A 56,485-nucleotide genomic window follows, 5' to 3' on the forward strand; every position below is an offset into this window, starting at 1 on the left:
GCCGGGTCGAAGCTGAACAGGTGTACCGCATCTTCGACATGCGAGCGGGCCGAGATGATGGCGCGTTCGAAGGCCGCCGTGGTGATGGCACCATCGGGGAAGAAGGCCAGGCTTTGATTGACGGTGCCGATGCCGAAGGATTCGACGTGACGGATATGCTCGCCCAGGCCACGGATCACCTCGGTGGAACCGCCGCCGATGTCGATGACCATGCGTTCTTCACCGGCATCGGCCAGCACGCCGGCCACGCCCATGTAGATCAGGCGGCCCTCTTCCTCACCGGAAATGATCTCCACCGGATAACCGATGGCCCGCTCCAGTTCCGGCAGCAGGTCGGCGGCGTTCTTGGCCACGCGCAAGGTATTGGTGGCTACCACCCGCACTGCGGTCAGCGGATAGTCACGCAGGATGGCGCGAAAGCGGGTGAGCGAATCGATGGCGCTCTGACAGGCCTGCTGGGTCAGGTTGCCGCTCTTGTCGATGCCCGCCGCCAGGCGGATGGGGTCGCGCGCGCTCTTGATGACGCGTATGCCGTCGTCCTCGTACTTGCCGATATGCAAGCGAAAACTGTTGGAACCGAGATCTACCGCAGCAAACATGCATGTCCTTTCGCAATCGCACTAGAAGCCAATTGCTAAATAATTTAAACCTCACCTTGTCTCCATCCCGACAAGATAATCGGCGCGCATTACACTTTGATGACAGCCGGCACCCTGTAGAATGGCGGCTCGGCGCTGCCATGCTGCGTCGCACATATTATTTTATACAATTTATCCCATTTCCCTTCCATGCCCGGCATTCTTTACCTGGTTCCCAACACACTGGGCCCCACCGAGCCTCCCGCCGACGCCAGCGTGACGCATCCGCTGGAAAGCATCATCCCGCGCCAGGTGCAGGCGATCGCAGCGCGCCTGGATTATTTCGTCGCCGAGAACGCCAAGACCACGCGCGCCTTCCTGAAACTCCTGGGCAGCAGCCAAGCCCTGGCCAAGCCCATCCAGGAAATCCAGATCGCCGAGCTCAACGTCAACACACCGCCGGCCGCCCTGCCCTCGCTGCTGGCTCCCCTGCTGGAAGGCCGTGATGGTGGCCTGATCTCGGAAGCAGGCGTGCCGGCGGTGGCCGACCCCGGCGCCAACCTGGTCCGGCTGGCGCACCAGCATGGCATCCAGGTGCGCCCGCTGGTGGGCCCCTCTTCCTTGCTGCTGGCGGTCATGGCCAGTGGTCTCAATGGCCAGAGCTTCGCCTTCAACGGCTACCTGCCTACCGATGCCGAGGCGCGCGCCAAGCGCATCCGCCAGCTGGAAGATCGCGCCCGCAAGGAAAAGCAGACCCAGCTGCTGATCGAAACGCCCTATCGCAACACCGCCATGCTGGAGGCGCTGGTGCAATCCTGCCAGCCCGGCACGCTGATCTGCGTGGCCACCGACCTGTCGCTGGCCAGCGAGTCGGTACGCACGCAGACAGCCGCGCAGTGGAAGGCCGCCCTGGCTGCCGGCAAGGCACCGGACTTCCACAAGAAACCGACCGTCTTCCTGCTGCTGGCCGAATAGCGTCGCCCCAACGCGAGAGACGCGGCGCCCCAATGACAAAGGCCGGTTGTGATACACAACCGGCCTTTTTGCATGCTCCGTCCCGAGGCGTCAGCGCAGGGTGGAAAGCGGCGTCGACATCAGCGTCTTGGCAAAGCCCGCACCGAAGGCCACGCCGAATTTCTTGAGCACCCGTTCGGAGAGGTTTTCGGTCTGGGTGTAATCCACCACATCCTCGGCCTTGAGCACGTCGCGGGCCACGCTATCGACCGTGCCATAGCCATCGGCCAGACCCAGCTCGATCGCCTTGGAACCGGTCCATACCAGCCCGGAGAAGGTATCCGGCGTTTCCTTCAGGCGCGCGCCACGACCCTGGCGCACCACCTCGATGAACTGCTGGTGGATCTCCTGCAGCATCGATTGGGCGTATTCACGCTGCTTCGGGCTTTGCGGGCTGAAAGGGTCGAGGAAGCTCTTGTTCTCGCCCGCGGTCAGCAGGCGGCGTTCCACGCCCAGCTTGTCCATCAGACCGGTGAAGCCGAAGCCGTCCATGAGCACGCCCACCGAACCGATCAGGCTGGCCTTGTTGACGTAGATCTTGTCGGCCGCCGCGGCGATGTAATAGCCGCCGGAGGCGCACACTTCCTCCACCACCACGTAGATCGGCTTCTTGGGATAGGCCTTGCGCAGGCGGGTGATCTCGTCGTTGATCATGCCGGCCTGCACCGGGCTGCCACCGGGGCTGTTGATCTTGAGGATCACGCCGACCGAGTCGGAGGCGGCAAAGGCCTTGTCCAGCGCCGGGATCACCACCCCTGCCGAGCCCTGCCCTTCGGAATCGATGGCGCCCTTGATCTCGACCAGGGCGGTATGGGTGCCCAGCGGCTCGCTCTCAGTCTTGTTATAGGTGAAGGCCAGCCAAGCGCCCAGCACAATCACCACCAGGATGGCGATGCGGAAGAAGATGCCCCAGCGGCGCCGGGCGCGCTGTTCCTTGACGGCAAACAGGGCCAGTTTTTCCAGGACGTCGCGCTCCCAGCCGCTCTTCTTGTCCTCGCGCACGCTGGCGGGGATGGAGGGCGATGGTGGCGATGGCGGCGTTTGTGGCGGGACTGGCGGCTTGTCTTGCTGGTTTTCAGATTCGTTGTTGCTCATAGGCTCACTCTAAGCAGCGCAGCAGCCTGCGCCGGTTTCCCCGAAGCTCATGCCTCGACGGGCTTGACGATGTCGTCCGGACGCCAGTAGACCTGGCCGTCGCGTTCCACCGCCATGATCTTACGCAAGTGCGCGCCGGTACAAGGACCGCCCTCGCATTTTCCGGTATCGGGCGCATAAACGGCGCCATGTGTTGCACACATGAGATACAGACCGCTGGATTCGAAGAACTCGCCCTCGGCCCAGTCCAGTTCGATGGGGACATGGGCGCAGCGGTTCAGGTAGCCATAGACCACTCCGCCATAGCGCACCACGAAACCGGTGGTCTCGTCGCCATGCACCTGCACCGGGAAGCGCTTGCCCAGGCCGCCTTCGGCCAGATCGCCGGAGGCGCAGATGAGGATGTCGCCGGAAGCGTTCACGTAGCCGTCCTCAGGCCTGCTCATTGAGCCACTGGTGCAGCTCGCGGATGGAGCGCGCCGAATACAGCGGCGAGAGCGTCTGCAACTGCTGTGGCGGATGCGCGCCGAACTCCACCGCCACGCCCGCGGCACCGGCGTTGATGGCCATCTGCAGGTCGTGGGTGGTGTCGCCGATCATCAGCGTGCGGTGCATGTCCTGGCCCAGCTCGCGGGTCAGCTCCTGCAACATGGCCGGATGCGGCTTGGAGAAGGTCTCGTCGGCGCAGCGGGTGGCGTCGAACATGGACAGCAGGCCGGTGGTGTTCATGGCCCGGTTCAGCCCGACCCGGCTCTTGCCGGTGGCCACTGCCAGGAAATAGCCCTGCTGCGACAGGTCGGTCAGCATTTCGGGCACGCCCTCGAAGAGCGTGAGGTCCTTGTCCTGGCCCAGGTAATGGTGGCGGTAACGCTCCACGATGCGCGGATAGTACTTGGGGTCGACATCGGGAATGGCGGCCTGCATCGCGTCCTGCAGGCCCAGGCCGATCACGTAGGAAGCTGCGCTCTTGTCGGGAATCGGCAGGCCCAGGTCGCGCGCTGCGGCCTGGATGCAGCGCACGATGGTGGACGTGCTGTCCATCAGGGTGCCATCCCAGTCGAAGACGATCAGGTCGAATTGCTTTCTTGCCATGTCTGATGCTCTTTCTGCGGGCATGTCCGCCGCCGGCTTGCCAGCGCGACAAGGCAGCAGCGAAACATGCGATTTTGTTAATGCCGGGCAGAAAGTATCATATCCCGGCCGACTACGTGCACTGTCCTTCAGTCCTCCGCGCCAGCCAGCATGTTGTAGGGCAGGAGATCGCCCTCGGCCCCACCTTCCAGGCTGCGCAGGAATTTTGCGCATTCATCGGGCAGGCCGGCTTTCAGGGTGACGGTCTGGCCGGTTTCCGGATGCAGGAAGCTGATGCGCCAGGCATGCAGGAACATGCGCTTGAAAGCAATACGCTTGCCATCGGCCTTCTGCAGCGCCTTGTTCAAGGGGAAGTCGCCGTACTTGTCGTCGCCGACAATGGGAAAACCGCTGGAAGACAGGTGCACCCGGATCTGATGGGTGCGACCGGTCTTCAGTTCAGCTTCCAGCAGGGCAAATTCACCGAAGCGACGCAAGAGCGAGAACACCGTATGGGACGGCTGGCCATCGGCCTGCACCCGCACCCGGCGCTCACCGTCAGGCGTGCTGTACTTGAACAGCGGCAACTTCACGTGCTGGCGGGCATTCTTCCAGTCGCCCTGGACCAGGGTCAGGTAGCGCTTGTCGGTCTGGCCCTCGCGCATCTGTTCATGCAGGTTCGTCAGCGCCGAACGCTTCTTGGCGATCAGCAGCACGCCCGAGGTGTCGCGGTCCAGCCGGTGCACCAGCTCCAGGAACTTGGCCTGAGGCCGTGCCGCCCGCAACTGCTCGATGACACCGTAGCTCACGCCGGACCCGCCATGCACGGCCACACCGGCCGGCTTGTCGATGACCAGCATGTGGCTGTCTTCCAGCAGGATGCGGAATTCCGCTCCCGGGACTACAGTTTCTTGCTTCTCTGCAACTCGTATTGGCGGCACACGCACGACATCGCCCTCGACCAGACGATAGGTCTGGTCGATACGGCCCTTGTTGACGCGCACCTCGCCCGAACGCAGGACACGATAGATATGGCTCTTGGGAACGCCTTTGCAAACCCGCAGCAGGAAATTGTCAATCCGCTGGCCCGCCTCTTCGTCGGAAATGGTCAGCAACTGCACCTGAGGGACGCTCTGCGAGGCTGTTGCGTTCCGGGAGGCCGGCGCCGCGTCGGCGCTTTCAGAAGCCCCCCTAGAAAATCTCGCTAAGTCCTTCATTTTGAATATATAATCGATTGACGCCGATCAAAAAACGGCGTTAGTAGAATAAAAAAGGAACATTCTACACAAGAGGAGTCTTCGTCAGCCTCGCTCATTTGCAAAATTGACGAAGGGGGCCCCGAAAACCACGACGCGCGGCATCGCAGACGCAATAAAAGCGCTGCAACGGTTGACAATACAGCCGATCATGTCGCTTGCCTGGTCCACGTAAAGGCCTCGAAACGAGTACGCACCTTCCCTTTGCGAGTCCAGTTTGCACCGCAGTTGCAATCGGACAGCGCACTTGGAAGTGGAACAGATTTGTTTGGATCATCAGGATAAAAGTCTGGCAAGACTCGCATCCGGTGACCCGACCCAGGACAGCAGTGCACAGCCCCCCGGCGACCAGCAGCGCAAGCATGGCAGGCTCATCAGCCCGCCCCCTTGCAGCGCATCGCTCGGGCCATGCCGCAATTCGGGCCGGGCCATCGCGAAGCTTGCCGGTTGATGCAGTAGAACCCGATCGCCGTCGCCAACCTCACTATGTTACGTTTGGCTCCACAGACCAGCTTACCGTCCGCAGTTGCCTGCGCGACCGCCTATGGCGGAGCGCGCGGCGCGGATACGGTGCTGCCCGGCGTCCCGGTCCACTGCATCCGCGCCCCCTTGTGCTGGAGCGCCCGCTAAGGCGCACTCACACAATCAAGGCAATTCCCTCCCCAATCACTTCGTTCTCGCGTACATCCCCTGTACTTTTGGCCCGCTACCACATACGGACGGGCCATTTGAAGGATCTTCGGATCCCGGAGTGAAAACATGAAACGTATGTTGTTCAACGCAACGCAGCAGGAAGAACTGCGCGTAGCGATCGTTGACGGTCAGAAGCTGATCGACATCGACATCGAAACCACCGGACGCGAGCAGCGCAAGTCCAACATCTACAAGGGCGTGATCACCCGCATCGAGCCCTCGCTGGAAGCCTGCTTCGTCAACTACGGCGAGGAACGCCACGGCTTCCTGCCCTTCAAGGAAGTGGCCCGGTCCTACTTCAAGGAAGGCATCGACGTCCGCAACGCCAGCATCAAGGAAGCGCTGCGCGAAGGCCAGGAAATCATCGTCCAGGTCGAAAAGGAAGAGCGCGGCAACAAGGGCGCGGCCCTGACCTCCTTCATCTCGCTGGCCGGTCGCTACCTGGTCCTGATGCCCAACAACCCGCGTGGTGGTGGCGTCTCCCGCCGCGTCGAAGGCGAAGACCGCCAGGAACTGCGCGAGACCATGGACAAGCTGGACCTGCCCAACGGCATGTCCGTCATCGCCCGCACCGCCGGCATCGGCCGCAACGTCGATGAACTGCAGTGGGACCTGAACTACCTGATGCAACTGTGGCGCGCCATCGAAGGCGCCGGCCAGTCCGCCTCGGGCGCCTTCCTGATCTACCAGGAATCGTCACTGGTCATCCGCGCCATCCGCGACTACTTCCAGCCCGACATCGGCGAAATCCTGATCGACACCGACGACATCCACGACCAGGCCCAGCAGTTCATGGCCCACGTGATGCCGGACATGGTCCACCGCGTCAAGCGCTACCGCGACGACGTGCCGCTGTTCTCCCGCTTCCAGATCGAACACCAGATCGAGACCGCCTACTCGCGTACGGTCCCGCTGCCGTCCGGCGGCGCCATCGTGATCGACCACACCGAAGCCCTGGTGTCGGTGGACGTGAACTCGGCGCGTGCCACCCGTGGCAGCGACATCGAGACCACCGCCTTCAACACCAACCTCGAAGCGGCTGATGAAGTGGCCCGCCAGTTGCGCCTGCGCGACCTGGGTGGCCTGATCGTAATCGACTTCATCGACATGGAGAACTCCAAGAACCAGCGCGAAGTCGAAGGTCGCCTGAAAGACGCCCTGCACCACGACCGTGCCCGCGTCCAGATGGGCAAGATCTCCCGCTTTGGCCTCATGGAACTGTCGCGCCAGCGCCTGCGTCCGTCGCTGTCCGAAGGCAGCCACGTGACCTGCCCGCGCTGCAACGGCACCGGCCACATCCGCGATACCGAATCCTCCGCCCTGCAGGTGCTGCGCATCATCCAGGAAGAGGCGATGAAGGAAAACTCGGCCGCGATCCATGTGCAGGCGCCGGTGGACGTCGCCGCCTTCCTGTTGAACGAGAAGCGCGGTGAAATCCTGAAGATCGAGACGCGTCATCGCGTCACGGTCATCATGATCCCCAACAAGCACCTGGAAACCCCGCACTACAAGATGGAGCGGATCAAGCACGACGATCCGCGCCTGGACGACGCCCAAGCCAGCTACAACATGGCCGAGCAGGCCGATACCGACATCGGCTACAGCAAGCGCCAGAAGGAAGAAGTGCGTCCGCGCCAGGAAGCCGTGGTCAAGGGCATCACCCCCGACCAGCCGGCCCCCATCGTCGAACGCAAGGCCCCGGAACCGGTGGCTGCCCCCGTACCGCCGCCGACCCTGGCACCGGAATCGGGCCTGCTGGGCAAAATCTTCGCCTTCTTCCGCAAGAAGCCCGTGGCCCCGGTGGAAGCACCGGCCCCGGTCGAAGCCAAGGCCCCTGCCAAGCGTGAAGGCGACCGCAATGGCCGTGGCGGCGACCGCAACGGTCGTGGCCGCAATCGCAATGATCGCAGCGACCGTGGTGATCGTGCCGAACGTGGCGAGCGCAACGCCAATGGCGAACAGCGCAATGCCCGTGGTGCCGCTGCCGTCGAGGTAAAGGCGGGAGAGCTGGCCGATGCCAAGCAGGCGCGTCCGCCGCGTGGCCCGCGCGAGCCCAAGGAAGCGCGTGAACCACGCGAAGGCCGTGAGCCGCGTGAAGGTCGCGAGGGCCGTGAAGTCCAGGTCCGCGAAGGCCAGGAACCCAAGGAAGCCCGTCGCAACGAACCCCGCGAAGCCCGTGAGCCACGCGAACCGCGTGAAGGTCGCGAAGGTCGCGAAGGTCGTGAACCCCGCGAACCGCGTCAACCGCGTGAACCTCGCGCCCCGCGTGGCGACCGCAAGGAAGCCCGCACCGAGGAAGGTCTGCCGCTGGAAGCCGCTCTGGCAGCCGGCGCTGCAACCGCCGGCGTGGCCGTGGCCGCTGGTGCCGTGGCCCTGTCCAATGACGAGCAGGCTGCGCAACTGGATCTGGCGCAAGTTGAAGGTGGCGAAGGCGTCGAAGCCTCGGAAAACGCCGAAGGCGGCACCGAACCGCGCCGTCGTCGTCGTCGTGGCGGTCGCAACCGTCATCGTCGCGAACGTGACGAGAACGGCAACCTGATCGAAAACGCCGATGCCGATGCGGCCGAAGCTGGCGAAGCCGGTGAACGCAGTGAAAACGGCGAAGCCGTGGCTGCCACAGCCCCCGCAGCACCGGTGGAAGTCGCCCAGGCCGCCGTGGCCCAGGCTTCCTTCGCTGCCTCGCCGGTTCCGGCGCAAGCTGCTGAAGCAGCCGACGTGTCCGCGCCTGCCGCCCTCCATACCGAAGCCGTCGCCGTGGAAAGCGGCGTGAACTCGGTGGAAGCCGTGGCTGCCGCCGCTGCCGAAGCGACCGAAGCCGTGTTCTCGCAACAGCAGGCCATCGAACCGCCGGCGCCGTCCATCGACGCCAGCTTCGCCCCGGCACCGAGCTTTGAACCTGCCCCGGCGCCAGTGCTAGCCCCTGTCGCCACCCCGGCGGCATCGGAAGCACCGGTCCAGGTCGAGGTCGTGCAGCAAGCCGCGCCGGCAGCCAGCCTGCCGCAGCAGATCAGCCTGCTGGATGCGGTCGAAGTCAATCCGGCCCCGGCCCCTGCTGCGGTCGCACCTGTCGCCCCTGTGGAAGTGGCTGCCCCTGTTGCTGCTGCACCTGCAGCACATGCCGGCAATGGCGCCCAGCCGGAGTCGCTGCAGCAGATGCTGTCGCAAGCCGGCCTGACGCTGGCCACGACCGATCCGGTCAAGCTGCGTGCAGCACAGGAAGCGGCCGCCGCCTTCGTGCCGGCACCGCGTGTACCGCGCGAGCGCAAGCCGCTGCCGCCGCAGTCCAGCGAACCGCTGGTCCAGGTGGAAACGCGTCGCTGATCGCCAGGGTGCAAGCGCACCAGTGATCACCAGGAAAAAGGGAGCTTCGGCTCCCTTTTTTCTTGTCCGCGCTCTTGCCTGCTCGGCCTGCCTGCACGCCGGCCTGCTGTTTTCGCCAATTTTCCTGGCCAGTCTGTCGCCGCAGCCCGGCAACTATCGCTCTCGCGCCTCTTGTCATCCGCCGCTTGTCCCCTATCTGGTGACAGTTGGCCCGCCCCGGCAGCGATACAGTGCCGGCCGCGCAGCACGACGGTCCAGCTGCGGATATCCCAAGTCCAGATCCGGCGCGGCATTGCGCGCAATACCTGCACTTGCGGCATACTGAATATGCATGAACCGACCGCAACGTCGCAGCGCTAGCCGTGCTATCTTTACACACCCATTTTTGCCAGCCCGTATGAACAAGCGCGTCATTCCCATCCTCGATCACCGGCAAGCCCCGTCGGCCAGTACGGCAGGCGTGATTGCGCCCGTGGCGGTGGTGCCGACCGGCTGGCTGACCGATTCCCTGGGCCGCCCCCTGCACGACCTGCGCATCTCGGTCACCGACCGCTGCAATTTCCGCTGTGTCTATTGCATGCCCAAGGATGTCTTCGACAAGCAATACCAGTTCCTGCCGCACTCCGACCTGCTGACCTTCGAAGAGCTGACCCGCGTGGCCGCCCAGTTCGTGGCGCATGGCGTGCGCAAGATCCGCCTCACCGGCGGCGAACCGCTGCTGCGCAAGAACATCGAGACCCTGATCGCCATGCTGGCCGCCTTGCGCACGCCCGATGGCGAGCCGGTGGATCTCACCCTGACCACCAATGGCACCCTGCTCAAGCAGAAGGCGCAGGCGCTCAAGGCTGCCGGCCTGCGGCGCGTGACGGTCTCGCTGGATTCGCTGGATGACGAGAGCTTCCGCCGCATGAACGATGTCGACTTCCCGGTGGCACGCGTGCTGGAAGGCATTGATGCCGCCCACGCCGCCGGCCTGGGTCCGGTCAAGATCAACATGGTGGTCAAGAAAGGCGTCAACGACGACCAGATCCTGCCGATGGCGCGCCACTTCAAGGGGACGCCGGCCATCCTGCGCTTCATCGAATACATGGACGTGGGCAGTTCGAACGGCTGGCGCATGGACGAGGTACTGCCCTCCAGCGAAGTGGTGCGGCGCATCTCGGCCGAGATGCCGCTCCAGGTGGCCGACCCCAACTACACCGGCGAGACCGCCGAGCGCTGGCGCTATGTCGATGGCGGCGGCGAGATCGGTGTCATCTCCAGCGTGACCCAGGCCTTCTGCCAGGATTGCTCGCGCGCCCGGCTCTCTACCGAGGGCAAGGTCTACACCTGCCTGTTCGCCAGCGAAGGCCACGATCTGCGCAGCCTCCTGCGCAATGGAGCCAGCGACGCCGAGATGGCCGGCGCCATCGCCGCATTGTGGGGCCAACGGGGCGACCGCTATTCCGAATTGCGCAGCGCCATGCAAGCCGCCCCGGCACGCAAGGTCGAGATGTCCTATATCGGCGGCTAGCTATTCAGTTCCGCCTCCCGCCGCCCTGCCCCCAGTCCTCACCCGCCATGGCCTCCTCCACCGCCAACACCCTGAGCGCCAGCCACATCACCGGCCTGGTACTGGCCGGCGGGCGCGGCACGCGCATGGGCGGGGTGGACAAGGGCCTGCAACTGCTGCATGGCAAGCCACTGGTCCAGCACGTGCTGGAGCGGCTGGCGCCGCAGGTCGGCACCCTGGCCGTCAATGCCAACCGCTCGCAACTGCACTACGCCAGCTTCGGCTATCCGGTCTGGAGCGATCTGCAAGCTGGCTTCCCCGGCCCGCTGGCGGGCCTGCAGAGTGGTCTGGCCCACTGCACCACCCCCTGGCTGGCCTGCGCCCCCTGCGATGCACCGCTGATCCCCTATGACCTGGTGGCGCACCTGGCCGATGCCATTGCCGAGGCTGGCGCCGAGGCCGCCATCGCCGTCACCACCGGCGCGCAGGGCCGGCAACGCCATCCGGTCTGCGCCCTGCTCTCCAGGAGCACCCGCGACGCCCTGGACGCCTTCCTGGCCACGGGTGAACGCAAGATGGACCGCTGGTTCGCCACCCTCCATTGCGTGGAAGTGGAATTCCCCGAAGAACACGCCTTCAGCAACATCAACACCGCGCCGGAGTTGCAACGGCTCGAAGAAGAACAATGACCCATCCTTCCCTGAACGACATTGTCAGCTGCATCAGCGGCTATGACCCTCACGCCATGACCGTGGCCCGTGCCCAGGCCGTGATCCAGGACTTCATCACCCCCATCGAGACGGTGGAAAAGCTGGCCATCCGCAGCGCGCTCTCGCGGGTGCTGGCACAGGACATCATCTCCCGCATCGATGTGCCAGCCCATGACAACTCGGCCATGGATGGCTACGCCCTGCGCGGCGAAGACATCGCCGACGGCCAGGCGCAACGCCTGCAGATCGTTGGCGCGGTCCATGCCGGCCAGCGCTTCGAGGGCAGCGTGCAACGCGGCCAGTGCGTGCGCATCATGACCGGCGCCCCCATGCCGGCCGGATGCGACACCGTCATCCCGCAGGAACTGACCACCGACGCCGACGACCAGGGCGTGACCCTGCCGGCCGGGCGCGTACGGCCCGGTGACAACCGCCGCCTGCGCGGTGAAGACCTGATGCAAGGCAGCGTGGCGCTGCCGCGCGGGCGCATCCTGCGGCCCTCCGACATCGGCCTGCTGGCCTCGCTGGGCATCGCCGAGGTTCCGGTGCAGCGCCGCCTGCGCGTGGCCTTCTTCTCCACCGGCGACGAACTGCGCTCGGTGGGTGAGCCGCTGGACGCAGGCTGCGTCTATGACTCCAACCGCTACACCCTGCACGGCATGCTGACCCGCCTGGGTTGCGAGGTGCTGGACATGGGCGTGGTGCCGGACGATCCGGTGGCGCTGGAGGCAGCCTTTCGCAGTGCCTGTGAAGAGGCCGACGCCGTCATCACCTCCGGTGGCGTGTCGGTGGGTGCTGCCGACTACACTAGACAGATCATGGCCAGCCTGGGTGAAATGACGTTCTGGAAGATCGCCATGCGTCCCGGCCGGCCACTGGCCTTTGGCCGTATCAGCTCGCGTGGGCGCGATGCCTACCTGTTCGGCCTGCCCGGCAATCCGGTGGCGGTGACCGTCAGTTTTTCCTTCTTCGTGCGCGATGCCCTGCTGCGGCTGGCTGGTGCCGAGTCCCGGCCCTTGCCACGCCTGCGGGTGACGACCGCCACGCCCATCCGCAAGAAGGCCGGTCGCACCGAATACCAGCGCGGCATCCTGGCACCCGACGCCGATGGCCGCTGGAGCGTGCGCCTGACCGGCATGCAGGGCTCGGGCATCCTGCGCTCGATGTCGGACGCCAACTGCATCCTCGAACTGGAGCATGAGCGCGGCGACGTGGCTGCCGGCGAAGAGGTCTCGGTGGTGCTGTTCGACGGGCTGGTCTGAAGCCGCCCCGGCATGAAAAAAGCGCGGCCAAGGCCGTAATACTGTTCAGTTAAGAAAAAATCGCCGCGCCAGATGACTTTGGCGCGGCGATTTTGCTTGGTTCTCTTCAAGCCATCTGAAACCGTTCGGACTGAGTAGGCCCTTTAGGGCCGTATCGAAGGCGCTGCTCAGCTTGTGGCGCGCCTTCGATACGCGGCTACGCCGCTACTCAGGACGAACGGTCAGCGGTGGTGCAAACAAAGTCTGAGCGAGCTTTCGAGCTGGTAACAAGCTTAACTGAACGGCATTACGGCCAAGGCCACGCTTTTTTCGTTTTCTGGCCGAAGCATCAGCCGCTCAGACCGCCTCGTCCGTATCGCCCAGGTCCAGCTCTGCCGTCCCCAGCAGCTTCTGCGCACTTTCCGCCGGCAGCGCCTCCACCGACTTGAGCTTGCGGTTCATCTGGCGCGTACGGGTCTCGGCCTGATCGATGTTGCGGGCAGCGCGTTCCAGCGCCGCCTTGGTCGAGGCCAGCACTTCGCCGAACTTGCCGAACTCGGTCTTGACCGCGCCCAGCACCTGCCACACTTCGGAGGACCGCTTCTCCAGCGCCAGCGTGCGGAAGCCCATCTGCAGGCTGTTCAACAGTGCCGACAGCGTCGACGGCCCGGCGATGGTCACCCGGCAGGTACGCTGCAGATCGTCGGACAGGCCCGGTCGGCGCATCACCTCGGCATACAGGCCTTCGGTGGGCAGGAACAGGATCGCGAAATCGGTCGTCAGCGGGGGCGAGAGGTATTTCTCGGCGATGGTCTTGGCTTCGTTGCGCACGGCGCGCTCCAGCTCCTTGCCGGCGCTGGCCACGCCATCGGCGTCGGCGCGCTCGGCCGCATCGACCAGGCGTTCGTACTGTTCCTTGGGGAATTTGGCGTCGATGGGCATCCACACCGGCTCGCCCTCTTCCTTCGCTCCCGGCAGGCGGATGGCGAATTCCACGCGTTCGCCGGTGCCGCGCACGGTCTCGACGTTCTTGGCGTACTGCTCGGGCGTGAGCATCTGTTCCAGCAGGATTTCCAGCTGCACTTCACCCCAGGTGCCACGGGTCTTGACGTTGGTCAGCACGCGCTTGAGATCGCCCACACCGGTGGCCAGCTGCTGCATCTCGCCCAGGCCCTGATGCACCTTGTCCAGGCGGTCCGAGACCAGCTTGAAGGATTCACCCAGGCGCTGCTCCAGCGTGGCGTGCAGCTTCTCGTCCACGGTCTTGCGCATCTCTTCCAGCTTGAGCGCGTTGTCGTTCTGCAGATCCTTGATGCGGGCTTCCAGCGTGGCCCGCACTTCGCCCATGCGTTGGGCATTGGATTCGGTCAGTGCCGACAGTTGCTGGTTCAGGGTATCGCCGAAGCGCTTGAGCGAAACGGCCTGCTCTTCGCGGTTGACCTGTGCCTGCAGCGTGATGGACTGGCGCATGCTGTCCAGTTGCTGGGCGTTGGTTTCGTTCAGTTTCACCAGTTGCCGTGCGAAGCCGTCGATCTGCTGGTTCTGCAGGCCGGCCACGCTGGACATCTGCGTGGCCAGCGTCTGCTGCAACTGGGCGAAGTTGCTGCCCAGCTCCTGGCGCGTGCTCTGGGCGCTGGCCTGGACCTGGCTGCGCAACTCGCGCTCGATGCGCTCGCCGGTGTCCTGCTGGTGGCGTTGCAGCTCCTGCTGCAATTGCAGCAGCATGTCCTCGATGGCAGCCCCCGGGTCGTCGCGCGAGCCACCACGCAGCAGCAGCAGCAGCACCAGTACCTGCAAGACGATGCCGACCACAACCAGGCCGGCCAGGATCATTTCGAATGTATTCATGGGGGGGGCTTACTCGGGCTTGTTGCGCATCCAGTCGGCGGTCTGATAGAGCGCCGTCAGCAGGCGTTTCATCAGCTCGTCGGGCAGGCCCACGTCCTGCATGGCCCAGGTCATGCAGCGCAGCCACTGGTCGCGCTCGGAGATGCCGATGGGGAAAGGCAGGTGACGTGCGCGCAGGCGCGGATGGCCGAACTTTTCCATGTACAGGCTGGGACCGCCGGTCCAGCCGGAGAGGAACATGTAGGTCTTCTCGCGCGAGCCCTCCAGCGAAGGCGGATGCAGCGCGCGAATGCCGGCGAACTCCGGCTCCAGGTCCATCAGGTCGTAGAAACGGTCGACCATCTCGCGCAGTTTTTCAGCGCCGCCGATGAGTTCGAACGTGGTGGGTTGGTTGGGATCTTCGATTTGCATAAGACCGCCATGATACCGCAGCCGCCCCGCCATCGTCGGGCCGGCCGGCTGCGATCTGCAGGGCGTTTGACCTGCCTCGGCTCAGGCTTCGCGCAAGGTCTGCAGGGGCGGACGACGCAGCACGTGACGCAGTCCTGCCCAGCCGCCCAACGCCGAGCAGGCAGCGCCCAAGCCCATGCCGGCCACCCACACCAGCGGGCTGAAGCTCCAGTCGAAATTGAAGACGTAATGCGCCAGTGCCCAGCCGATGCCAGCCGCACCGCTGGCCGCCAGCAATCCCGCCAGCGAACCCACCAGCAGCACTTCGATGCGCTGCGCCCGCGATAGCTCCTGGCGCGTGGCGCCAAGGGCACGCAACAGGCCGGCCTCGCGCACCCGCTCGTCCTGCGAACCGGCCAGGGCCGCATACAGCACCAGCACGCCCGAGCAGAGCGTGAAGAGGAACAGGAACTCCACCGCCGAAATCACCTGCCCCACCACCTCCTGGATCTGGCGCAGCACGCTGCCGATATCGACCACGGTGAGATTGGGGAAGTCGCGCGTCAGGCGATTGCCCAGGGCTTCCTGCTGCGGATCCAGATGCACCGCCGTGATCCAGCTCTGCGGGGTATCGCGCATCAGGGTCGGGTTCAGGATCACGAAGAAATTGACCCGCAAGGACCCCCACTCCAGCTTGCGCAGGCTGGTCACCGGCGCCTCCACCAACTGGCCGGCGATGTCGAATTGCAGGCGATCACCCAACTGGATGCCCAGGGTCTGCGCCAGGCCGCGCTCCACCGAGGCTTCCGGCTGGCGATCGTCGTACCAGCGGCCGGCGACGATGCCGTTGCCGGGCGGGATCTCGGCCATGGTGGAGAGGTTGAATTCACGATCGACCAGGCGCTTGGCGCGATCTTCCTGGTAATCCGCCGGGTTGACCGGGCGTCCGTTGATCTGCACCAGGCGGCCGCGGATCATCGGATACAGGGCGGCGTCCTTCACCCCGCCCTGCTGCAGCACCTGCTGCACCGCCTGGCGCTGGTCGGGCTGGATGTTGATGATGAAACGATTGGGCGCATCCGCCGGGGTGGCCTGGCGCCAGGCACCTACCAGGTCGCCACGGATGACGGTCAGCAGCAGCAGCGCCATCAGGCCCAGCCCGAGCGCCACCACCTGCATCACGGCGGCTGCCGGTCGACGCTGCAGGCCATCGATGGCAAAGCGCCAGCTCTGGCGATCCACCAGGCCGCGCATGGAGCGTAGCGCCCGCAGGCAAAGCCAGGCCACCAGCGCGAACAGGCCGAAGCCGCCGAGGAAGCCGGCAATGGTCAGCAAGCCCAGCTTGAGGTCGCCGGCCTGCCACAGCAGCAAGCCCGAAAACACCAGCGTCCCCGACACATAGGTGAGCACCGTCATCGCCTGCGGTGCGCCCTGGTCGCGCCGGATCACCCGGTTATGCGGCACATTGCGCAACTGCAGGATGGGTGGCAGCGCAAAGCCGAGCAGCAACAGCAGGCCGGTGGCCACGCCCTGCACCGCCGGTGCCCAGCCCGGCGCCGGCAAGGCGGTCGGCATGAAGCTGCCCAGCCACTGCAGCAGCGCAAAATGCGCGGCAAAGCCGACCAGCATGCCAATCACGCTGGCGGCCAGGCCGATGACGATGAATTCGGTCAGGTACAGCCGCGTCACCTGCGCCTGGGTCATGCCGAAACAACGCAGCATGGCGCAGGCATCCAGGTGGCGCAGCATGAAGCGGCGCGCCGCCATGGCCACCGCCAGCGCCGCCAGCATGGCCGAGAGCAGGCCCACCAGCGAGAGGAACTGTTCGGCCCGGTCCAGCGTGGCGCGCATCTCGGGACGACCGTTTTCCAATGACTCCAGGCGCACGCCGCGCAGCTTGTCGGCGTCGATCTGGCGCTCGATCTGCTTCTGGTAGCGCTGGACCTCCACGGCCGGGCCGGCGATCAGCAGCCGGTAGGTCACCCGTGAGCCGAGCTGCACCAGATGGGTGGCGGCCAGATCGGCTTGGCCCAGCATCACGCGGGGGGCGAAGTTGACGAAGGCGCTGCCACGGTCCGGTTCCACCGAGATGATGGCGGCGATCTTCAGCGGCAAGTCGCCCAGCTTGATGGTATCGCCCAGCTTCACGTCCAGTTGCGACAGGATCTGCGGGTCCACCCACACCGTCCCCGGCTGTGGAATGCCTTCGGCCGGCTGGTCGCTGCCATCGGCGGCGCGCAGCCTGAGCTGGCCGCGCAGCGGATAGCCTGGCGTGACAGCCTTGATGGAAGAGAGCACCGAACGTGCCGCATCGCCCTCGCCCGCCAGCGCCATGCTGGGAAAGACCTGGGTCTGGGCCTGCAACAGCCCCTGCTGGCCGGCCTGCTGCACCCATTGCGGCGGCAGCGGCTGGTCGGCGGCCACCAGCAGGTCGGCCCCCAGCAGCTGGTGAGCGTCGCGGGCCATGCCGGCCCGCATGCGGTCAACGAAGAAACCCACCGACGACAGGGCCGCCACCGCCACGATCAGGGCGATCAGCAGGAAGCGGAGTTCACCGGTACGCCAGTCGCGCAGGGTCATGCGCAATGCTTGTTGGAACATTCAGTCGCCAGGAATAAAAAAAGAAAGAAGAAAGGAAGCAGAAAATGCGCAGGCCATACCTGCACCATCGCGGGAATAGCGATTCCACGCCGCCTGCAGGCTCAACGCAACCAGAGCGCCACCAGCCCCACGGCCAGCAGCACGCAACCGGCGGTCAACATGCGCAGGCGCGAGCGCATGCGGTCCATGGTGGCGACCAGTTGCGCATTCTGCTCGGCCAGGGTGTTGATCAACTGGCTGGCTTCCAGCTGTTCGCCCTCCAGCTGCCGGATGCGCTGGGCGAACAGTTCGGCATCGCTGGCCGCCGGCATGGCCTCCTGCGCCTCCACCGCCGACTTGGCCTTGCGGGTGCGCGACCAGAGATCACGTGCGCCCTTGACGATGCCCGGGGTGGCCTGGACCACGTCGCCCCAGGGAATCAACTTGATGGCAGACAACCAGCTCAATCCCATGTGTTTCTCCTTTGTCGGCAGGGTCGGATACGGCTTGTTGCAATTTCGTTGCACGCCTGGGAGAACCGTGACCCCGCACTGTCTTCTAAGACAGGCAAAATGCAATTCTATCCCGAGCATCCGGTAACCATGACGGAGTTTCCTGACGATGAAAGCCCCCCTGCCCCTGCTGGGCGCCCTGCTGTTCCTGTGCGCCGGCGCCAGCTACGCCGCCGATTGCAGCAAGGCCGCCACCCAGGCCGAAATGAATGCCTGCGCCTCGCAGACCCTGACCCAGAACGACAGCGACCTCAATGCCACCTATCTGGCCTACCGCGAGAAGCTGAACAAGGCCCAGCAGAACCAGCTGCGCGAAGTGCAACTGGCCTGGCTGAAATACCGCGACCTGTCCTGCCGGTTCGAGAGCTCCGCCAGCGCCGGTGGCTCGGCGGCCCCGCTGGCCCTGCAGACCTGCCTGGCCGACAAGACCCGGCAGCGCGCCGATGAGCTCAAGGCCCTGGCCGGCTGCCAGGAGGGTGACCTGAACTGCGTACGCTAGGCAGTCGCAAACTTTCATGCTGTAATGCTCCCGTCTGAATTTTCAGACAGACGAATCCACACTGCCCAGGGAGTATTCAATGAAAAAATTGCTCATCGCCATCACCTCTTTCGCACTGGCCGCCCCGCTACTGGTGGCAAGTCCCGCCATGGCGGAAAACGCCCAGCAGAACAAGATGAAGCAATGTAATGCGGACGCCACCGCTGCCGGCAAGAAAGGAGACGACCGCAAGGCCTTCATGTCGTCCTGCCTGAAGAAGGAACAGCCCAAGCCGGCGACCCAGCAGGACAAGATGAAGCAGTGCAATGCCGACGCCGCTGGCAAGAAGGGTGACGAGCGCAAGGCCTTCATGTCGTCGTGTTTGAAAAAGGACAAATGAAGCTGAAGTGAAGGAAAAGGCAGGCGCAGGCCATTCCATCGGCCTCAGCGGCCTGCCCGGATGAAAAAAACCCGCAAGTTTGTGACTTGCGGGTTTTTTGTTGGGCGCGTGGGCCTGCGCCCGTGATTCAGTGCTGGGTGCGCTTGAAGAAGAACAGTCCCGCGCCCACCAGCATCAGCACGCCACCGAAGAAACGGTTCTGCGCCTTGATCGCCTTCTGGCTGCGGAAGAAGCGCTGCAGGCGGCTGGCCGCGAACGCGTAGCCATGCATCACTACCAGGTCCACCACCACCATGGTCACCGCCAGCACCAGCAGTTGCAGCCACAGCGGACGCTGGTGGTCGATGAACTGCGGCAGCACGGCCACCATGAAGACGATGCCCTTGGGATTGGTGGCATTGGTCAGGAAACCGGTCATGCAACGTTGCCACCAGAGCTGGCCACGATTGGCGCGGGCGGCGGCATTGGCCGCGTCCAGCGCTTCGCCCTGCTGCTCGGTCGGCACCGGCGCGCGCCATTGCGAAAAACCGAGATAGATCAGATACAGCGCACCGGCCACCTTGATGACGTTGAAGGCGGTTTCGGAGGCCACCAGCAGCGAACCGACGCCTGCCCCGGCGATCACCAGGATCACCACCAGCGCGATCTCCAGCCCGAGGATGGTGGCACTGGTGCGGCGCACGCCGTAATTGAGACCGTGGCTCATGGACAGGACCGCGCCCGAACCGGGCGAGATGGCGATGACGCATGCAGCGGCGAAGAAGGTGAACCAGGTCTGGTAGTCCATGAGGCGCTCGGTGAGGCAAAAAGTGAAGATGCTCATTATAAGCAAAGCCGCAACGATTGCTTACAAATCCACGATGAATTGAAACACTTTGACGTCGTCCTGCACGTCGGCGGCTCGTTATAGGAAGCAAGGCGCAAGGAAATGATGAAGCGATTACGCAAAATCAAGCGCCGAGCGTAACAACCACTTTCTAAAGGAAATTGCCATGAAAACCCAATCCGTCATCGTCGCTTCCCTGCTGACCGCGCTGGCCCTGCCGGTGTTTGCCCAGACCGGCGCCACCGCACCTGCCACTGCCGCGCCAGCCGCGACCACGGCCGCACCGGCCAAGGCGGAAGCAGGCAAGACCGAGGCGACGAGCAAGGCCAAGGCCAAGACCAAGTCCGAACATCACGCCAAGCACAAGAAGGCCGAAAAGAAGGCCGCCGGCAGCGAAGCCAAGCCCGCAGCCGAGGCTGCACCGGCCGCCGCACCAGCTGCTGCCAAGACCAAGTAATCCTGCAGTACACCGTACGACCGAACACTGACACACCCCATCCGAACCGATTTTCGTCTCCTTGAAAGGACACCATCATGAACACCAAGACCATCATCGTTGCCTCCCTGTTGTCGGCCCTGACCCTGCCCGTGTTTGCCCAGACCGGCGCCGCAGCAGCACCGGCCGCCGCCCCGGCCAAGACCGAAGCCGCCAAGACCGAGGCTGCGCCCAAGGCCAAGCATCACGTCAAGCACAAGAAATCGGAGAAGAAGGCCGAAGCCAAGACTGACAAGAAGGAAGCCACCGGCGAGCAAGCAAAGCCGGCCACCGACGGCGCCAAGAAGTAAGCCGTCCGCAAGGAGCAGGACCGGGCGCGGTTGATCTTCAGCCACGCCCGCCATGTCAGGGATGACAGGGATGCCGCACCCTCGCCAAAGGCCAGGGTGCGGTATTTTTTATATTGTTTAGATCATTGGAGCCAAGGATTCAGTCAGGCTGCCAACGCAAGGTGATACGTTCGCCCTGTGTGACGAAACGACTGCAGTCCATGCCGATGCCGGCGGCCAGGAGCAAGGTGTCGCCGGCCCACACCAGCGGCAGGTAGGGTCGCTCCCAGGCGGGGACATCGGCGCTCTGATATTGCTGCTTGAGGCTGCGCGCCGGCCGGTTGTGTGCCAGCCTGACACGCTCGCCACCGCTGCGACCGCAGACCAACAGGGATTGCGACTGCAGCCAGGCCGGATCGAAGCCGCCCCGGCCATCGGCGTCAACCTCGGTACCTGAAACAGGCTCGAAATGCAGCGTGCCGTAGAAGGCCGGCACATGCACCTGGGCCTGGCCTTGCCAGCGCAATTGCAGGGATTCGCCCTCTTCCGGCGGCCTGCGGCGCGGGGCCAGGAAGACGCGGTCGCGATAGCGGTGCACCTCGCCATCGGGATGCGAGACACACAGTTGCGCCTCGACGTCGGCCTGCAGCAGTTGACTGCGCATCTCCTGCATCCAGGCCGCCGAGGGCATGCGCATGCCGCGCAGCGCAAACCAGTGGCGCATCAGATTGAGGAAGCGCTGCTCGCTCAACTGGCGCAGCGCCGGCATGCGCAAGTGATCGTCCTGCCGACATTGCTCCAGGTCGGCCTGAGCCACTTCGCGCAGCAATTCCTGCGCGCCCTGGGCATGGCCCGCAGCCCGCGCCAGTCGCTGCTGATAGCCGGGAAAGACCTGCCCCAGCGCCGGCATGACCTGATGACGCAAGGCATTGCGGGCGTAGCGCGGATCACGGTTGGATTCATCCTCGATCCAGCTCAGCGACAGCGCCTGCGCGACGCTCTCCAGTTGCGCGCGCGTCACCCCCAGCAACGGCCGAGCCATCTGGGTATCCGCATCGCCCAGCAAGGCTGGCGCAGCATTGCAGCGATCCATGCCGGACAGACCGGCCAGGCCGCTGCCGCGCAGCAGTTGCAGCAGCACGGTTTCGGCCTGGTCGTCGAGGTGATGCGCGGTCAGCAGCAGGCGCGCGCCCTGCTGGCGACACAGGCGCCCCAGGGCGGCATAGCGCGCCAAGCGCGCCGCTTCTTCCACGCCGCTGTCGGCAACCTGCTGCAGTTGTACCCGTTCGGCCTGGAAGGCCAGACCGCGCGCGTCGCAAAAGCCCTGTGCGTGCGCCAGCCAGGCGTCCGCATGAGGGCTGAGCCCATGATGGACGTGCAAGGCCACCAGCCTGCCACCCGCCTGCTGCGCCCAATGCGCGGCCACCTGCAGCAGCACGGTGGAATCCAGCCCTGCGCTGTAGGCCACGGCCAGGGTGTCGCGACGGGCGTCGAAGCCGGCCAGCGCCAGCGTGGCCTGCAGGGCCTGCATCAGGCTGACCAGGGTCTTGTCGTGGGAGGCGGAAAGATGATCGGACATGGGAAACGCGGCGGCTGAAAAGACAAACGCCAGCGAAGCAATCGCTGGCGCCTGAACGTGGGAAGCGGAAACGGTGGGGAAATTATTCCGCCGAATTCAATTCCTTGAACTTGCCGTAGGCCATCAGCTTTTCGTGACGGGCGGCCAGCAGGTCCTTGGTCTTCATGCCCTGGAACTGGCGCAGCGAATCCGACAGGGCGCGCTTGAGCAGGCCGGCCATCTGCTTGGGGTCGCGATGGGCGCCGCCCAGCGGTTCGTTGACGATCTTGTCGATCAGGCCGATGGCCTTGAGGCGATGGGCGGTCAGGCCCAGTGCCTCGGCGGCGTCGGCAGCGCGGTCGGCGGTCTTCCACAGGATGGAAGCGCAGCCTTCCGGCGAGATCACCGAATAGGTCGCATATTGCAGCATCAGCACCTGGTCGCCCACGGCGATGGCCAGCGCGCCGCCGGAACCACCTTCACCGATGATGGTGGCGATCAGCGGCACCTTCAGCTCGGCCATCACGTACAGGTTGTGGCCGATGGCTTCGGACTGGCCGCGCTCTTCGGCATCGATGCCGGGGAAGGCACCGGGGGTATCGACGAAGGTGAAGATGGGCAGGCCGAACTTCTCGGCGACCTTCATCAGGCGCATGGCCTTGCGATAGCCTTCGGGCTTGGGCATGCCGAAGTTGCGCATGGCGCGTTCCTTGGTGTCGCGCCCCTTCTGGTGGCCGATCACCATGCAGGCCTGGCCATTGAAACGGGCCAGACCGCCGACGATGGACTGGTCGTCAGCGAAGGTGCGGTCGCCGTGCAGTTCGTGGAAGTCGGTGAAGATTTCGCGCACGTAGTCCATGGTGTAGGGACGTTGCGGATGGCGCGCGATCTGCGACACCTGCCAGGGGGTCAGCTTGGCGTAGATGTCCTTGGTCAGTTGCTGGCTTTTCTTGACCAGGCGTTCGATCTCTTCGGAGATGTCGACGGCCGAGTCGTCCTGCACAAAACGCAACTCTTCGATCTTGGCATCCAGCTCGGCGATGGCCTGCTCGAAGCCCAGAAAAGTCGTTGTCGATTTACTCATTGTGTTCCTTTTCAACAAGTCCGATCATCGGCGGGAGGCCGCCCCGGTACGGGTTGCGGCGCGATGGTCCCGGATGGATCGGTTTGCCTTAAATCTTGAGAGGAGCGGAGTATACACCAGAGGCCTCCGCGCCCTCTTCCCCTTGGATCAATAATCGGATGGCAGCGGATCCAGGCTGCGCCACAGATACCAGGTGGCCACGGTGCGCCACGGTTCCCAGTTCGCGGCGACTTCGCGCGCATCGCTGCGCGAGACAGGCTCGCCCGAGAAATAACTGACGCTGATGCCCTTGAGCAATCCCAGGTCATCCAGCGGCAGCACGTTCGGGCGCAGCAGATTAAATATCAAAAACATCTCGGCTGTCCAGCGGCCAATCCCGCGGATCTGGATCATCTCGGCAATGACGGCTTCGTCTTCCATCTCCGCCCATTTGTCGGGATGTACCGTCTTGGCCTTGAAGTGGGCCGCCAGATCGAGAATATATTCGGCCTTGCGCTTGGACAGGCCGCAGGCAGCGAGCGCCTCGGGGCCGGTACGGATCACCTGGCCCGGCGTGCAGCGCGGGCAGGCTTCCAGGAAGCGCTGCCAGACCGCATTGGCGGCCTTGGTCGAAATCTGCTGGCCGATCACCGAACGTGCCAGCGTGGTGAAGGCGTCGCCCCGCACTGTCAATTGCAGGTCCCCGAACTGCGGGATGAGCTTGCGCATGATGCGGTCGCGCTTCATCAGCTCGGCCTTGGCCTCTTCCCAGTAGGCCGGGACGATCAGGCTGGGATCGAGCTCGCTGGCTTTTCGGTTGGTATTCAAATCAAGCTCTCCGCCATTCGGTCAGGCCGCCCGGTTTGTCTTCCAGAATGATGCCGGCGTCGGTCAGCTCGGCACGGATGCGGTCGGCTTCGGCAAAGTTCTTGCCGGCCTTGGCCGCCTTGCGGGCGTCGATCAGGGCTGCGATGGCCGCTTCGTCCAGGCCACCGGCTGCGCTGACACCGCCCTTGAGGTATTCGCCCGGCGCGCGCTGCAGCAGGCCCAGGATGCTGGCCAGTGCCTTCAACTGGCGCGCCTGTGCCGGCGAGCGGCTGCGATTGACCTCGTTGGCCAGCTCGAACAGCACCGAGATCGCCACCGGGGTGTTGAAGTCGTCGTTGAGGGCATCGGCGAAGCGCTGGGCATGGGCTTCGTCGGCGACCAGGCCGCCGGCCTCGGGCGGCACATCCTTCAATGCGGTATACAGACGGGTCAAGGCCTGGCGGGCGTCGTCCAGATGCGCATCCGAATAATTGAGCGGGCTGCGATAGTGCGCGCGCAGGATGAAGAAGCGCAGCACTTCCGGGTCGTATTGCTTCAGGACGTCACGGATGGTGAAGAAATTGCCGAGCGACTTCGACATCTTTTCGTTGTCGATGCGCACGAAGCCGTTGTGCATCCAGTAATTGACGAAGGTGTGCTGGTGCGCGCCTTCGGACTGGGCGATTTCATTTTCGTGGTGGGGGAACTGCAGGTCCTGGCCGCCACCGTGGATGTCGAAATGGTCGCCCAGCAGGTCGCTGGACATGGCCGAGCACTCGATGTGCCAGCCCGGACGGCCACAGCCCCAGGGCGAATCCCACTTGGCCTCGTCGGGCTCGGTCGGCTTGGCCGCCTTCCAGAGCACGAAGTCCAGCGGGTCGCGCTTGCCGGTGTTGACATCGACGCGCTCGCCGGCGCGCAGATCGTCCAGCGACTTGCCGGAGAGCTTGCCGTAGCCGGGGAAGTCGCGCACCGAGTAATTGACGTCACCATCGCTGGCCTTGTAGGCCAGGCCGTTCTTTTCCAGCTTGCCGATCAGGTCCAGCATCTGCGGCACGTACTGGGTGGCGCGCGGCTCGTGATCGGGGCGCTGCACGCCCAGGGCGCTGGCATCCTCGTTCATGGCGTCGATGAAGCGATGGGTCAGCTGGCTGATGGTTTCGCCGTTCTCCAGGGCGCGCTTGATGATCTTGTCATCGATGTCGGTGATATTGCGCACATAGGTCACGTCGTAACCGGAGGCGCGCAGCCAGCGCTGCACCATGTCGAACACCACCAGCACCCGTGCATGGCCGATATGGCAATAGTCATAGACGGTCATGCCGCACACGTACAAGCGCACCTTGCCGGGTTCGATCGGGGAAAAGGTCTGCTTATCACGCGCTAGCGTGTTGTAAATCTTGAGCTCGCTCATGGGATGGGAATTCTTGGGTTGGCGTGACCGCTGGGGGCGCCGGGTTCATGCGATTGCGTGGGGCCGCGCCGGAAAGCCTCCTGGCGCTGGCATGCCCCTGCCTGGGATCATTGTTCTAACAGCAGTTGCAACATGAACGGGTCACGGTAGCCAAACCTCTTTTTGTCTTACTTGTTTGTTATAAAATGCCAGCTTTCTTCGAATTTCTTCGAGTATAGCATCGATAAAACCATGGCCCCAGAATCACAAGAACAGACATCCATTCATGGTTTGCGCGGTTTGATCAGCAAGACTGCCCACAAGACAGCAGTGTTGTCCAGCCTGGTGGCCGCCCTGTTCGGGGTGCCTGCCGGCCTCGCGCATGCCAGTGAAATGTCTGACATCAACAAGCTGATGCGGGCAGGACAGTATGCCGAAGCACTGACCAAGACCGATGCCGTACTGGCGAAACACCCGCGCGATGCGCAACTGCGTTTCACGAAGGGGCTGATCTTAGCAGAACAAAGCCGTTCTGCCGAGGCCATCGCGGTGTTCAGCAAGCTCACCGAGGATTTCCCCGACCTGCCCGAGCCTTACAACAACCTGGCTGTCCTGTACGCGGCTGACGGCCAGTACGACAAGGCCCGTGCGGCGCTGGACATGGCCATGCGCACCAACCCGACCTATGCCACGGCGCTGGAAAACCTGGGCGACGTCTATGCCAAGCTGGCCAGCCAGGCCTATGACAAGGCGCTGCAGATCGACCCGGGCGCCAACGTGCCGCAACCCAAGCTGACCCTGCTGCGCTCCCTGAACGGCAATACCACCGGCGGCACCGTGCCGCGCCTGGCCTCGGCGGCCAGCGCCCAGCGCGATGCCAAGGCCAAGGCCGACGCCAGCGCCGCCGAACAGCAGCAGCGCGCCAAGGCCCTGGCGGTAGAAAAAGCGGCCCAGCAGGCGGCCGCCGACAAGGCCGAAGCGGAAAAGACCGCCATTGCCAAGGCCACCGCCGACAAGGAAAAGGCGCAGGCCGACAAGGCCGCAGCGGACAAGGCTGCTGCCGACAAGGCCGCTTCGGATAAGGCAGCGGCGGAAAAGGCTGCCGCTGACAAGGCCGCGGCAGACAAGGCGCGCACCGACAAGGCGCGTACCGAGCAACTGGCCGCCGAGCAGGCCCGTGCGCAAAAGGCCGCTGCCGACAAGGCTGCCGCCGAGCAGAAGCAGGCCGAACTGCTGGCCCAGAAGGAAAAGGACAAGGCCGACAAGCTGGCCAAGGAACAGGCCGCCCGCGCCGAGAAGGAAAAAGCCGCCCAGGCAGCCGCCGAGAAGGCGCGTGCCGACAAGCTGGCCGCCGCCGAGAAGGCCAAGGCCGACAAGGCCCGCGCCGACAAGGACAAGGCCAAGGCGGAAGCCAGCGCCGAACAGGAAAAGTCCGCGGTACTGGCGGCCCTCAACGGCTGGGCCAAATCCTGGAGCGACAAGGATGTGCGCGGCTACCTGGGCCACTACGCCAGCGACTTCGACACCCCCAAGGGCGCATCCCGCAAGGAATGGGCCGAAGAACGCCGCGCCCGCATCGAGGACAAGGGTCGCATCAGCGTCAAGGTCAGCAATGCCACGGTCAGCATCAGCGGCAACACCGCCACCGTGCGCTATCGCCAGATATATAATTCGGATCGGCTGACGGTGGACAGCCGCAAGACCCTGATATTCGTCAAACAGGGCAATCGATGGCTGATCAAACAGGAACGATCGGGAGGGTAATTGGTGGCTAGCGCTTTGCAAGGGCGTTCCATGCGCATGCTGGGACGCCTGCTGATGTTGTGTCTGGCAGCTCTGCCTTCGATGGGCAGCGTGGCCTCTTCTTCTTCCATTCCGCCGCAGAGCAGTCCGGCCGGCGCGGCCGAGGCCAAGCCTGACCCGGAGGCCTTGCTGATCGATATCTACAAGGACCTTGGCGCCAATCGCCTGCGCGAAGCCCAGGTCAAGGCCGACGCCCTGGTGGCGGCCTACCCCACTTTCCGCCTGGGCCATCTGGTACGGGGCGACCTGCTGCTGATGCATGCGCGACCGGTACGCAACTTCGGCGCCATGGCTGACGGCCCGGCCGACAAGCTCAAGGAACTGCGCGACGAGGCCATGGTGCGCATCCGCTCGCTGCAGGAAAAGCCGGATCCACACCTCATTCCCAAGGCCGTGCTGCAGGTCGGCGACGACCAGAAGAACGTGCTGGTGGTCGACACCACCCGCTCGCGCCTGTACGTCTATGAGAACCAGGGTGGCGAGCTGAAGTACCTGACCGACTACTACGTCTCGCAGGGTCGTTTCGGCGCCAACAAGAGCAAATCCGGCGACCAGCGCACCCCCATCGGCGTGTACTACGTCAACAACCGTATCCCCGGCCCCAAGCTGCCCGATTTCTATGGCACTGGTGCCCTGCCCCTGTCCTACCCCAACGAATGGGATAAGCGCAATGGCCGCAGTGGCTATGGCATCTGGCTGCACGGCACGCCCTCGGACAATTTCAGCCGCCCGCCGCTGTCCTCCGACGGCTGCGTGGTGCTGGCCAATCCCGACCTGCAGAGCCTGTATTCCACGGCCGAGGTCGGCCGGACGGTGGTGGTGATCAGCCAGCACGTGCAGTTCGTGGACAAGAGCGAATGGGCCAGGCAGCGTGACGCCGCCAGCGCCATGCTGGAAGACTGGGGCCAATCGCTGGAAAACGCCGATGCCGACAAGGTCCTGTCGTACTATTCCCCCGAATTCCGCTCGGCCCAGGGCGAAAACCTGAGCACCTGGTTCGGCCGCCAGCAGAAGAGCCTGAACGGCGCGCGCTATACCAGTGTCAAACTGCGCGATGTCAGCCTGTTCCGCTATCCCGGCACACCGGAAGACATGATCGTCAGCACCTTCACCCAGGAGAGTGCCGTCGGCAAGAGCAAGAACGCGATCCGCAAGCGCCAGTACTGGGTGCGTGAAGGATCGCAATGGAAAATCATTTACGAAGGCAACGCATGATCATTTCTCGTCGTCACCTGCTGCGCATGGCAGCAGCCCTGTCCCTGTCGGCTACGCTGGCCTCCCCCGTGCTGGCCGCTGACGCGCCCCGCGTGCTGCTGAAAACCAGCATGGGCGACATCACCGTCGAGCTGAACCCGGAAAAAGCCCCGGTCTCGGTCGACAACTTCCTGAAGTACGTCAAGAAGGGCCAGTACAACGGCACGGTGTTTCACCGCGTCATCAACGGCTTCATGATCCAGGGCGGCGGCATGGACCAGAACCTGCGCGAAAAGCCCACCGATGCCCCCATCAAGAACGAGGCCAATAACGGTTTGAAGAACGAGGTTTATACTATCGCCATGGCGCGCACCTCGGCACCGCACTCGGCCACCGCGCAATTCTTCATCAACGTCGCCAACAACCGCTTCCTGGACTATCCGGGCCAGGATGGTTGGGGTTATGCGGTGTTCGGCAAGGTGATCGCCGGCACCGACGTGGTCGACAAGATCAAGCAGGTGCGCACCGGCGGCGGTGATGTCCCGACCACTCCGGTGGTGATCGAATCGGCCAGCATCGTCAAGTAGGTCTGAACCGCACCGGCATGCCAGGCGGGCCAGCGTTGCCCGCCTCGTTTTTTTATTTTCACCCTCAAGCAAAGGATTCAACATGGCAGTTCTGCTCACCACCAACCACGGCAACATCCGAATCGAACTGGACGCGGAAAAAGCGCCGAAGACCGTTGAAAACTTCCTGGCTTATGTCAATGCAGGTCACTACAACGGCACCATCTTCCACCGCGTCATCGACGGTTTCATGATCCAGGGCGGCGGCTTCGAACCCGGCATGAAGCAGAAGGAAACCAAAGAACCCATCGAGAACGAAGCCAAGAATGGCCTCAAGAACGAGCCCTACACCCTGGCCATGGCCCGCACCGCCGCCCCGCACTCGGCCTCGGCGCAGTTCTTCATCAACGTCAAGAACAACAGCTTCCTGGATTTCCCGGGCCAGGACGGTTGGGGCTACTGCGTCTTCGGCAAGGTCGTCGAAGGCACTGAAGTGGTCGACAAGATCAAGGGCGTCAAGACCACCCGCTCCGGCATGTTCGCCGACGTCCCGGCGGAAGACGTGGTGATCGAGAAGGCCGAAGTGGTCTGAGCCAGACCCTCTTCACCCCGACCATGACTGATTTCCAGTTCATGCAAAAAGCGCAACCGACGGTTGCGCTTTTTGTTTCCGACCTCCATCTGCAAGCTTCCCTGCCGCGTACCACGGCGGCCTTCCTGTCCTTCCTGCATCACCAGGCGACGCGCACGCAGCAGCTCTACCTGCTGGGCGACATCTTCGAGTACTGGGCCGGCGACGATGACCTGGTCACGCCCTACAACCGGCAGATCGCCGATGCCCTCAAGGCCGTGCAGGCGCAAGGCGTGCAACTGTTCTGGATGGCGGGCAACCGTGATTTCCTGGTGGGCCAGGGCTTTGCGGAAGCCGCCGGACTGACGCTGCTGGAAGACCCGACGGTCATCACCCTGGCCGGTCGCCGCCTGGCGCTGGCGCACGGCGACGCCCAGTGTACGGACGACCTGGCCTACATGGCCTTTCGGGCCCAGGTGCGTCAGCCGGCCTACCAGCAGCAATTCCTGGCGATGCCGCTGGCGCAGCGCAAGGCCATCATCGAAGGCATCCGCAAGAACAGCCAGGACGCCAACCAGAGCAAGGAAATGGCCATCATGGATGTGAATGCCGATGCCATCGCCGCGCTCTTCGCGCAGACCGGCAGCGACGTGCTCATCCACGGCCACACCCACCGCCCTGCCCTGCATCGCCTGGAGGACGGTGAGGCCCCCAGGCTGCGCTACGTCCTGCCGGACTGGGAATACGACGTCGAGACGCCGCGCGGTGGCTGGATCAGCCTGAGCGCCGACGGCGTGCTGCACCGGCATGATGCCCAGGGCGACGAGATCGCCTGAATCACCGCTCCCCTGCCCAGCCTCCCACCGCAGCCGGCATGATCCCGGCTGCGGACTGCGACTTCGATTCAATCCACCAACCGGTTCAACTGGGCGGCGTCGAAGTGCGTTGTTTCTTCCAGTCGTCGACACCCTATCCCCGCACTCTTCAAGGCGGCCAGCACCACCTCGAGCTGCTGCTCCTGCGCCGCCACCTGGTTGATCAGGCCATGCAGCGCCTTGGAGAGCGGGTCGTCGCCATTGGGCATGACGCCATAGGCCGCAAACAGCCGGGCTGTCGCCTGGTCGCGTTCGACCGGCCCTGGATTACGCTCAACGATGCGCGCCGGGTTGCCGACCGCCGTAGCGCCGGCCGGTACTTCCTTGGTCACCACCGCATTGGAGCCGACCTTGGCGCCGTCGCCCACCGTAAATCCGCCCAGGACCTTGGCGCCGGCACCGATGATGACGCCGCGTCCCAGGGTGGGATGGCGCTTGGCGCCCTTGGACAGCGAGGTACCGCCCAGGGTCACGCCCTGGTAGATGGTGGAATCGTCACCGACCACAGCGGTCTCGCCGATGACCACGCCCATGCCGTGGTCGATGAAGACACGGCGACCGATGGTGGCGCCGGGATGGATCTCGATACCGGTCAGCGTGCGCCCCAGTTGCGAGATGAAGCGTCCCAGCCACTTCAGGTCGGCATGCCAGCAGGCCTTGGCCCAGCGGTGCAGGATCACCGCATGCAGGCCGGGATAACAGGTCAGCACCTCCCAGCTATTGCGCGCGGCGGGGTCGCGCTCACGGATGCTGGCGATGTCTTCTCTGAGTCGGCTGAACATGGTGGTTTCCTGAAACGTTGAACGAACTGCGGGGTGGAACGACAAAAAAAAATCGCCGGACGCAAAGTCCGGCGATGTTGTCATGCGGGGATGACCGGACTTACCTGGGCAAGCGCTGACGTCGCGCCTCGTACAGACACACGCCCGATGCCACCGACACGTTCAGGCTCTCGACCGAACCGAACATGGGGATGTTGACCAGCACGTCGCAGGTCTCGCGGGTCAGGCGACGCATGCCCTCGCCTTCGGAACCCATGACCAGCGCGGTGGGGCCGGTGAAGTCGCCCTCGTAGAGGCCCTTCTCGGCGTCGTCCGTGGTGCCGATGATCCAGACGCCGCGCTCCTTCAAGTCGCGCATGGTGCGCGCCAGGTTGGTGACGGTGATGTAGGGCACGGTATCGGAGGCGCCACTGGAGACCTTCATGGCCGTGGCGTTGAGGCCCACGGCACGATCCTTGGGGGCGATCACGGCGTGCGCGCCGGCACCGTCGGCCACGCGCAGGCAGGCACCCAGGTTGTGCGGATCGGTGATGCCGTCCAGGATCAGCAGCAGCGGCGGACCGACCACGGCGTCCAGCAGTTCATCCAGGGTGCGCGCCAGCGACAGTGTGGCAGCCTTGGCGACCACGCCCTGGTGACGGCGCGTACCGACCATGGCCGACAGACGCTGGTCGTCGGCCTGGATGATGCGCACATTGGCTTCCTTGGCGGCATGTAGCATGTCCAGCATGCGGCGGTCGCGGCGCTCGGCATCCACGTAGATCTCGTCCACCGAGGAAGCCTCGTGGCGGATGCGGGAGGTCACGGCATGGAAGCCGAAAATCATTTTGCTCTTCATAAATCCTGCTTGTGTCTTTCGTCTTGCGGTCAAATCATTCCATCAAACCCGGTCGCAGGCTGCCTGGGCAGCTGGCGGCCGGGGACATGCTCATCGCTTCTTCTTGCCGCCCTTGTTGAAACCCTTGGCGGCGGCGCGCTTGCGGTCGGCTTCGCCGGCGCGGGCATGGCTGGCGCCGGTCTTGGCCTGGGCACCACCCTTGGCACCCTTGCCTTTGGCGGCCACGGCGGCCGGCTTGGGCGCGGCGCCCTTCTTGGCGCGGGGTGCCGGTTGACCGGCGTCACCGCCGGCGCCGTTCCCGGCCGCATTCCTGGCCGACCCTGACTTGCCGCGCGCGGCGCTTTCGGCGCGCTTGGCTTCATTCTTGATCAGGGTGCGGATGCCCGGTTCGTTGACCAGCGACAGATCGATCTTGCGTGCATCCAGGTCGACCCGGCTGACCTGCACGGTCACGCGATCGGTCAGCTGGTAGCGGATGCCGGTGCGTTCGCCGCGCAGTTCGTGGCGCGCTTCGTCGTACTGGAAGTAGTCGGCCCCCAGTTCGGTGACGTGCACCAGGCCTTCGATATAGAGCGCATCGAGCTGCACGAAGATGCCGAAGGTGGCCACGCCGGCGATGGTGCCGGTGAATTCCTCGCCCAGCTTGTCGCGGATGAAGTAGCACTTCAGCCATGCTTCCACGTCACGCGAGGCCTCGTCGGCGCGACGTTCATTGGCCGAACAGTGCAGGCCCAGCGCTTCCCAGATCGCCAGGGCGCTTTCGCCGCGCGCCTTCTTGCCGGCGGCCTTGTCGGTGGCGCGTTGCAGTGCCTGCGCCTTGCGGGCGGCCGGCGAGATCGAGGTATTGAGCGCGCTGCTGTCGATGCCCTTGGGCTCGTAGCGCTTGCCCTGCAGCACGGCCTTGATGGCACGATGGGTCAGCAGGTCGGGATAGCGACGGATCGGGCTGGTGAAGTGCGCGTAGGACTCGTAGGACAGGCCGAAGTGACCGATGTTGTCGGGGCTGTAGACCGCCTGCTGCATGGAGCGCAGCAGCATGGTCTGGATCAGGACCGCATCCGGACGCGCCTTGACCTTGGGCATCAGTTCCGCATAGTCGGACGCGCTGGGGGTGTCGCCCCCACCCAGGGTCAGGCCCACCTGCTTGAGGAAGGTCCGCAGCTGGGTCAGCTTTTCCTTGGTCGGGCCGGCGTGGATACGGTACAGCGCCGGATGATCGTGACGCTTCAACAGGTCGGCCGCGCACACGTTGGCCGCCAGCATGCACTCTTCGATCAGGCGGTGCGCATCGTTGCGGGTGCGCGGCAGGATCTTCTCGATCTTGCCGGCGGCATTGCAGACGATGTAGGTCTCGGTGGTCTCGAAGTCGATGGCGCCACGCGCCTGGCGCGCCGTCAGCAGCGCCTGGAAGACTTCGTAGAGGTGCGTCAGGTGCGGCACCAGACCGATCCGGCGCGCCGCCTCCGGGCCCTTGGTATTGCCCAGGATCGAGGCCACTTCGGTATAGGTCAGGCGGGCCGCCGAGTGGATCACGGCGGGATAGAACTGGTAGGCCTTGATCTCGCCCTTGGCGGTGATCACGGCGTCGCAGACCAGGGTCAGGCGATCGACATCGGGGTTCAGCGAGCACAGGCCGTTGGAGAGCTTTTCCGGCAGCATCGGGATGACCCGGCGCGGGAAATAGACCGAAGTGCTGCGCTCCAGCGCATCGGTATCCAGGGCATCGTTGGGCTTGACGTAGTGGCTGACGTCGGCGATCGCCACGATCAGGCGGTAACCCTTGGTGCGACCGATCTTGACCGGTTCGCAATAGACCGCGTCATCGAAGTCGCGGGCATCTTCACCGTCGATGGTGACCAGCGGGACATCACGCAGATCGACCCTATCCTTCAGGTCGGCCGCCTTGACTTCGCTGGGCAGCTTGGCCGAGAGCTTCTTGGCCGCTTCCGAGAATTCGTGCGGTACGCCGTACTTGCGCACGGCGATTTCGATTTCCATGCCGGGGTCGTCGATGTCGCCGAGGATTTCGACGATCTTGCCCACGGGCTGGGTATAGCGTGACGGGTGCTCGGTCAGTTCGACGCTGACCACCTGCCCGGCCTTGGCCTTGCCCGGCGAGCCGGCCAGCAGCACGTCATGGCCGATGCGTTTGTCTTCGGGGGCGACCACCCAGACGCCGTTCTCGTTGAGCAGACGACCGATCACGTGGCTGTTGGCGCGCTCCACCACTTCGACGATGGTCCCTTCCGGACGGCCGCGACGGTCGGTGCCGACGATGCGGGCCTGGACGCGGTCCCCGTGCATGACCTTCTGCATTTCCTTCTCGGGCAGGAACAGGTCAGCGCTGCCATCATCGGGCAGCAGGAAACCGAAGCCATCACGGTGGCTGGAAACGCGGCCCAGGATGAAGTCGGGTGAATGGGTCAGTTTGTAATGACCGGCGCGATCCGGCTTGATCTGGCCGTCACGCTCCATGGCGTTGAGGCGGCGCGTCAGGCCATCCATTTCTTCAGGCTTGACGCCGAGCGCGGCTGCCAGTGCGGCAGCGTTTTGCGCGCCGGACGAAGTGCGCAGGATGCCGAGGATCTCTTCCCGGCTGGGAATGGAATAGGGAAATTGGCTCAAAAGTTTCGTTTCGCGCAATTGTTATAAATGCCGGGGCAAGCATCGCCCGGACCGATGGAAGCCCCTAGTGTAACGGAGTTGCTGCCATTTACCTAACCGCAATACGGAGGAAGAAGGGGGTCAAGCTTTCGTATTACAACGAAAAAACACCTAGGAGATCAAGAAAAGTATTGACAGCCAGCGAATACCCTCTATAATAACGTTCTTCGCTTTACAGCGCAGCCCACGTGGCGGAATTGGTAGACGCGCATGGTTCAGGTCCATGTGCCGCGAGGTGTGGGGGTTCGAGTCCCTCCGTGGGCACCAAAACAAAAAAGGTCGATTGATGAAAATCAATCGGCCTTTTGCGTTTTGGGGCGCGTAAGGATAAGAGCAAAGCGCCTGCGCGCCTTGCCCCCCCTCCCTTCCCTAGCTACCCGCGCAGCCGGAACACGCTCACCGTCTCGCTCAGGGCAGCGGCCTGTTCCTGCATCTGGCGCGCTGCGGCGGCGGCCTGCTCCACCAGCGCTGCATTCTGCTGGGTCGCCTCGTCCATCAGGTTGATGGCCTGGTTGACCTGCTCGATGCCGTCGCTCTGCTCCTGCGAGGCGGACGTGATCTCGCCCACGATGTCGGTCACCCGGCGCACGCTGGCCACCACTTCCTCCATGGTCGTGCCGGCCTGCTCGACCAGCTTGCTACCGGCCTCGACCTTGCCGACCGAATCGCCGATCAATTCCTTGATTTCCTTGGCCGCACTGGCCGAGCGCTGGGCCAGGGTACGCACTTCCGACGCCACCACGGCAAAGCCGCGGCCCTGCTCGCCGGCGCGGGCCGCTTCGACGGCAGCGTTCAAGGCCAGGATGTTGGTCTGGAAGGCGATGCCATCGATCACCGCGATGATGTCCACGATCTTGCGCGAGGAATCGTTGATCGACCCCATCGTCGCCACCACTTCGGACACCACCGAACCACCCTGCACCGCCACCTCCGAGGCGGAGGCCGCCAACTGGTTGGCCTGGCGCGCATTGTCGGCATTCTGCTTCACGGTGGAAGTCAGTTCTTCCATGGCCGAGGCGGTCTCCTCCAGCGAACTGGCCTGCTGTTCGGTGCGGTTGGACAGGTCCAGGTTGCCATGGGCGATCTCGGTGGAGGCCGTGGCAATGGTGTCGGTCCCCTGGCGTACGCGACTGACGATGCCCACCAGGTTGTCGTTCATTTCCTTCAAGGCGCGCATCAGCTGGCCGGTTTCGTCACCCCGGCTGACCTCGATCTGGTTGTCCAGCTGGCCCTTGGCCACGCGGCTGGCCACGTCAACCGCCTTGTTCAGCGGTGCCGTGATGGAGCGCGTGATGGCCAGCGCCAGCACCACTCCCAGGAGGATGGCGATCACCCCCAGGGTCATCATCACGATGCGCGCCGTCCGGAACAGGCCGTCGATCTCCACCGTCAGGCCCTGGATGCGCTCGGTCTGCATGTTCGCCAGCTTTTCGATGGCGGCCAGGTAGACCCGCGTACTGGGCAACAGCTGCTCGTCGACCACCTTGCGGGCGGCTTCCTCGTTACCGGCATCCTTTTCCTTGAAGACGGCGGCGTTGGCGGCCAGCACCACCTTGCGCCGCTCGTTGATCTCGTTCAGACCGGCCCGCCCGGCGTCATCGGTGATCAGTTCTTCCATGCGCTTGACCAGCTCATTGTTCTTGCTGATGGTGGCGCCGATTTCCTGCTTGTAGAACTTCTGCTGTTCCGGGTCGGCATTCTTGGCCGCAGCCACGATGCGCCCGACGTTGATCTCGATGGACTTGTAGAAGGTATTGACCAGCCGCTCCTTGACCAGTGCATCGTTGACCATCATGTCGTTGAGCTTGCCCACGGCCTGCAGGCGCCAGATGCCGATGCCGGTGATCATTGCCATCAACACCAGGACCGCCGCAAACGCCAACCCCAGGCGGACGCCGATTGTCATATTCTTCATTGCTTTTCCATCTCCCATTGTGTGAGACGCAGACATTGCGACCGCGTCACTACCCGCTTCCGCATCCCCATGCGGATAAATCATTATCGGTCAGGTGATGTCGCACTTGAGATGCCTTGCGTCAAATCGGCAGAAATCTTTTATCATCCGGGGCAGACGCTACCAATCAGTAGCGAGCATCGGAAAGCGAGCTTTTCTTCCCGGGCGCCACCCTCATCAACCCTCATTCTGCGAGCGCAATGTCCCAATTCGAGAATTCCCTGGTCTGGTTCCGCCGCGACCTGCGCCACACCGACCATGCCGCGCTGTATCACGCGCTGTCGCAGAGCGCCAAAGTCTGGTGCGCTTTCGTCTTCGATACCGACATCCTGGACGCCCTCAAGGCCGAAGGGGTCACACGCGACCGTCGCATCGACTTCCTGCTGGCCAGCGTGGCCGAGCTGGATGCCGCCTTGCGCAAGGCCGGTGGTGGTCTCATCGTGCTGCATGGTTCAGCCGCCCAGCGCATCACCGAACTGGCGGCCGAACTGGAGGTGCAGGCGGTCTTCACCAATGCCGACTATGAGCCGGCCGCCATCGAGCGCGACCAGTTGGTAGCGCGACAACTGAAGAAACAAGGCGCACAGCTGCTCAGCTACAAGGATCAGGTCATCTTCGAGAAAGATGAAGTATTGACCCTGTCGGCCAAGCCCTTCTCGGTCTTCACGCCCTACAAGAACGCCTGGATGGCCAAGCTGGCGGCCGCCGGTGGCGACTTCTACCTGAAACCCTATCCGGTGGAAAAATACCTCAAGGCGCTGGCCAGACCGCCTGCCAGACGGGACCACACCCTGCCCACCCATGCGCAACTCGGTTTTGAGCTCAGCAATCTGCAGGAACTGAAGATCCCCACCGGCATGTCCGGCGGCCAGGCGCTGCTGGACGATTTCCTGGGGCGCATAGGGGCCTATGGTACGGCGCGTGATTTCCCGGCGGTGAAGGGCCCCTCCTACCTGTCGGTCCACCTGCGCTTTGGCACCGTGTCCATTCGCACCTTGGCGCGTGCCGCCATGCAGGCCATGCACGCCGGCCAGGGGGCGGCCGGGGCGGCGGTGTGGCTGTCGGAGCTGACCTGGCGCGATTTCTACTTCATGATCCTTCACCACCATCCGCGTGTGACTGAAAAAGCCTTCAAGCCAGAGTACGACGCCATCCGCTGGGAACAGGGCCCGCATGCCGAAGAACTGTTCGCCGCCTGGTGCGAAGGCCGCACCGGCTACCCGCTGGTGGATGCGGCCATGGCCCAGATCAACCAGACCGGCTACATGCACAACCGCCTGCGCATGGTGGTGGCCAGCTTCCTGACCAAGGACCTGGGCATCGACTGGCGCTGGGGTGAGCGCTATTTCGCCATCCACCTCAACGACTTCGACCTGTCTGCCAACAACGGCGGCTGGCAATGGGCCTCGTCCTCGGGCTGCGATGCCCAGCCCTATTTCCGCATCTTCAACCCGGTCACGCAGTCGGAGAAGTTCGACCCCGATGGCAAGTTCATCCGCCGTTATCTGCCGCAGTTGGCCAAGCTCTCCGACAAACGCATCCACGCGCCGTGGACGGCCACGCCGGACGAGCGCATGGATGCGGGCGTGACGCTGGGCCAGAACTATCCGCGTCCCATCGTGGACCACGCCCAGGCGCGCGAGCGCACGCTGGAACGTTATGCGGTGGTGAAGAAGGCCGAATAGACCCAACGACCGATCTGCATGGGCAACAAAAAACGGACTGCAACTCACATTGCAGTCCGTTTTTCATTTCACCGGGAGGCTCACTCCGACATGACAGGCTCCACCTTCTTGTCCTGATCGAAGCGGATCGGTGGCACCCGCCGCACCATCCACAAGCCCACCAGCGCGGCCACGATGGCAATGGCGATGCCCATGTGGATGGCCCCGACCAGCGCGTCACGGGCCGCATCCAGCAAGGCCGAGCCATTGTGGCCGGCCTGCATCAGCTGGGCCAGCAGCACCGACTGGATGTCGTGGTTGACCAGCACTTCCGGGTCGCTGAAATCCTTGAGCCACTGGGCGGCATGATCGCCCTCCAGCGCCTTCTGCACGCCGGCACCATACATCTGGCTGACCAGCGTGCCGGTGATGGCGGTCCCCAGCATCCCGCCGATCATGCGCAGGGACTGCAGCAAGGCGGTGGCGATGCCCAGGTGCTCGCGGGCCGCGGCCTGCTGGGCAAACACCGTCAGGTTGGGCAAGACCAGCCCCAATCCGAAACCGCCGGCCAACATCACCGCCAGCAGGAAGCCGTTGCCGGTATTGCGGTCGCACAGCACCACGCCCAGGCAGGCGGCGGCGATCAGGGCGAAGCCCAGGTTCATCATCAGGTTGGGGTTGGGAATGCGGGTGATGATGCGGCCATTGACGATGCTGGCCACGGTAATACAGGCCACCAGCGGCGTGATCAGCAGGCCGGCCTCACGCGGGCTCAGGCCGAAGCCGCCCTGGAACAGCAGCGGCGCGTACATCAGCAGCGAGAACATGGCAAAGCCGGCCAGCACCGATAGCAGGAACAGGCTGGCCAGCGCCCGGTCACGCAGCATCTCGAAGGGCAGGATGGGTTGCGCGGCGCGCTGTTCCCACTTCCACAAGGCATAGAACGCTGCCACCGAGAGCAGCAGCAAGGCCAACATGCCGCCGGTGATGCCGCGCTTGGGCAAAAGCTCCACCAGCAATTGCAGGCTGCCCAGCGACAGCGAGATCAGCAGCGCGCCCGGCCAGTCCAGCCGCATCTTGCCCGCATGCTGCATATGCCGGATGTGCGGCACGAAGCGCCAGACGAAGAACAGCGAGATCACGCCGATGGGCAGGTTGCAGTAGAACACCCAGCGCCAGCCCAGCCCCTGCGTGAGGAAGCCGCCCAGCGACGGCCCCACGGCAGTGGCGATGCCGAACGAGGCCGACAGGATGATCTGCCAGCGCAGCCGCACGCGGGGATCGGGAAACAGGTCGGCAATCGACGCAAAGCAGGTCCCCACCAGCATGCCGCCACCGATGCCCTGCAGGCCGCGCGCCAGCACCAGGAACAGCATGCTGTCGGCCATGCCGCACAGGGCCGAGGCACCGACGAAGACCACGATGGATGCGATCACGAAGGGCTTGCGGCCGAAATAGTCGCCCAGCCGCCCGAAGATGGGCACCGTGATCACCGAGGTCAGCAGATAGGCCGTCGCCACCCAGGCATAGAGTTCGAAGCCCTTCAGCTCGGCCACGATGGTGGGCAATGCGGTACCGACGATGGTCTGGTCCAGCGCGACCAGCATGATGACGAAGCAGATACCGAGCGTGGCCAGCAGGGATTCACGGAACGGCAGGACTTGGCCGCTGGAGTGGGCGGCGGCGGTGTGTTGGGCCATGTGGCGAGGGATGCAATCCGGAAGTTGCGCAGGTGCGCCAATCCGCCATTCTAGCGCCGCAGCGTGCGCCCTGCAGATCGCCTCACAGCAGCAACTCGTAGCGCCGCTCGTTGAGCTTCACGCCCCAATGCGAGCCGATGCGCTGCTCGGCCAGCACGAAGCCATGTCGTTCATATAACGCATTTGCTGCGTGCAGTCCCTCGAAGCTCCACAGGTAGATGGAAGGATAATCCCGCTCGGCGCAAGTGCGCACCGCCTCGGCCACCAGGGCATCGCCGACGCCGCGCCCGCGCAGTTTTTCGGAGGCGATGAACCAGCGCAGCCAGGCGCCCTGCTGCTGTGCATGCTGGCCATCGATGGTGAGCGAGCCCTCGACGCGCCCGTGAACGGCGGCGGTCCAGAAACCGTCGCGGCTGTCGTCGTAGCGACTCATGAAGGCGGCCAGCTCGGTGGCGATGCGCGCTTCGAAGTAGACCCCGAAGCTCCAGTTTTCGGTGTAATAGGCGGCGTGCAGCTCGGCTACCCGCCCGATGGCGCCTGGCAGATAGCCGCGCCGGATGTGGATGTCGTCCAAGGCTTGCCTCCCGGTCAGGGCGGCTGCGGCCGTGGCACCGCAACACCCTGACGGGCGCTGCGGCTCGCACCGGGCTCAGTCGCCAGCGATGGTCATGTTTTCCAGCAGGATGGAACCGGTTTCCTTGGTTCCGCGCACCAGCGTGTCGTTACCCACGGCGACGATCTGGCGCAGCATGTCCTTCATGTTGCCGGCGATGGTGATCTCCTCCACCGGGTACTGGATGACACCGTTCTCGACCCAGTAACCGGAGGCACCACGCGAGTAATCGCCGGTGACGTAGTTCACGCCCTGCCCCATCAGCTCGGTCACCAGCAGGCCGGTCCCCATCTTCTTCAACATGCCCTTGAAGGTGTCGGCCTTGGTGGTCAGGTCCGAGCGCAGTGTCAGGTTGTGCGATCCGCCGGAGTTGCCGGTGGTCTGCATGCCCAGCTTGCGTGCCGAATAGGTGGACAGGAAATAGCCCTGCACCACGCCATCCTTGACCACTTCGCGCTTGACGGTGCGCACGCCTTCTTCATCGAAGGGCGCCGAGCCCACGGCACCGATCACGTGCGGATCTTCCAGGATCTGGATGTGCTCGGGGAAGACCTGCTGGCCCAGCGAATCCAGCAGGAAGGTGGACTTGCGATACAGCGCACCACCCGACACCGCCTGCACGAAGGCGCCCAGCAAACCGGCCGCCAGCGGTGCCTCGAACAGCACCGGGCACTTGCGGGTGCTCAGCTTGCGTGCATTCAGGCGCGCCAGCGCGCGTTCGGCGGCGTAGCGGCCGATGGCTTCCGGCTTGGCCAGCAGCTTGGGGTCGCGCTTGGAGGAATACCAGTCGTCGCGCTGCATGCCCGCGCCCTTGCCGGCGATGGGCGCCACCGAGATGGTGTGGCGCGAGAACGGATAGCCGCCCATGAAACCGCGGCTATTGGCCGCGATGAAATGCGAGTGTTGCACGTAGACCCCGGCCCCTTCGCTGTTGCTGATGCGGGGATCGGTCTCCAGGGCTGCCGCCTCGCAGCGTTGGGCCAGCGCCACAGCTTCTTCGGTGGAAATGTTCCATGGCGAAAACAGTTTCAGGTCGCGCGGGGCCATTTCCAGCATCTCGGCCTCGGGCAGGCCGGCGCAGTCATCGATGGAGGTGAAGCGGGCGATGTTGTAGGCCGCTTCCACCGTTTCCTTCAGCGCCTGCTGCGAGAAATCCGAGGTGCTGGCATTGCCGCGCCGCACCTGGCGGCCTTCTCCGAGGAACACCGTGACACCGATGCCCTTGTCCTTGTTCTGCTCGATGGTCTCGATCTTGCCCTTGCGCACCGCTACCGACAGGCCACTGCCTTCGCTGATATCGACGGCGGCGTCCGAGGCGCCCTTGTCACGGGCATAACGCAGGACATCCTGCGCCAACTGCTTCAACTGATCCTGACTGTGCGTAAATGGGGTATCGCTCATGAGCCTGTTTTCTCTGAAATGCGGGTAAAACGGTTATCATAGCAGTCGTTAAGCTTTATTTCTCGAAGTCACGATATGCCCAATGCCAACCGCGGCGCTGTCGGATTCCAGTCCAGCGAATTCGAACAGGAATACGACCGCCCCTCCAAGTCCCAACTCAAGCGCGAGATGGATGCCCTGCAAAAACTGGGCGAATCGCTGGTCGCCGAACCGCGCGACCGCGTCAAGCGCGTCCCCATGCCGGAAGACGTGCGCGATGCCATCCTCGAATGCCAGCAGATCAAGGATCACGAAGGCCGTCGTCGCCAGATGCAGTACGTGGGCAAGAAGATGCGCACACTGGAGCCGGATGAACTGGCCATCATCCAGAAGACCATCGACAGCTGGCACGGCGCCTCCAAGGCCGAAACGGCCGCCATGCACGCCCTGGAGCGCCGCCGCGAAAAGCTGCTGGCCGACGACCAGGCCCTGACCGAACTTTTGAACCGCCATCCCGAGGTCGACGCGCAGCACATGCGCACGCTGATCCGCAATGCCCGCAAGGAACAGGCCGAGCACAAGCCGCCCAAGGCCTACCGCGAAATCTTCCAGATCCTCAAGCAGCTGCAGACCCAGGCCAACCTGGCCAAGGGCGAAGCGATCGTGGATCAGGACCAGCAGGACGAGCAGGACGACGATGAGCGTTGACGCCCGGGCAGGCCGGCGCGAGGTGCTGCGGGTCGGGCTGGTCTCGATCTCGGACCGCGCCTCCGGCGGGGTCTACCAGGACCAGGGCATCCCGGCCCTGCAGGAATGGCTGGGCAGCGCGCTGGCCACCCCGTTCCAGATCGAAACCCGCCTGATCCCCGACGAACGCGACCAGATCGAACAGACCCTGATGGAACTGGTCGATGTCGCTGCCTGTGACCTGGTGCTCACCACCGGCGGCACCGGCCCCTCGCGCCGCGACGTCACGCCCGAAGCCACACTGGCCATCGGCACCAAGGAAATGCCGGGCTTCGGCGAGCAGATGCGCCAGATCAGCCTGCAGTTCGTGCCGACTGCCATCCTGTCGCGCCAGGTGGCGGTGATCCGCGAGACCGAGCGCCACGCTGCACTGGTGCTGAACCTGCCGGGCCAGCCCAAGTCCATCCGCGAAACACTGGAAGGCCTGAAGGAAGCCGATGGCAAGGTCAAGGTGCCGGGCATCTTCGCCGCCATCCCCTACTGCATCGACCTCATCGGTGGCCCTTACATCGAGACCGACGACACCGTCTGCAAGGCCTTCCGTCCCAAGTCGGCGATCCGGCCGGCGGTCAAACCCTAGGGCATCATGTTCACACTGAATCTGCGAGAGCAGATTCAGTGCGCACAGGCGCTAGTTCGGACACTTCCCCTCATCCGGCCCGCCGCACAGCGTGGCCGCATTCAGCAAATCCAGGAACTGCTGCAGACCCGCCGGGCTGATCCGGTAAGGGTATTGCTTCAGTGCGTTCTCGGTGGGCGGCCGCCAGCTGAACTGCACCACGAACAGCCGCTCCTTGCCCTGATAGACCGCCAGCACCGTCCCCTCGCCATACGGGGCCGAGGGACCGACGCGGTCGCAGAAGCCACCGCTGACCGACAGCGGGATATTGTTGGTGCTGCCATCCTTCTGCGACATCGGCACGAAGCGCCCCGGGCAATTGCGCTGGGCACCCTGCATCACCTCGCTCAGGGCCACCTGCGGCACGGTCACATTGCGCGCCCGGATGTTGGCCAGCAGGCCGGCGTCGGGAAAGCTGCGGCGCTGCACGCCCATATAGCCCTCGCGCCAGGAATCGTGCGCCTCGTTGGCGGGCAGGAAGTCGACCACGTAATCGCCCTCCGGATCACCATTCATGTAGGCCAGCCGCCAACCCGGCGGCGGCGCGATCATCAGGTTTTCGCCCACGGGCTGGAACAGCCGTCCCTCGGCCTCGGCATGCCCCGGCACGGGGGCCAGCATCAGCAATGCGGCGCAGGTGGCCAGCAGGTGGCGGATCAATGGTCGGCAATTCATGGAAGCATCCTCGTTCGGCGCGGCAGCATTTGCGCGGTGTTCATCGTATGATGTGAGCCCATCGCAATATGACTGGTTCGCAGCGACACTGGACGACGGACAACACCGTATTGTGCGCCGCCCCGGCGGCAGACACAAATCCGCCGCCTGCGCTGGGCCGTCAAGCGCCAACCGTCAACTCACAAGCAATCAGGAAACCTCGCCCATGGCCGCTCAACTCGAAACGATACAGATCGAAACCGCCCCCAACCCGACCGCTGCCGTCATCTGGCTGCACGGCCTGGGTGCCGACGGGTCGGACTTCGTGCCCATCGTGCGCGAGCTGGACCTCTCCGGCTGCCCGCCGATCCGCTTCATCTTCCCCACCGCGCCCACCATGCCGGTGACCATCAACGGCGGCTACGTGATGCGCGCCTGGTACGACATCTTCGCCCCCGACCTGGTGCGCCGCGAAGACGAACCCGGCCTGCGCGCCTCGCAGGCCGCCGTCGAAGCGCTGATCGCCAACGAAAAGGCGCGTGGCATCCCGGCCGAGCGCATCGTGCTGGCCGGCTTCTCGCAAGGCTGCGCCATGACCCTGCAGACCGGCCTGCGCCATCCGGAGCGACTGGCCGGCCTGATGTGCCTGTCCGGCTACCTGCCGCTGGCGGCCACCATCGAGGCCGAACGCCACGGCGCCAACCATGACACACCGATCTTCATGGCGCACGGCACCATGGACCCGGTGGTGGTGCTGGAACGCGCCGTCAAATCGCGCGAACTGCTCACGCAACTGGGCCACAAGGTCGAATGGCATGACTACCCCATGCAGCACTCGGTGTGTGGCGAAGAAGTGGCCGATATCGGCGCCTGGCTGACCAAGGTCCTGGCCTGAAGTCCTCGACCCTGAGCCCTGAGTTCTGATCCCCTGATGCCGCGCTGAACGCGACGGCGACGGAAAACACAACGCCCCGGACGACGCTGTCGTTCGGGGCGTTGTGCTTGAAGCCGGACGCTGCCTGTGCAGCGGTCCGGCACTTCCGGTCAGGCGATTACTTCAGGCGGAACTTCAGTTCCTCGCCCGCCTGACGCATTGCGGTCTGCACGGCAGGTACCTTGGCCAGCACGTTCAGCAGGCCGAAGTCATGGATCATGCCGTTGTAGCGCACGCTGGTCACGGCCACACCGGCGGCTTGCAGCTTGCGACCGTAGGCTTCGCCTTCGTCACGCAGCACGTCGTTTTCGGCGGTCTGGATCAGGGTCGGCGGCAGGCCGGTCAACTCAGCCTGGGAAGCATTGAGCGGCGAAGCGTAGATTTCCTTGCGCTTGGCGGCGTCGGTGGTGTAGCTGTCCCAGAACCACTTCATCATGTTCTTGGTGAGGAAGTAACCATTGGCGAACTGGTTGTAGGAACCGGTCTCGAAGTTGGCATCGGTCACCGGCCACATCAGCACTTCCGAACGCAGCGCGGGGCCCCCCTTGTCCTTGGCCATCAGGGCCACGACCGCGGCCATGTTGCCGCCGACGCTGTTGCCAGCCACGGCCAGGCGCTTGCCATCGACGTTGATTTCCTTGCCATGAGCGGCCACCCACTTGGTGGCGGCGTAGGCCTGGTTGATCGCCACACCGTAACCGGCTTCCGGCGACGGGGTGTAGTTCACGAACACGGCCACGGCACCGGAGTTGGCCACCAGGTCACGCACCAGACGTTCGTGGGTCGGGAAGTCGCCCAGCACCCAGCCACCACCGTGGAAGAACATGAAGGCCGGCAGCGTCTTCTTGGCCGAGCCGGCCGGACGCACGATGGTCAGCTTGATCTCCTGGCCGTCGGCGGTGATGGTCTTTTCCGACACATCCGCCTTGGGCAGTTCCAGCTTCACGCCGGCTTGCGCCCCCACCAGCACGGCACGTGCATCTTTCGGGGAGAGCTGTTCCAGGGGCTTGCCACCGCCCGCTTCCAGGGCTTGCAGGAAGGACTGGGTGGTCGGCTCGACACCGGCGTCACCAGCTGCGTAGGCATTGCCGAATACCAGACCGATGGCGGCGACGGCGGCGAGTTGTTTGAACGATTTCATGATCTTCTTCCTTTTTTCTATGGTCGGATTGGTGCATCTGCACCGGGAAATTTCAACGAGGGAACAACAACCAGCTACTTCGAAACACTGACCTCAAGGGTCGAAAACTGCATGGAAAACACATACAACTAAATCACTATTAAATAGCAAACTACTTATTAAAACCATTGGCTCTGCGTATAACAGCGCGTCCTGCAAACCTGGGAGATATTGACCTTGCTCACCATCGATCGCCGACAAGGGTGCCGATGCGATCAATTTACCACGCTATTATATAGCGCACTACTTATATCACCTTAAAAAAGGGACGTCGGCTCGCCATCACATCCCTCTCTCACTCGCCCGTGTTCTTGTGCAAGCGGGCGCGCAGCTCCATCAATTCTTCCTTCATCGCCATCAGTTCGGCGGCGGTGGACTCGGTCGCCCTCAACACTTCCCTCGGTAGCTCCACCGCCTGCTCACGCAGTGCGTCGCCTTCGGGCGTCAGGGAAATGACCACCTGGCGCTCATCGCTGGCCGCCCGTTCGCGGGTCAACAGTCCCTGCGCTTCCATGCGCTTGAGCAAGGGCGTGAGCGTGGCCGAATCCAGCACCAGGCGCTCGCCAATCTCGGAGACCGTCAACTGGTCCTGCTCCCACAACACCATCAGCACCAGGTACTGCGAATAGGTGATGCCCATGTTGCGCAAGAGTTTGCGGTAGAGCTTGCTCATCGACAGCGAAGTCGAGTACAGCGCAAAACACAACTGGGCATCCAGTAGCGGGGCCGTCTTGCGTTTGTCTGTTTTCGAATTCATGGACGCAGTTTAACGAGGCCAAAATTAAATAGCAAGCGATTTAATGAAAAATCTTTTAATGCGCTCTTGCGAGGTCATTCCGCAACATGATCTTGCCCCACCACTTGCCCCCATCCGATAGCGCCGCACGCACCGCCGCAGGGCATTGCCCCATCGGCGAACCTCACTACGCCCTGCCATGAATCACGGCACGAAGCACCGCCCGGAGGCCTCTCCGGCCGACCAGGCAAGTGCTGCAAGGCATCCCACAAGTGAGCCCGATCCGGGCAGACATGGCACGGTTCATGCATGTCTTCTTTGTTGTATACATTGACGTATCCGTCCTTGCCCTCACCGTTTTCATCGCCTAAGCTGCCGCGATGGCCTGACGACATTCCCCTGCACCGAGCGGTGTGGGAACGCCAGCCGGCTGCGACCAGTGCGTGATGACCTTTGAAAGGAACTCCGAATGAACCAGCGCGTCTCCCGTTTCCTGTTGTCCACGATGTCCTCGGCGGTGCTTGCCGCCTGTTCCCTGCCGGCCTTGGCCGTGACCCTGAACATCTCGCTGGACGCCGATCCCGGCAAGCTCGATCCGACCCAGTCCTCGATGCTCAATGAGCGCATCGTCTACCAGAGTATCTTCGACAAGCTGGTGGACCTGGATGGCGAAGGCAAGATCGTGCCGATGCTGGCGGAGCGCTGGACCGTCTCGGAGGATCAGAAGACCTATACCCTCTTTCTGCGCAAGGGCGTGAAGTTCCAGGACGGCACGCCCTTCGATGCCAAGGCGGTGGAATTCAACCTGCTGCGCGGCCAGGAAAAGACCTCTTTGCGCCGTAACGAGCTGAAGTACGTCAGCAAGATCACGGTGGTGGACGAGCACACCATCAAGCTGGATCTCTCCACGCCCTTCGCGCCCTTCCTCTCCATCCTCACCGACCGTGCCGGCATGATGTCCTCGCCGGCGGCCGTGAAGAAATACGGCGACGACTACGTCAACCATCCGGTCGGCACCGGCCCCTTCAGCTATGAAGGCCGGCTCAAGGGCGCCACCATCACCCTGAAGAAGAATCCCGACTACTGGCGCGCCGGCCTGCCCAAGGTGGACGAGGTGATCTACAAGATCATGCCGGACGTCAACGTGGCCTTCAACAACCTGCGCAGCGGCCAGGTGGACATCACCAATCGCTTCCCCTACAAGGAAATCACCAACGTCCCCGCCAACGCCAGCTACACCGTGCTCAACAAGCCCTCGCTGGGCTTCCGCGGCTTCTACATGAATACCGGCAAGCCTCCCTTCGACAAGAAGGAAGTGCGCGAAGCCGTGGACATCCTGATCGACCGCAACGCCATCGCCAAGGTGGTCTACAACAACGCCGTCGCTGCCGGCCACTCGCCCTTCTCCAAGGCGCAGTTCGCCAACGGTCCCAGCGACGTCCCGCCCAAGGTCGATGTGGCGCGTGCCAAGGCACTGCTGAAGGCAGCCGGCAAGGAAGGCGGCTTCAGCTTCAAGCTGACCCTGCCCACCACCCCGGATGAATTGCAGGTCGGCCAGATGATCCAGGGCATGCTGCGCCCCGCCGGCATCAGCGTCACGCTGGAAAAGACCGAGCTGGCCACCCAGATCGAGGCCGGCAAGGCCGGCAATTTCGAAGGCCTCTTCGTGGGCTGGAGCGGACGTCCCGATCCGGACCAGAACATCTATGACTTCGTCACCACCAATGGCTCGCTGAACTACTCCCACTTCGGCGCCAAGGAAGTGGACGACCTGCTGCAGCAGGCCCGGGTGGAAGGCGACCAGGCCAAGCGCAAGGGCTTCTACGACCAGGCCATGGCCATCCTGGTCAAGGAAGTGCCCTACATCTACACGGTGCATGACAACGTGCTGTTCGGCATCGCCAAGTCGGTCAAGGGCTTCCAGTACGTGCCCGACGGCGTGATCCGCACTGCCACCGTGTCCAAGTAATCGCACGCCATCGCAGGTCGTCTCAGGTCGTTTCAAGTCGTTTCGAAAACAAGCCATGCCCAAGCTGCTCAAGCGTCTCCTGCTGTCCCTCCCCACCCTGCTGCTGGTGAGCATGGTGGTGTTTTCCCTGCTGGCGGTGCTACCGGGCGATCCGGTGGCCGCCATCCTCGGCATGGAAGCCACGCCGGAAGCGGCGGCCGCCCTGCGCCTGAAGCTGGGCCTGGACGATCCGCTGCTGGTGCAGTACGGGCGCTGGCTGTGGGCCGTGCTGCACGGCGACCTGGGCCGCTCCTTCATCGACAACACACCGGTGGCCGACGCCCTGTGGCAACGCCTGCCGGTGACCATCGAACTGGCCATCGGCAGCTTCCTGGTAGCGGTGATCATCGCCGTGCCGGCCGGCATCCTCTCGGCCGCACGACCGCGTGGCTGGGCCAATGCCATCGGCACCCTGATCGCGCTCTTCGGCATGTCGGTGCCACACTTCTGGCTGGGCATGCTGTTCATCATCCTGTTTGCGGTCAAGCTGGGCTGGCTGCCGGCCTCGGGCTTCGTGCCGCTGAGCGTGGACTGGCACGCCAATCTGATCGCCATGATCATGCCCATGGTGGTGACCGGCCTGCGCGAATCGGCCATCCTCATGCGCATGGTGCGCAGCAGCCTGCTGGAAGTGCTCAACGAGGATTACATCCGCACCGCCTTCTCCAAGGGCCTGCGCGACTGGCAGGTGGTGCTGGGCCACGCCCTGCGCAACGCCATGATCCCGGTGCTCACCGCCAGCGGCCTGATGGTCTCGGGCATGCTCGGTGGACTGGTGATCACCGAGAGCATCTTCGGCATTCCCGGCATGGGCAAGATGATCGTGGACGCCATCTTCCAGCGCGACTACGTGACCGTGCAAGCCGGCGTGCTGGCCGCCACCGTCATGGTGGTGATCGTCAACCTGGGCGTGGACCTGCTCTACAGCGTGATCGATCCGCGTATTTCACGATGATCACAATGAGCTTCATGAGCACCATGCATCCCCGCCCACCCTGCCAGGCCCGACCATGAATTCCTCCACCAACACGACCAACACGACGTCCTCCCAGGCCCTGCCCGAACTGCCGCGCTGGCGCACCCTGCGCCGCTTCGCCGGCAATCGGCTGGCGCTGATCGGCGCCCTCATCATCGGGCTGCTGATCGTGCTGGCACTGGCCGCGCCACTGCTGGCGCACTACGACCCCATCTTCGACCAGGACTACGGCAACCTGCTGGCCGGCCCCAGCGCCGAGCACTGGCTAGGCACCGACGACCTCGGCCGCGACATCTACACCCGCATGCTCTTTGGCTCGCGCATCTCGCTACAGGCGGCGCTGATCTCGGTGGGGCTGGCGTTTTCCCTGGGCGTGCCCATCGGCATCGTCAGCGGTTACTACCGTGGCGCGGTCGATGCCATCGTCATGCGCGTCGTCGATGCACTGCAGGCCTTCCCCTCCCTGATCCTGGCGCTGGCACTGGCGGCCGCACTGGGTGGCGGCTTCTACAACGCCATGGTGGCGGTGGGTATCGGTTTCACGTCGTCCTTCGTGCGCCTGGCGCGCGGCCAGGCCATGACCATCCGCAACCTCGATTACGTGATGGCGGCCCGCTCCATCGGCGCCGGCCACCTGCGCATCATGTGGCGCTACATCCTGCCCAATTCGCTGGCGCCGCTAGTGATCCAGGCTACCTTCGCCATGGGTACCGCGATCATCGCCGAAGCCGGCCTGTCCTACCTGGGCCTGGGCGCCAAGCCGGAAGACCCGAGCTGGGGCTCCATGCTGCACATCGCCCAGGGCTACCTGAACACCACGCCGATGCTGGCCATGTGGCCGGGGCTGGCGATCTTCCTGGTGGTGCTGGGCTTCAACCTGCTGGGCGACGGCATCCGCGAAGTCTTTGATCCAAAACTGAGCCGCTGATGGCATCACCAAGTGAGTCACCAAGTGAGCCGCCAAGGAATACCCATGCTGGAAATCGACAAACTGAAAATAGAATTCCTGAGCCACGGCCGGCGCGTGGCGCCGGTCGATGGTGTCTCCTTCTCGCTGGGCAGCGACGAAACGGTCGGCCTGCTGGGCGAATCCGGCTGCGGCAAGAGCGTGACCGCGCTGTCCATCCTGCGCCTGTTCCCCATGGCCAGCCAGGCCCGCCTGTCGGGGACGATCCGCTTCGACGGGCGCGACCTGCTGCAGGCTGATGATGAGGCCCTGCGCGGCATCCGGGGCAAGGAGATCGCCATGATCTTCCAGGAACCGATGACTTCCCTGAACCCCTTGCACCGCATCGGCGAACAACTGGCCGAGATGCTGCGCATCCACACCGGCCTGGCGCGCCAGGAAATCAATGCCCGCGTGCTGGCCATGCTGGAACGCGTGGGCCTGGCACGGGCCGCGCAACTGGTGGACGAATACCCGCACAGCCTCTCCGGCGGCATGCGCCAGCGCGTGATGATCGCCATGGCACTGCTGTGCAAGCCCAAGCTGCTCATCTGCGACGAACCCACCACCGCCCTGGACGTCACCATCCAGGCCCAGATCCTGGACCTGATGCGTGACCTCAAGCGCGAGCAGCAGACCTCCATCCTGTTGATCACCCACGACCTGGGCGTGGTGGCCGAGATGTGCGAACGGGTGGTGGTGATGTATGCCGGGCAGGTGGTGGAACAGAGCAGCGTGGAGGACCTCTTCGACCGTCCCGCCCACCCCTACACCCACGCCCTCATGCGCGCCCGCCCGGCACTGGACGCCACGCCCGGCGCGCCCCTGAACGCCATTCCCGGCAGCGTGCCGCCGCCCGGCACCGTCAAGAGCGGCTGCCGCTTCGCCGCCCGCTGTGCCCGCGCGCAGGACATCTGCCGCCAGGAAATGCCGCCACTGGAAGACCTGGGCGACGGCCATCATGTGCGCTGCTGGTATCCGCATTGAATCAAGGCTAATGACGATGAACCCTCCCCTGCTCGAAGTCCACGGACTGAAAAAACATTTCGCCGCCGGCAGCACCACCGTCAAGGCCGTTGACGACGTCTCCTTCAGCATTGCAGAAGGCCAGACCCTGGGCCTGGTCGGCGAATCCGGCTGCGGCAAATCCACCACCGGCCGCAGCGTACTGCGCCTGATCGAACCCACCGAAGGCAGTGTGCGCTTCATGGGCCAGGAAATTACCCTGCTGCCAGCCGGCCCGCTGCGCGCCATGCGCCGCCACATGCAGATGGTGTTCCAGGACCCCTATGCCTCGCTGAACCCGCGCATGAGCATCGGCGAAGTGCTGGAAGAACCGCTCATCGTGCATGGCCTGCACGACCGCGCCACCCGCAAGCGCAAGGTGGCCGAGGCACTGGACATGGTGGGTCTGAACCCGGCCTATGCGGCGCGCCATCCGCACGAATTCTCCGGCGGCCAGCGCCAGCGCGTGGGCATCGCCCGCGCCATCATCACCCGCCCCAGGCTGGTGGTGGCCGACGAAGCCGTCTCGGCGCTGGATGTCTCGATCCAGGCGCAGATCCTCAACCTGCTGCGCGAACTGCAGCAGGAACTGGGGCTGACCTATCTCTTCGTCTCGCACGACCTGGCCGTGATCCGCCATGTGAGCGACACCATCGGCGTGATGTACCTGGGCCGCATGGTGGAGCTGGGCGCGCGTGAAGACATCTACGCCCGGCCCAGCCACCCCTATACGCAAGCCCTGCTATCGGCCATCCCGCGTGAACACCCACGCGAGCAGCGCCAGCGCATCGTGCTGCAGGGAAGCATCCCCAACCCGGCCGCGCCGCCTGCCGGCTGCCACTTCCATCCACGCTGCCCGTCCTGCATGGAAGTCTGCCAACGTGAAGCGCCGGCCCCGATCAAGCTCAGCCCCACCCATACCGTGGCCTGCCACCTGTATCGCTAAAATACACACCTGACCCAAGAACGAGAGACCGCCATGCCTGCCTTCCCCGACTTCAGCAGCAACCACTATCCCTACCTCTCGCGCCGCAGTGCGGTCTATGCCCGGCGCGGCATGGTCGCCACCTCGCAGCCGCTGGCCGCGCAAGCCGGGCTGGAAGTCCTGCAGCGCGGCGGCAATGCCATCGACGCCGCCATCGCCGCAGCCGCCGCGCTGACGGTGGTGGAGCCGACCGCCAACGGCATCGGCGGCGATGCCTTCGCCCTGGTCTGGCATGGCGGCAAGCTGCATGGCCTCAACGCCAGCGGCCCCGCACCGCAATCGATCTCAGCCGACAAGCTCACCGGCGCCAGCCTGAAGGAAGTCCCCAAATACGGCGCCCTGCCGGTGACGGTGCCTGGCACGCCCAGCGCCTGGGCTGCCATGGCCAAGCGCTTCGGCAAGCTGGCCCTCACCGATTCGATGGCCGGTGCCATCACCCTGGCGCAGGAAGGCTTCCCTGTCTCGCCGATGGTGGCGCACGCCTGGCAGGTGGCACAACAGAACTTCAAGCGTGAATTCAAGGACGCCCATTTCCAGTCCTGGTTCGACACCTTCTGCATCGATGGAAAGGCGCCGCAAGCCGGCCAGCTGTGGCGCTCGGCCGGCCATGCCGCGACCCTGCAATCCATCGCCGAGGATGGCGCCGAAGGTTTCTATCGCGGTGAACTGGCTGGCCGTATCGCCGCCTTCATCCAGCAAGCCGGCGGCTACATGCAAGCCTCCGACCTGGCCGCCTTCCAGCCGGAATGGGTGGACCCCATCGGCGTGAACTATCGCGGCTACGACGTCTGGGAAATCCCGCCCAATGGTCACGGCATGGTGGCGCTGATGGCGCTGAACCTGCTGAAGGCCTATGACTTTTCCGAGCGCGACACCCTGGCCACCTACCACCGCCAGATCGAAGCCATCAAGCTGGCCTACGCCGATGGCCTGGCGCACATCGCCGACCCGGCCCACATGAAGGTGACGGTGGAGCAGTTGCTCTCCGACGCCTATGCCGACGAACGCCGCAAACTCATCGGCGAACGCGCCACCCTGCCGGTGGCCGGCGATCCCTCACGCGGTGGTACGGTCTATCTGTGTACCGCCGATGCCGAGGGCAACATGGTGTCCTTCATCCAGAGCAACTACATGGGCTTTGGCTCCGGCCTGGTCGTGCCGGGAACCGGCATCGCCCTGCACAACCGTGGCAACAACTTCACCCTGGAAGCCGGCCATCCCAACGTACTGGCGCCGGGCAAGCGCCCGTATCACACCATCATCCCCGGCTTCATGACGCGCAACGGTCAGGCAGTCGGTCCCTTCGGCGTGATGGGCGGCTTCATGCAGCCCCAGGGCCATGTGCAGATGGTGATGAACACGGTCGATTTCGGCCTCAACCCGCAGGCATCGCTGGATGCGCCACGCTGGGAATGGGAAAAGGGCAACAAGGTCTCCATCGAACACAGCACCGCCGAACACCTGTTCCGTGGCCTGGGCGGGCTTGGTCACGAGGTCTCGTGGTCGGGCAACCAGTTGGGCTTCGGCCGTGGCCAGATCATCTGGCGCAATGACGAAGGTGTCCTGTGCGGCGGTACCGAACCGCGCACCGATGGCTGCGTGGCGGCCTGGTGAGGATGCGACCATCGTGAAGAGCGTGGCTGCCCCCTCCCCCCTGCCGCCGACGGCCGAGGCCATCGACGTGGCCGAGCCCGACGGCGACGATGCGCTGGTGCGCAGCGGCTCCCTGCCCGAGTATGTCTACGCCCAGCTGCGGCAGGACATCTTCGACATGCGGCTGCTGCCCGGCGACCAGATCACCGAGACCGAAATCGCCGCCTACTTCAAGGTCTCGCGCACGCCGGTGCGACAAGCCCTGCAGCGCCTGCAGAACGATGGCCTGATGCAGGGCTACGTGCGCGGTGGCTGGGAGATCGTGCCGATTGATTTCAAGCGCTTTTCCGACCTCTATGAAATGCGCAAGCTCATCGAGACCCACGCCGTGCGCCGCCTGTGCGCCCAGGCCGGCGACCAGAGCGTGCTGGCCGGCCTGCGCGCCTCCTGGTGCGTGCCGGAGCAGGCCCGCGAGCTGGATGGCCCCAAGGCCGCACAGCTCGATGAAGTGTTCCACCAGACCCTGGTGCGCGCGGCCGGCAACCAGGAGATGGCCGATACCTTCGACCGCCTGACCGACCGCATCCGCATCGTGCGCCGCCTGGATTTCCTCTATGGCGATTGCCTGCACTCGACCTACGAGGAGCATGCCGCCATCCTAGACTGCATCGCAGCCGGCGATGCCGACGCGGCACAGCAGATCATGGGAGAGCACATCGACGGTAGCCATGCCGAGGTCAACCAGATCACCCTGCACCGCCTGCACAGCGCCCGGGCGACTGCCACCACCAAGCCCCCGGCCTATGTATCGGTGCGGGTGCGGCGTTCGTTCTGACCGCTGCTGACCCCGCCTGAAAAGACCGCGGTGCTGTGTTAGGCTTTCCGCTTCGTCATCAATCTACCGAGCGGGGAGACACGCATGAAAGTTGCAGTGATGGGCGCGGGTGCAGTGGGCTGTTATTTTGCCGGAATGCTGGCGCGCGCCGGACATGAGGTGGTCCTGGTGGGCCGCCCCCAGCACGTGGAGGCCTTCAATACCCGTGGCCTGCGGCTGGAAGCCAAGACCTTCGATGAGACCATCCCCGTCAAGGCCAGCACCGATCCCGCCATTGTCGCCGGCGCCGAGCTGGTGCTGTTCTGCGTCAAGTCTCCTGATACCGAAACTGCCGGCGCGCAACTGCGCCCCTACCTGGGCGCCGATACGCTGGTGCTGACATTGCAGAACGGCACCGACAATGCCGAGCGCCTGCGCACCGTGATCCCGCAACCGGTGTCGGCGGCGGTAGTCTACGTCGCCACCGAAATGGCCGGCCCCGGCCACGTCAAGCACCACGGACGCGGCGAACTGGTGATCGAACCGGCTGCCCGCAGCCGGGCTGCGGCCGATGCCCTGATCGCCGCTGGCGTGCCCACCGAGATTTCCGACAATGTGCGTGGCGCCCTGTGGCTAAAGCTGATCATCAACTGCGCCTACAACGCCCTCTCCGCCATCGCGCAACTGCCCTACGGCAAGCTGGTGGAAGGCGTGGGCGTGCCGGAGGTGATGGCCCACCTGGTGGCCGAATGCAAGGCCGTGGCCGCTGCCGAAGGCGTGACCCTGGCCGGCGACGTCGACACCGCCGTACGCAAGATCATCGAGACCATGCCCTCCCAGTTCTCCTCGACCGCGCAGGACCTGGCACGCGGCAAGCCCAGCGAAATCGACCATCTGAACGGCTTCATCGTCCGGCGCGGCCAGGCCCATGGGCTGTCCACACCGGTCAACCTGACCGTGCATGCGCTGGTCAAGCTGATCGAGAGCAAGGTGAAGTGACTACGAGGCAAACCAGGGCGGACACCTTAGCCGAATAGCCGGGCGTCGAACTGGAAGAGCTGCTTTTCCACGACCCTGACACCGGCCATCTGCGGATGCAGGGGATTGAGCAGGAGGTTGAAATCGGTGGGACTGACCACTGATGGCACCTTCATGACAAGCTGCTTCCCCTGCTCGATCCAGTGCTTCCCGATGGCCGCCGTGCTGGCCGGATCGCGGGTGATGTCGGACCAGTCCGGTGGCAGCTCCGGAACATAGGCCTTGCGCACCTCGGCCTGCGGCAACTCCAGCACGACCAGGTAGAAGTTGGCGCGTGGCATCAGCCCGGCCATGTGGACCAGGGATTCCAGCAGCGCCGTGGAGGCGCTACAGCAGGTATAGAGCACCCGCAGGCCACGCGGATTCCAGCGACCGCCACTCAAGGCAGCGCCATTGCCGGAAAGATCATCAGCCGCATAATGCCCCGGTTTTTCCTTGGCGAGCCGGTAAACACGGGTGACACTCAAGCCGCCACCCCGAAGGCGATACGGCTCAGGATATCGCGGACCCGGTCATAGCCCGGCTGCGTATCGAGTACCTCCAGCGGCGTCATGC

52 protein-coding genes and 1 tRNA gene (2 of these 53 cut by a window edge) are annotated in these 56,485 nt (G+C 64.3%); 27 read left to right on the plus strand and 26 right to left on the minus strand.

The window, feature by feature from the left end:
* Positions 1–599: the beginning of a Ppx/GppA phosphatase family protein gene (locus tag HFRIS_RS11610; protein WP_006463539.1), read on the minus strand. Its footprint begins 859 nt before the window's first position; 599 of the gene's 1,458 nt are visible here — the first part of the coding sequence; its start codon is at positions 597–599; its stop codon lies beyond the left edge, outside the window.
* A 189-nt stretch (positions 600–788) separates the two neighbouring features.
* Here HFRIS_RS11610 and HFRIS_RS11615 point away from each other — a divergent pair, with 189 nt between their 5' ends.
* Positions 789–1,553: an SAM-dependent methyltransferase gene (locus HFRIS_RS11615; RefSeq protein ID WP_006463540.1), complete on the plus strand. Its 765-nt coding sequence runs from the start codon at positions 789–791 to the stop codon at positions 1,551–1,553.
* A gap of 90 nt (positions 1,554–1,643) precedes the next feature.
* Here HFRIS_RS11615 and HFRIS_RS11620 read toward each other — a convergent pair whose 3' ends face one another.
* The 4 genes from HFRIS_RS11620 to HFRIS_RS11635 all read right to left on the minus strand — a co-directional run bounded on the left by HFRIS_RS11620 (position 1,644) and on the right by HFRIS_RS11635 (position 4,975).
* Positions 1,644–2,687 carry a S49 family peptidase gene (locus HFRIS_RS11620; protein ID WP_006463541.1) on the minus strand — a complete coding sequence of 348 codons (1,044 nt, stop codon included), beginning with the start codon at positions 2,685–2,687 and terminating at the stop codon, positions 1,644–1,646.
* A gap of 47 nt (positions 2,688–2,734) precedes the next feature.
* Positions 2,735–3,133 (minus strand): Rieske (2Fe-2S) protein, encoded by a 399-nt coding sequence (locus HFRIS_RS11625; protein ID WP_006463542.1) that lies wholly within the window; start codon positions 3,131–3,133, stop codon positions 2,735–2,737.
* Positions 3,120–3,779, minus strand: a complete 660-nt coding sequence (locus HFRIS_RS11630) for an HAD-IIIA family hydrolase (protein WP_006463543.1) — start codon at positions 3,777–3,779, stop codon at positions 3,120–3,122. The genes HFRIS_RS11625 and HFRIS_RS11630 overlap by 14 nt, the downstream gene beginning before the upstream one ends.
* Positions 3,780–3,907: 128 nt before the next feature.
* Positions 3,908–4,975: an RluA family pseudouridine synthase gene (locus HFRIS_RS11635; RefSeq protein ID WP_039875417.1), complete on the minus strand. Its 1,068-nt coding sequence runs from the start codon at positions 4,973–4,975 to the stop codon at positions 3,908–3,910.
* Positions 4,976–5,773: 798 nt separating this feature from the next.
* On the opposite strand from HFRIS_RS11635, the gene HFRIS_RS11640 reads away from it, so the two are divergent.
* From HFRIS_RS11640 to moeA, 4 genes are all read left to right on the plus strand, one after another.
* On the plus strand, positions 5,774–9,028 hold the full coding sequence (locus HFRIS_RS11640) for an Rne/Rng family ribonuclease (protein ID WP_039875420.1): 3,255 nt from the start codon (positions 5,774–5,776) through the stop codon (positions 9,026–9,028).
* 397 nt (positions 9,029–9,425) lie between these two features.
* On the plus strand, positions 9,426–10,541 hold the full coding sequence (gene moaA, locus HFRIS_RS11645) for a GTP 3',8-cyclase MoaA (protein ID WP_006463546.1): 1,116 nt from the start codon (positions 9,426–9,428) through the stop codon (positions 10,539–10,541).
* 47 nt (positions 10,542–10,588) lie between these two features.
* Entirely contained in the window at positions 10,589–11,209 is a 621-nt protein-coding gene (gene mobA / locus HFRIS_RS11650; protein WP_006463547.1) for a molybdenum cofactor guanylyltransferase MobA, read from the plus strand.
* On the plus strand, positions 11,206–12,492 hold the full coding sequence (moeA, locus tag HFRIS_RS11655; protein ID WP_006463548.1) for a molybdopterin molybdotransferase MoeA: 1,287 nt from the start codon (positions 11,206–11,208) through the stop codon (positions 12,490–12,492). Before mobA ends, moeA begins: the two co-directional genes overlap by 4 nt.
* 336 nt (positions 12,493–12,828) lie before the next feature.
* On the opposite strand, the gene HFRIS_RS11660 is transcribed toward moeA, so the two are convergent.
* The 4 genes from HFRIS_RS11660 to HFRIS_RS11675 form a co-directional block, all read right to left on the minus strand.
* Entirely contained in the window at positions 12,829–14,319 is a 1,491-nt protein-coding gene (locus HFRIS_RS11660; RefSeq protein WP_209443012.1) for a DNA recombination protein RmuC, read from the minus strand.
* Positions 14,320–14,328: 9 nt separating this feature from the next.
* Entirely contained in the window at positions 14,329–14,730 is a 402-nt protein-coding gene (locus HFRIS_RS11665; protein WP_006463550.1) for a group II truncated hemoglobin, read from the minus strand.
* Positions 14,731–14,811: 81 nt separating this feature from the next.
* Positions 14,812–17,310 carry an ABC transporter permease gene (locus tag HFRIS_RS11670; RefSeq protein ID WP_039875424.1) on the minus strand — a complete coding sequence of 833 codons (2,499 nt, stop codon included), beginning with the start codon at positions 17,308–17,310 and terminating at the stop codon, positions 14,812–14,814.
* A 101-nt stretch (positions 17,311–17,411) separates the two neighbouring features.
* Entirely contained in the window at positions 17,412–17,762 is a 351-nt protein-coding gene (locus HFRIS_RS11675; RefSeq protein ID WP_006463552.1) for a hypothetical protein, read from the minus strand.
* Positions 17,763–17,910: 148 nt separating this feature from the next.
* Here HFRIS_RS11675 and HFRIS_RS11680 point away from each other — a divergent pair, with 148 nt between their 5' ends.
* Together HFRIS_RS11680 and HFRIS_RS11685 are read left to right on the plus strand one after the other, a co-directional pair.
* Positions 17,911–18,300 (plus strand): lysozyme inhibitor LprI family protein, encoded by a 390-nt coding sequence (locus HFRIS_RS11680; protein ID WP_006463553.1) that lies wholly within the window; start codon positions 17,911–17,913, stop codon positions 18,298–18,300.
* A 79-nt stretch (positions 18,301–18,379) separates the two neighbouring features.
* On the plus strand, positions 18,380–18,679 hold the full coding sequence (locus HFRIS_RS11685) for a PsiF family protein (RefSeq protein WP_006463554.1): 300 nt from the start codon (positions 18,380–18,382) through the stop codon (positions 18,677–18,679).
* Between the two features lie 127 nt (positions 18,680–18,806).
* On the opposite strand, the gene HFRIS_RS11690 is transcribed toward HFRIS_RS11685, so the two are convergent.
* The gene (locus HFRIS_RS11690; RefSeq protein WP_006463555.1) at positions 18,807–19,466 is read right to left on the minus strand and encodes a LysE family transporter; all 660 of its coding nucleotides are present in this window, start codon (positions 19,464–19,466) and stop codon (positions 18,807–18,809) included.
* A 205-nt stretch (positions 19,467–19,671) separates the two neighbouring features.
* On the opposite strand from HFRIS_RS11690, the gene HFRIS_RS11695 reads away from it, so the two are divergent.
* Positions 19,672–19,962, plus strand: a complete 291-nt coding sequence (locus HFRIS_RS11695; RefSeq protein ID WP_006463556.1) for a hypothetical protein — start codon at positions 19,672–19,674, stop codon at positions 19,960–19,962.
* Between the two features lie 77 nt (positions 19,963–20,039).
* Positions 20,040–20,291, plus strand: a complete 252-nt coding sequence (locus HFRIS_RS11700) for a hypothetical protein (RefSeq protein WP_006463557.1) — start codon at positions 20,040–20,042, stop codon at positions 20,289–20,291.
* A 139-nt stretch (positions 20,292–20,430) separates the two neighbouring features.
* Here HFRIS_RS11700 and tilS read toward each other — a convergent pair whose 3' ends face one another.
* From tilS to cysS, 4 genes are all read right to left on the minus strand, one after another.
* Positions 20,431–21,849 (minus strand): tRNA lysidine(34) synthetase TilS, encoded by a 1,419-nt coding sequence (gene tilS, locus HFRIS_RS11705; protein WP_006463558.1) that lies wholly within the window; start codon positions 21,847–21,849, stop codon positions 20,431–20,433.
* Positions 21,850–21,931: 82 nt separating this feature from the next.
* Positions 21,932–22,912: an acetyl-CoA carboxylase carboxyltransferase subunit alpha gene (locus HFRIS_RS11710; RefSeq protein WP_006463559.1), complete on the minus strand. Its 981-nt coding sequence runs from the start codon at positions 22,910–22,912 to the stop codon at positions 21,932–21,934.
* Positions 22,913–23,059: 147 nt separating this feature from the next.
* Complete coding sequence (locus tag HFRIS_RS11715; RefSeq protein ID WP_006463560.1) at positions 23,060–23,719, minus strand: DNA-3-methyladenine glycosylase family protein; 660 nt, start codon at positions 23,717–23,719, stop codon at positions 23,060–23,062.
* A 1-nt stretch (position 23,720) separates the two neighbouring features.
* Entirely contained in the window at positions 23,721–25,112 is a 1,392-nt protein-coding gene (gene cysS / locus HFRIS_RS11720) for a cysteine--tRNA ligase (protein WP_006463561.1), read from the minus strand.
* 231 nt (positions 25,113–25,343) lie between these two features.
* Between cysS and HFRIS_RS11725 the strand changes: the two genes are divergently transcribed.
* The 5 genes from HFRIS_RS11725 (at position 25,344) to HFRIS_RS11745 (ending at position 30,061) form a co-directional block, all read left to right on the plus strand.
* A complete protein-coding gene (locus HFRIS_RS11725; protein ID WP_039875429.1) occupies positions 25,344–26,855 on the plus strand; it encodes a YybH family protein in 1,512 nt (503 codons plus the stop codon).
* Between the two features lie 36 nt (positions 26,856–26,891).
* The gene (locus HFRIS_RS11730) at positions 26,892–28,109 is read left to right on the plus strand and encodes a L,D-transpeptidase family protein (protein ID WP_051110912.1); all 1,218 of its coding nucleotides are present in this window, start codon (positions 26,892–26,894) and stop codon (positions 28,107–28,109) included.
* On the plus strand, positions 28,106–28,675 hold the full coding sequence (locus HFRIS_RS11735) for a peptidylprolyl isomerase (RefSeq protein ID WP_006463564.1): 570 nt from the start codon (positions 28,106–28,108) through the stop codon (positions 28,673–28,675). Before HFRIS_RS11730 ends, HFRIS_RS11735 begins: the two co-directional genes overlap by 4 nt.
* Positions 28,676–28,757: 82 nt before the next feature.
* Positions 28,758–29,246 carry a peptidylprolyl isomerase gene (locus tag HFRIS_RS11740; RefSeq protein WP_006463565.1) on the plus strand — a complete coding sequence of 163 codons (489 nt, stop codon included), beginning with the start codon at positions 28,758–28,760 and terminating at the stop codon, positions 29,244–29,246.
* Positions 29,247–29,269: 23 nt separating this feature from the next.
* Positions 29,270–30,061, plus strand: coding sequence for a UDP-2,3-diacylglucosamine diphosphatase (locus HFRIS_RS11745; RefSeq protein WP_006463566.1), 792 nt, complete (start codon positions 29,270–29,272; stop codon positions 30,059–30,061).
* 68 nt (positions 30,062–30,129) lie between these two features.
* Here HFRIS_RS11745 and cysE read toward each other — a convergent pair whose 3' ends face one another.
* The 3 genes from cysE to rnr form a co-directional block, all read right to left on the minus strand.
* Positions 30,130–30,882, minus strand: a complete 753-nt coding sequence (cysE, locus tag HFRIS_RS11750; RefSeq protein ID WP_006463567.1) for a serine O-acetyltransferase — start codon at positions 30,880–30,882, stop codon at positions 30,130–30,132.
* Between the two features lie 100 nt (positions 30,883–30,982).
* The gene (gene rlmB / locus HFRIS_RS11755) at positions 30,983–31,720 is read right to left on the minus strand and encodes a 23S rRNA (guanosine(2251)-2'-O)-methyltransferase RlmB (protein ID WP_006463568.1); all 738 of its coding nucleotides are present in this window, start codon (positions 31,718–31,720) and stop codon (positions 30,983–30,985) included.
* Positions 31,721–31,810: 90 nt separating this feature from the next.
* On the minus strand, positions 31,811–34,345 hold the full coding sequence (rnr, locus tag HFRIS_RS11760) for a ribonuclease R (RefSeq protein WP_006463569.1): 2,535 nt from the start codon (positions 34,343–34,345) through the stop codon (positions 31,811–31,813).
* 221 nt (positions 34,346–34,566) lie between these two features.
* Here rnr and HFRIS_RS11765 point away from each other — a divergent pair.
* Positions 34,567–34,651: transfer RNA gene (locus HFRIS_RS11765), tRNA-Leu, on the plus strand.
* Positions 34,652–34,757: 106 nt separating this feature from the next.
* Here HFRIS_RS11765 and HFRIS_RS25940 read toward each other — a convergent pair.
* The gene (locus HFRIS_RS25940) at positions 34,758–36,299 is read right to left on the minus strand and encodes a methyl-accepting chemotaxis protein (RefSeq protein ID WP_006463570.1); all 1,542 of its coding nucleotides are present in this window, start codon (positions 36,297–36,299) and stop codon (positions 34,758–34,760) included.
* A gap of 239 nt (positions 36,300–36,538) precedes the next feature.
* On the opposite strand from HFRIS_RS25940, the gene HFRIS_RS11775 reads away from it, so the two are divergent.
* Positions 36,539–38,023 carry a cryptochrome/photolyase family protein gene (locus HFRIS_RS11775; protein ID WP_006463571.1) on the plus strand — a complete coding sequence of 495 codons (1,485 nt, stop codon included), beginning with the start codon at positions 36,539–36,541 and terminating at the stop codon, positions 38,021–38,023.
* Between the two features lie 80 nt (positions 38,024–38,103).
* Here the strand turns inward: HFRIS_RS11775 and HFRIS_RS11780 are convergent, their stop codons facing one another.
* The 3 genes from HFRIS_RS11780 to pmbA all read right to left on the minus strand — a co-directional run bounded on the left by HFRIS_RS11780 (position 38,104) and on the right by pmbA (position 41,716).
* Positions 38,104–39,702, minus strand: coding sequence for an MDR family MFS transporter (locus tag HFRIS_RS11780; protein WP_006463572.1), 1,599 nt, complete (start codon positions 39,700–39,702; stop codon positions 38,104–38,106).
* Between the two features lie 82 nt (positions 39,703–39,784).
* Complete coding sequence (locus HFRIS_RS11785; RefSeq protein ID WP_006463573.1) at positions 39,785–40,276, minus strand: GNAT family N-acetyltransferase; 492 nt, start codon at positions 40,274–40,276, stop codon at positions 39,785–39,787.
* Between the two features lie 75 nt (positions 40,277–40,351).
* Positions 40,352–41,716 carry a metalloprotease PmbA gene (gene pmbA, locus HFRIS_RS11790; protein ID WP_006463574.1) on the minus strand — a complete coding sequence of 455 codons (1,365 nt, stop codon included), beginning with the start codon at positions 41,714–41,716 and terminating at the stop codon, positions 40,352–40,354.
* A gap of 75 nt (positions 41,717–41,791) precedes the next feature.
* Between pmbA and yjgA the strand changes: the two genes are divergently transcribed.
* Together yjgA and mog are read left to right on the plus strand one after the other, a co-directional pair.
* Positions 41,792–42,403 (plus strand): ribosome biogenesis factor YjgA, encoded by a 612-nt coding sequence (yjgA, locus tag HFRIS_RS11795; RefSeq protein WP_006463575.1) that lies wholly within the window; start codon positions 41,792–41,794, stop codon positions 42,401–42,403.
* Complete coding sequence (gene mog / locus HFRIS_RS11800; RefSeq protein WP_006463576.1) at positions 42,393–43,022, plus strand: molybdopterin adenylyltransferase; 630 nt, start codon at positions 42,393–42,395, stop codon at positions 43,020–43,022. Before yjgA ends, mog begins: the two co-directional genes overlap by 11 nt.
* Before the next feature lie 51 nt (positions 43,023–43,073).
* On the opposite strand, the gene HFRIS_RS11805 is transcribed toward mog, so the two are convergent.
* Positions 43,074–43,736 (minus strand): hypothetical protein, encoded by a 663-nt coding sequence (locus HFRIS_RS11805; protein ID WP_039875440.1) that lies wholly within the window; start codon positions 43,734–43,736, stop codon positions 43,074–43,076.
* 205 nt (positions 43,737–43,941) lie between these two features.
* On the opposite strand from HFRIS_RS11805, the gene HFRIS_RS11810 reads away from it, so the two are divergent.
* A complete protein-coding gene (locus HFRIS_RS11810) occupies positions 43,942–44,610 on the plus strand; it encodes an alpha/beta hydrolase (RefSeq protein ID WP_006463578.1) in 669 nt (222 codons plus the stop codon).
* 157 nt (positions 44,611–44,767) lie between these two features.
* On the opposite strand, the gene HFRIS_RS11815 is transcribed toward HFRIS_RS11810, so the two are convergent.
* Both HFRIS_RS11815 and HFRIS_RS11820 read right to left on the minus strand, forming a co-directional pair.
* Entirely contained in the window at positions 44,768–45,790 is a 1,023-nt protein-coding gene (locus HFRIS_RS11815) for an alpha/beta hydrolase (protein WP_006463579.1), read from the minus strand.
* A 334-nt stretch (positions 45,791–46,124) separates the two neighbouring features.
* Positions 46,125–46,586, minus strand: coding sequence for a MarR family winged helix-turn-helix transcriptional regulator (locus tag HFRIS_RS11820; protein ID WP_006463580.1), 462 nt, complete (start codon positions 46,584–46,586; stop codon positions 46,125–46,127).
* Between the two features lie 448 nt (positions 46,587–47,034).
* Between HFRIS_RS11820 and HFRIS_RS11825 the strand changes: the two genes are divergently transcribed.
* From HFRIS_RS11825 to HFRIS_RS11860, 8 genes are all read left to right on the plus strand, one after another.
* Entirely contained in the window at positions 47,035–48,534 is a 1,500-nt protein-coding gene (locus tag HFRIS_RS11825; RefSeq protein ID WP_006463581.1) for an ABC transporter substrate-binding protein, read from the plus strand.
* A gap of 55 nt (positions 48,535–48,589) precedes the next feature.
* Complete coding sequence (locus HFRIS_RS11830; protein ID WP_006463582.1) at positions 48,590–49,528, plus strand: ABC transporter permease; 939 nt, start codon at positions 48,590–48,592, stop codon at positions 49,526–49,528.
* A gap of 55 nt (positions 49,529–49,583) precedes the next feature.
* Positions 49,584–50,477, plus strand: coding sequence for an ABC transporter permease (locus HFRIS_RS11835; RefSeq protein ID WP_006463583.1), 894 nt, complete (start codon positions 49,584–49,586; stop codon positions 50,475–50,477).
* A gap of 45 nt (positions 50,478–50,522) precedes the next feature.
* Entirely contained in the window at positions 50,523–51,482 is a 960-nt protein-coding gene (locus HFRIS_RS11840) for an ABC transporter ATP-binding protein (protein ID WP_006463584.1), read from the plus strand.
* Between the two features lie 16 nt (positions 51,483–51,498).
* On the plus strand, positions 51,499–52,446 hold the full coding sequence (locus tag HFRIS_RS11845) for an ABC transporter ATP-binding protein (RefSeq protein WP_006463585.1): 948 nt from the start codon (positions 51,499–51,501) through the stop codon (positions 52,444–52,446).
* 33 nt (positions 52,447–52,479) lie between these two features.
* Positions 52,480–54,099, plus strand: a complete 1,620-nt coding sequence (locus tag HFRIS_RS11850) for a gamma-glutamyltransferase family protein (RefSeq protein WP_006463586.1) — start codon at positions 52,480–52,482, stop codon at positions 54,097–54,099.
* A gap of 13 nt (positions 54,100–54,112) precedes the next feature.
* Positions 54,113–54,913: a GntR family transcriptional regulator gene (locus HFRIS_RS11855; protein ID WP_039875445.1), complete on the plus strand. Its 801-nt coding sequence runs from the start codon at positions 54,113–54,115 to the stop codon at positions 54,911–54,913.
* Positions 54,914–54,997: 84 nt separating this feature from the next.
* Positions 54,998–55,891, plus strand: a complete 894-nt coding sequence (locus HFRIS_RS11860; protein WP_006463588.1) for a ketopantoate reductase family protein — start codon at positions 54,998–55,000, stop codon at positions 55,889–55,891.
* A gap of 26 nt (positions 55,892–55,917) precedes the next feature.
* Here HFRIS_RS11860 and HFRIS_RS11865 read toward each other — a convergent pair whose 3' ends face one another.
* Positions 55,918–56,397: an RES family NAD+ phosphorylase gene (locus tag HFRIS_RS11865; RefSeq protein ID WP_039875447.1), complete on the minus strand. Its 480-nt coding sequence runs from the start codon at positions 56,395–56,397 to the stop codon at positions 55,918–55,920.
* Positions 56,394–56,485 carry the 3' portion of a type II RES/Xre toxin-antitoxin system antitoxin gene (parS, locus tag HFRIS_RS11870; RefSeq protein ID WP_006463590.1) on the minus strand. 382 nt of this gene lie beyond the right edge of the window, so the window shows 92 of its 474 coding nt (coding positions 383–474); the start codon falls outside the window, past its right edge; the stop codon is at positions 56,394–56,396. The genes HFRIS_RS11865 and parS overlap by 4 nt, the downstream gene beginning before the upstream one ends.

It is taken from the genome of Herbaspirillum frisingense GSF30, assembly GCF_000300975.2.
GTDB lineage: Bacteria > Pseudomonadota > Gammaproteobacteria > Burkholderiales > Burkholderiaceae_D > Herbaspirillum > Herbaspirillum frisingense.

What these genes read in the sequence shown, in the direction of transcription:
- HFRIS_RS11615 (WP_006463540.1), top strand. Translation starts at nt 789, where the DNA reads ATGCCCGGCATTCTTTACCTGGTTCCCAACACACTGGGCCCCACCGAG.
- HFRIS_RS11620 (WP_006463541.1), bottom strand. Translation starts at nt 2,687, where the DNA reads ATGAGCAACAACGAATCTGAAAACCAGCAAGACAAGCCGCCAGTCCCG.
- HFRIS_RS11625 (WP_006463542.1), bottom strand. Translation starts at nt 3,133, where the DNA reads ATGAGCAGGCCTGAGGACGGCTACGTGAACGCTTCCGGCGACATCCTC.
- HFRIS_RS11630 (WP_006463543.1), bottom strand. Translation starts at nt 3,779, where the DNA reads ATGGCAAGAAAGCAATTCGACCTGATCGTCTTCGACTGGGATGGCACC.
- HFRIS_RS11635 (WP_039875417.1), bottom strand. Translation starts at nt 4,975, where the DNA reads ATGAAGGACTTAGCGAGATTTTCTAGGGGGGCTTCTGAAAGCGCCGAC.
- HFRIS_RS11640 (WP_039875420.1), top strand. Translation starts at nt 5,774, where the DNA reads ATGAAACGTATGTTGTTCAACGCAACGCAGCAGGAAGAACTGCGCGTA.
- moaA (WP_006463546.1), top strand. Translation starts at nt 9,426, where the DNA reads ATGAACAAGCGCGTCATTCCCATCCTCGATCACCGGCAAGCCCCGTCG.
- mobA (WP_006463547.1), top strand. Translation starts at nt 10,589, where the DNA reads ATGGCCTCCTCCACCGCCAACACCCTGAGCGCCAGCCACATCACCGGC.
- moeA (WP_006463548.1), top strand. Translation starts at nt 11,206, where the DNA reads ATGACCCATCCTTCCCTGAACGACATTGTCAGCTGCATCAGCGGCTAT.
- HFRIS_RS11660 (WP_209443012.1), bottom strand. Translation starts at nt 14,319, where the DNA reads ATGAATACATTCGAAATGATCCTGGCCGGCCTGGTTGTGGTCGGCATC.
- HFRIS_RS11665 (WP_006463550.1), bottom strand. Translation starts at nt 14,730, where the DNA reads ATGCAAATCGAAGATCCCAACCAACCCACCACGTTCGAACTCATCGGC.
- HFRIS_RS11670 (WP_039875424.1), bottom strand. Translation starts at nt 17,310, where the DNA reads ATGTTCCAACAAGCATTGCGCATGACCCTGCGCGACTGGCGTACCGGT.
- HFRIS_RS11675 (WP_006463552.1), bottom strand. Translation starts at nt 17,762, where the DNA reads ATGGGATTGAGCTGGTTGTCTGCCATCAAGTTGATTCCCTGGGGCGAC.
- HFRIS_RS11680 (WP_006463553.1), top strand. Translation starts at nt 17,911, where the DNA reads ATGAAAGCCCCCCTGCCCCTGCTGGGCGCCCTGCTGTTCCTGTGCGCC.
- HFRIS_RS11685 (WP_006463554.1), top strand. Translation starts at nt 18,380, where the DNA reads ATGAAAAAATTGCTCATCGCCATCACCTCTTTCGCACTGGCCGCCCCG.
- HFRIS_RS11690 (WP_006463555.1), bottom strand. Translation starts at nt 19,466, where the DNA reads ATGGACTACCAGACCTGGTTCACCTTCTTCGCCGCTGCATGCGTCATC.
- HFRIS_RS11695 (WP_006463556.1), top strand. Translation starts at nt 19,672, where the DNA reads ATGAAAACCCAATCCGTCATCGTCGCTTCCCTGCTGACCGCGCTGGCC.
- HFRIS_RS11700 (WP_006463557.1), top strand. Translation starts at nt 20,040, where the DNA reads ATGAACACCAAGACCATCATCGTTGCCTCCCTGTTGTCGGCCCTGACC.
- tilS (WP_006463558.1), bottom strand. Translation starts at nt 21,849, where the DNA reads ATGTCCGATCATCTTTCCGCCTCCCACGACAAGACCCTGGTCAGCCTG.
- HFRIS_RS11710 (WP_006463559.1), bottom strand. Translation starts at nt 22,912, where the DNA reads ATGAGTAAATCGACAACGACTTTTCTGGGCTTCGAGCAGGCCATCGCC.
- cysS (WP_006463561.1), bottom strand. Translation starts at nt 25,112, where the DNA reads ATGAGCGAGCTCAAGATTTACAACACGCTAGCGCGTGATAAGCAGACC.
- HFRIS_RS11725 (WP_039875429.1), top strand. Translation starts at nt 25,344, where the DNA reads ATGGCCCCAGAATCACAAGAACAGACATCCATTCATGGTTTGCGCGGT.
- HFRIS_RS11730 (WP_051110912.1), top strand. Translation starts at nt 26,892, where the DNA reads ATGCTGGGACGCCTGCTGATGTTGTGTCTGGCAGCTCTGCCTTCGATG.
- HFRIS_RS11735 (WP_006463564.1), top strand. Translation starts at nt 28,106, where the DNA reads ATGATCATTTCTCGTCGTCACCTGCTGCGCATGGCAGCAGCCCTGTCC.
- HFRIS_RS11740 (WP_006463565.1), top strand. Translation starts at nt 28,758, where the DNA reads ATGGCAGTTCTGCTCACCACCAACCACGGCAACATCCGAATCGAACTG.
- HFRIS_RS11745 (WP_006463566.1), top strand. Translation starts at nt 29,270, where the DNA reads ATGACTGATTTCCAGTTCATGCAAAAAGCGCAACCGACGGTTGCGCTT.
- cysE (WP_006463567.1), bottom strand. Translation starts at nt 30,882, where the DNA reads ATGTTCAGCCGACTCAGAGAAGACATCGCCAGCATCCGTGAGCGCGAC.
- rlmB (WP_006463568.1), bottom strand. Translation starts at nt 31,720, where the DNA reads ATGAAGAGCAAAATGATTTTCGGCTTCCATGCCGTGACCTCCCGCATC.
- HFRIS_RS25940 (WP_006463570.1), bottom strand. Translation starts at nt 36,299, where the DNA reads ATGAAGAATATGACAATCGGCGTCCGCCTGGGGTTGGCGTTTGCGGCG.
- HFRIS_RS11775 (WP_006463571.1), top strand. Translation starts at nt 36,539, where the DNA reads ATGTCCCAATTCGAGAATTCCCTGGTCTGGTTCCGCCGCGACCTGCGC.
- HFRIS_RS11780 (WP_006463572.1), bottom strand. Translation starts at nt 39,702, where the DNA reads ATGGCCCAACACACCGCCGCCGCCCACTCCAGCGGCCAAGTCCTGCCG.
- pmbA (WP_006463574.1), bottom strand. Translation starts at nt 41,716, where the DNA reads ATGAGCGATACCCCATTTACGCACAGTCAGGATCAGTTGAAGCAGTTG.
- yjgA (WP_006463575.1), top strand. Translation starts at nt 41,792, where the DNA reads ATGCCCAATGCCAACCGCGGCGCTGTCGGATTCCAGTCCAGCGAATTC.
- mog (WP_006463576.1), top strand. Translation starts at nt 42,393, where the DNA reads ATGAGCGTTGACGCCCGGGCAGGCCGGCGCGAGGTGCTGCGGGTCGGG.
- HFRIS_RS11805 (WP_039875440.1), bottom strand. Translation starts at nt 43,736, where the DNA reads ATGAATTGCCGACCATTGATCCGCCACCTGCTGGCCACCTGCGCCGCA.
- HFRIS_RS11810 (WP_006463578.1), top strand. Translation starts at nt 43,942, where the DNA reads ATGGCCGCTCAACTCGAAACGATACAGATCGAAACCGCCCCCAACCCG.
- HFRIS_RS11815 (WP_006463579.1), bottom strand. Translation starts at nt 45,790, where the DNA reads ATGAAATCGTTCAAACAACTCGCCGCCGTCGCCGCCATCGGTCTGGTA.
- HFRIS_RS11820 (WP_006463580.1), bottom strand. Translation starts at nt 46,586, where the DNA reads ATGAATTCGAAAACAGACAAACGCAAGACGGCCCCGCTACTGGATGCC.
- HFRIS_RS11825 (WP_006463581.1), top strand. Translation starts at nt 47,035, where the DNA reads ATGAACCAGCGCGTCTCCCGTTTCCTGTTGTCCACGATGTCCTCGGCG.
- HFRIS_RS11830 (WP_006463582.1), top strand. Translation starts at nt 48,590, where the DNA reads ATGCCCAAGCTGCTCAAGCGTCTCCTGCTGTCCCTCCCCACCCTGCTG.
- HFRIS_RS11835 (WP_006463583.1), top strand. Translation starts at nt 49,584, where the DNA reads ATGAATTCCTCCACCAACACGACCAACACGACGTCCTCCCAGGCCCTG.
- HFRIS_RS11840 (WP_006463584.1), top strand. Translation starts at nt 50,523, where the DNA reads ATGCTGGAAATCGACAAACTGAAAATAGAATTCCTGAGCCACGGCCGG.
- HFRIS_RS11845 (WP_006463585.1), top strand. Translation starts at nt 51,499, where the DNA reads ATGAACCCTCCCCTGCTCGAAGTCCACGGACTGAAAAAACATTTCGCC.
- HFRIS_RS11850 (WP_006463586.1), top strand. Translation starts at nt 52,480, where the DNA reads ATGCCTGCCTTCCCCGACTTCAGCAGCAACCACTATCCCTACCTCTCG.
- HFRIS_RS11860 (WP_006463588.1), top strand. Translation starts at nt 54,998, where the DNA reads ATGAAAGTTGCAGTGATGGGCGCGGGTGCAGTGGGCTGTTATTTTGCC.